Source organism: Aporhodopirellula aestuarii (assembly GCF_023701485.1).
Classification (GTDB): domain Bacteria; phylum Planctomycetota; class Planctomycetia; order Pirellulales; family Pirellulaceae; genus Rhodopirellula; species Rhodopirellula aestuarii.
In genome coordinates, this window is sequence record NZ_JAMQBK010000060.1 from 505,299 (window position 1) to 554,913 (window position 49,615).

The window sequence follows — 49,615 nt, forward strand, 5'->3', positions numbered from 1 at the left end:
TCCGACGAAAAGTAAAGTTAGCAAAAGGGGACGCATAGGTTTCATCAATTGGGAACGGGAAGCACGATCGCATCATTTTCATTGAACACAGCTTTTCCTGGTTTCCCGTCGATGCGGTATTCGATGTGAAGCTGTTTCTTCTTTCCGGGGGCAGGGTCGCCACCGAAGTTCGAATCGTAATTCGGATTATCCAATAGGATAATCGGAAGTTTACCGACCTGCTTTTGAAGGCGAGCGGTGACATCGACGTTTTCATCCGGCGCCCCGTAGGTCGCGTGAGTGATTTCGACGTCCATCTCTTGAAGATCTAACTTCGCCAGTAGACGCTCCACCGCAGGTGTCGATTCGAGTTTCTGAGCGATCTGGAGAGCGACCGCTTGAGCTTCGTTCTCGATCGACGCCTGCTCACTCAATTCAACGGCGATCTTCAGCATCGCGACACTCGGGTAACGACTTGCTGCGTCGAGGATCAAGCGTTTCTCATCATCGCGATCGGCGATCGCGACCGCGGCGGCCGTCATCTCGTTGCGTTGCTTTTGGGGCATCCGGAATTGACGGACGATCCGGAGATAACCACGAACCGCACGAATGCGATAGACGTGGTTGGGCTGTTGCGAAATTCTCATCAATACGTCGGCGGCATCGACGGTCATCCATCCGCCGAGCAGTCGAGTGGCGGCGTTTTGGAGGTCGAGGCTACTGCTCATCGCGGCCTTCTCGATCGCGGCCAAGGCGTCGGGTCCGCCCATTTCCGCGAACGTTTCGACGATCACGAGCTGCTCATCGCGGCCGTACTTCGCCATGGCTGACTCGAGCAACGCGACACATTCCGCGTCATCACTCATTCGCACGCAGGCTGCGCGGAGTGCTTTGAGAGCCGCCGTTTTCGACGATTCGGTTACTCCGCTTTGTGTGCCCATCGCCCGCTCGATCAAAATCGGCAATTCGTCGATCGTGGCCACATTACCCAAGGCAGTCATTGCCGCGATTGCGATCGACGTGTCTTGGTTGTCGACCGCACTGACGAGCGTATCGATGGCACTAATTCGTCTCGCCCCGATCGCTTGGATCAGGGCTTCGAGTTCAATGCCTTGAACCTTTTTGGCTCGCGAGACGATTTCAGCGTCCACTTGTTCGTCACCTACGATGGCCAGAGCCGATTGTCCAGCCGAGGCGACGACGTCATTGCTGTCGGTGGCGGCTGCGATCAAGGCGTCGAGGCAAGTGGCGTTGCCGATGCGAGCCACAACGCCGAGGGCGGCGGTCTTGATATCGATTTGAGTATCCGTGTTGGCGGGCTTTTGAATCGTTTCGAGCATGGCGTCGAGCATCGAGGATTCCCCGCGATCACCGAGTGCGATCACATACAGGGCCGCTTGCGTTTTAGGGACCCGATCACGTGCTGCGAGTAACGCGTCCGAAACGCCGTAGCCACTGAGTTCTCGAGCTGCGGTCAGAGCGATGTAACGGATCCGTTTGTTGTCGGAGTTGAGGCTTTGCACGAGAAGATCGATGCCGTCGCGTCCGCGAGAAAGGATCGCACCGCGGGTGGCTTCAACCTTTCGCGGATTCGGCAGTTCGGTTTCGAGGACAAGATCATACAATGCGGTCGCTTCGGCGGACGATTCACTCGATGCCGTCACGGCAGCTTCGGCACATCGGATCAAACCTTCCGCGACGACAGATCGCACGTTCATGCGAGAATCAGCGAGGGCATTTTTGAGACCATCGATGGCCGCGTTGCCGCCGATTTTTCCGAGCGACATCGCGGCTGCCTTCGCCACCAGTTCGTCTTCGCTGGCGAGTTTCTCAGTCAGAGCATCGACCGCGTCGGCGCTTCGTTTGACACCGAGCGATTGGATGACGCCGACGAGCGGCAAGCCTTCCGTAGTTGAGACCGCGTTGAGCAACGCCGTTTCGGAGGACGGATCGTCGATCGCTTCGAGGGCAATCCGTGCCCAAGAGTTCAGTTCTGGATCCGGCAGCAACGAGGCAACCGAATCGATGCAGTCCGCCGAACCGAATACGGCGAGGCGTTTGCAGGTGATCGCTTTGTCTGCCTTGGGAGTATCCTCCGAGGTCAGGATTGCAATCATTTCTGTTTCAGAGGGAATCTCGTCACTAAACGCTGCACCGGAGTGAAACGCCAGTAACAAAGCCATCAGGCAGTTTGTAAGGGGGCGGGCGAACATGATTGTGGAGCTTTTGCTAGGAGTGTGAGAGGTGTCTAGATCTGCCATGGTTCGCGAAAGGCTTCGCCTCGCAAACGATTCGCTTCGGCATCGTCAATGAACTCGTAGGTTGTTTGGTCGAGTTTGACTTCGCGTCCTAAATAGGCGGCGACGTTAGCGGCATGACACGTGATGTGTGCGTAGCAAGCGGCTTCCGCGTTGGCGCGCGGCTGGCTGCGGGTTTTCACACTGTCTAGGAAATCACGGACGTGGAAGGTTGCCGGATACCCGCCGATTTCTTCGACTTGACGTCCCGCCAGCAACTCCGGTGAACTGAGCACGAATTTTCCGCTGTCTCCGGTTTCGATCCAGCCGGTGTCGCCTTCAAAGCGAACCGGGCATGATCCCAAAGGCAACCAACCGTCGTCGCGGATGACGAGTTTGACGCCGCTGGGGTACTCGGCAACGATGCGGCCGTCCTTGGGTGCCTGATAGCTCACCGCGGCGGTCGTGTCGGCGCGGGCTGCCCATTGGCACAGGTCGACGCAGTGGGAGCCCCACTCGAGCACGCCGCCGCCGGTTAATCCGCCGCCTTTTTCGAAATTGAATCCGTCGAGCCAAGCTTTGTTGTAAGGCCGATAGGCCGCTGGGCCGAGGTACATGTTCCAATCGACTTGCTCGATCGGCGGTAACTCTTGCTCAGGTAACCAGCCGCTCATTTTGGTTTTCATGCCGGCAGGTTGAGCGTGCACGGTGTGCAGTTTTCCCAACCTTCCGGTTCTCGCCAGCATGCAAGCGAATTCAAAGTGTGGCAGGTTTCGGCGTTGAGTTCCGGCCTGAAAAATCACCCCGGTACGCTGCATCGTTTCGGCCAACTGCAGGCTCTGCACGATATTTTTCGTACAAGGTTTCTCGCAGTAAATGTCTTTTCCGGCGCGGGCGGCATGGCAGGCGGCGGTCGCATGCCAGTTAGGCCCCGTCGCGATGAGTACCGAGTCGATGTCTTCACGGGCCAGCAGTTCGCGGAAGTCGCGATAGGTATCACAATCGGAGTTGTTGTGATGGGCGTCAACGCGGCCCTTAATGCCAGTTCGTTGCGTCTCCTTAATGTCAGCGACCGCAATGAATTGAACGTCGGGCTGTTCGAGAAAACAACCGAGGTCATAGGTTCCTCGACGACCAATCCCAATTCCACCAACGGTGATTCGATCGCTAGGTGCGACAGCACCCCCTAGCCCGAGTGTGGATGCGGAGACAAAGCGAGGAATCGCGAGCGAACTCGCAGCCAAACCTGTAGAGAGTGATCGGCTAAGGAATTGACGTCGATTCGGGGGATTCATCGACGCCGCAAGAAGTCGCGACATGGCAGGAGTCCTTGAAGACTTTAAAGGCGGGAAGCAACGAGGCTATTGAAAGGTAGTCTATACGACTTCGTTGCCCAAAGGGGACGTACCAATGAGGTATGTGCTGGTGTGCCGCAGTGGGTTACTGGAAATGCGATCAGTACCACTGCATCGCGTAGTCTTTGAATTGCTCGATCGCGATCTGGCGTGCGTCGGGCTCGCTCAAGTATCTCGCCCATTTCAGTTTTTCGGCATCGAGCCGCTGGTAGAGCAGCGTCTTGCTGTACTGATAGCGATGCCAATGCCATGGTGTATCGCGTGAGTAAGATTCAATTGCGAGTTGCCGCTCGGCCAACATCGCATGCACGCCATCACGAATCACGGGATCGGGATGGTTTACTAAATTTAGAAGTGGAAACACGCCTTCATCATTAATCGGTTTGACCGCAATCATGACGGACGGTTTTAGATAACCGTTCGCAACACGCGCCGCATTGTATCGATGGGCGACATAGTCGACCGGGAACAAGCAATACAACACCACCGTGATCGATAGTGCGATCAGTTGTGATTGGATTAACCAAGTGAAGGAACGACGCCGAATGATCTTAAAGATCACCAACCCGAATCCGACCAACACCAACGTGATCCCAAAAAATCCAACCGTTCGCATCCGCGTCATGCCGTTGTACCCGACATAGATCCACAACCGATTGTAAACCGCGACCGCGAGCAGCAAATTCATTGCTGACCAAACCCACGCGAGTGTCTTCAAGCGATTAACACGTGAATCACAGAACATGCGTGCGTGAAAGATCAATGAGAGGGTGAGTGTTGCTAACGCCAACGCGACCGTTAACCAAGCGGCACCTTCATGAGCATACCCCGCGTAATAAAAGCCATCTGGAAAGTCTTTCTTCCAAAGCGTTTTAAATTCGAAGACGAGATAAGCCGCAAACAATGCGATCAACGCAATCAGTGTGTTGCGAGCCGGGTGGTACCAAGTCGTTGGTGCGTCCTTGAGCGATTCCGGTATGACCGAATTCGCAGGATCGCCTTTGGCGAGCAGTCGCGTCAAAAGTTCCTCTGATGATGCCACGAGTGGTCGTAGCAGGCCGATGCCTACGAAGAATGCTGTCACGCAAAATGGAAGTTCCCAAAACGAAACTTCTGAGAAGAAATCAAGCAGTCTCTCCGAGAAGCGACTCATCCAATCGGATACACGATCCACCAAGTCCGGGTTGGCCAAAACAAAGATGCCACCGAACACGACCACCGCGACCAGGGGCATCAGTACCGCAAGCAACTGGGACGGCGAAGCAGAGGCGCGGTTCGCACTGGGGAGTCGTTGGAGTTGTGGTAGCCGATCGGCGCCGAAAAAGGGGCCAAACAGAATCATCGTGACGATGCGTGATAGAGTGGGGAGCCATCCCGAAAGCGACAACGCCAGGGCGATGAACACGAACGCCGCGGCGAGCGAGGTTGATACCGAACCCGCCCAACTCAATCGCAAGATCGCGATGATCAACAACGCCGCCGCGATCCAAGCCGACGCGGAGGTGTTCCCCGAACGCGAAATCGCGTTTTGTTTGAGGTCGGCAAAAGAATCGTCACGTAGTCGATGAACAACGATGAGGCTGCACAACGCGATTGCAAAAAACGCCGCGACCGCGAAATAGCCCTGTGCCCGAAAAATCAACAGGTCCGCGGCGACGGTCCACACGGCGACCATGGCCACTTCGGACATGATCGAGCGGGTTCGATCGCCCGACGTTACGAGATCCGATGAGGTCGATCGAGCGTCCGGCGTCGACCATTCCGGGGGAGATGCACCCGCGTCGTCTTCGTTGCCGGCCATTTCATTCGCATCGCTGGACATCCTCGATCACCACCTTTGAGAAGACACAGACGGGGTCAACCTAACTCGAGCACGACGTCGCCCACGGGGTTCGGTGTCGCCCACGGGGACTCGGTCGGCGATCAGTTCAATTCCCAAACCGAAAGGTCGTCGACGGCGAGAGAGTCGCCACTCATCACGATGCGGTAGTTGGGTTTGTCCGTGTCCAGTTTCTCATGGCCGGCTTCGACAATTGCTCCATTGTCGGTTTGTGCCACGACGCGATCGCCTTTCATCTCGACCTGCAGCGTGTACCACTCTCCGGCAGTGAACTTTGCTTTGGCGGATCCCATCACGACGGCCTTAGACGCCGGATCTTTTTTGTCCTTATCGAGGCTCACTCGCAATTCAGCGGGCGTGATGGCGACTCGAAACAGATGGCCACCTTTATGATTGAGGCTGAGGTTGAATCCTCTTGTTTTTCCGTCGAAGCGGAACGAGACGCGAATTGCCGAGTCATGATTGGCTTTTTTAACGTTCAGCACGGCGGCGTGTTTGTCCGATGCGAGTTCTTTGCCGAGCAACGCTCCGTCGACGACCTCCCACTGGCCTTTAACACCTTGAAAGAGCTTTGGCATCGACGCGTCAAAGGATTCTTGCAGGACGACGTCGCCAGGTTGTCCAAGTTTGAAATCAAGCGATGCGTTCTTCTCAGCGATTGCTGGTGACGAAAGTCCTGCCAGTGAAATCAGAAGAGTCGAAAAAACGGTTTGAAGTAGACGGTTCATCAATGATATCTCGATCGTGGGGAAAACGGTCATCTGGGACGGTCCAGTACGCCTGATTGTAACCGACGCCAAACCAGGCGTTCGCACGGATGGATATCGTTTTTGGCAAGTGGGCAGGAGTCTTTCGAGATACTTGTCGTTTGATGCATGCCGCGCTCTCCACCAACGAACTTCAGAACGCGGCTGATCCGTCGAACGTTCGGCGATGGACGATCTCGCGACCAGGCTTGGCGAGATCGAACGTGACGTATCAAGTCGGCAAGCAGAACGACGAATAAGTTGCGCCGTATCCACGGGGATGACTACTCTTGAGCGTTCGCCGTCTCTGACTCAGAGTCATCCGTATCGTCTCCGACGGGAATGGCGGTAGGATCTTCGAGGGGGGCGAGGACGATCTGTTTGGTGATCTCCTTGCCTTTGCGGAGAATCTTGATTTCTTGCGTGGAGCCCACGGGCTGTTGTTCGACGGCTTGTTGGAGGGCGCTCATCCTGCGAACGCGTTGCCCGGCAAACTCTAAGATCACGTCGAGGCTTTCCAGTCCGGCGATGTCCGCTGCGGAGTCTTTGATGACTTGATAAACGAGCACGCCAAGGTAGTTGGGCAGTTTGAGTTTGGCGGCAAGTTTGGGATTGAGTTCGGCGAGTCGTACGCCCATCGCCGCTCGGCGGACGCGTTCGTACTGGGCGAGTTCACGGGCGATCCATTTGGCCTGATTGATCGGGATGGCGAACCCGATGCCCTGGTATCCACCGTTGCGAGTTGCGATCGCGGTGCTGATCGCGATCACGTTGCCGTCGAGGTCGACGAGCGGCCCACCCGAGTTGCCCGGATTGATCGCCGCATCGGTTTGGAACAATCGTCCGCGGCGGATTTTCTCGAGGCCACGGTTTTTCGCGCTGATGATTCCGGCACACACCGTCGCTTCCAACTTAAACGGACTGCCGATGGCGAGCACCCAGTCACCAATCTCGAGTTGATCGGAATCTCCGAAGGTTCCGACGTTGAGTTCGCGGTCGGTTCGAATTCGCAAAACAGCGACGTCGCTGTCGGGGTCACTGTAAACATCTTCAGCGACGAGTTCGGATTCATCGGGTAGTTGAATCACGACACGCTGCGCGGAGGTAACGACGTGATGATTCGTCATCACCCAATAAATTTTGGGGGAGGCTGGTTCGCTGGATTGCGTGGCGGATGTTTCGTCCGTGGACATCAGGTCAACGATCACACCCGAACCGAGCCCGGTCAGTTGGTAGCCTTCTTCTTCGGATTGTTGCGGCGGGGTGGGGCCGAGCGTTTCGTCGCCCGGAGGGATGTTTTCGATCTCCTCGTTAGCGGGGGATTGACCGGCAGGTTTACTCGCGTTTTGGCCGTATGAAAAAACCGTCACGACCGAAGGCGTGGCTTCACGAGCGGCGTGTCGAAACGCCCGCGAAAGTGCTTGAGCGTTACGCTTCCAAGACGTGTCCTCATCCGTGTCGGGCTTCTCGGATTCTTTGTCTGTTGAGCGGGCCGGGGCTGAATTGTTGCGGGATTGAGCTTCGTCGTCGCTGATCGTCGGCAGCGTGACAATTTCCTGGCAACTCGCCGTCGCCGAGTGAAGAGCGGTCACAGCCAACATTGCGGCGAGGCAAACAGCAGTTTTGCAGTGTGGGGACATGTCTCGGTTTCTCAGGGCATCAGGTGGGATAGGATCACGGAGGGATACTGTTGAGGCGTGACGTAACGTCACAGTCAAACGAGGCCTCTGAGCATCTTAGCCGCTATGAGGGCAGATTCGGAATGAGCGGTAGTCATTTTGAGTCAGCTTTCTTCACGGGAAGAACGCGGTTTCGTGCACGGGCACCGCCTCAAAGTATTGTTTAAGGAGCAGAATCGGTTACGCTAGGATTGCACGGAAGGCGGAATAAACTTCTCTAGTCTGGACCCGAATATGTCACTCATCTCCGCACGCACCTCCAAGGTGATGGCCAGTTCCGATCTTGAAGCACCTTCCGAAGAGGAGGTGGGGCGATTGGGGCAAGTGGCAATTTCCGCTCGCGATCACGCGTATGCTCCGCACAGTCACTTCTATGTGGGGGCCGCCGTACTGTTGCACGATGGCCGAATCATCGGCGGATGCAACGTCGAGAATGCCAGTTTCTCGTTAACCCAATGTGCCGAACGTGTGGCCGTGACCACCTCGGTGGCCAACGGTTATCGCAGTTTTCGGGCGATCGCAATCGCTAGTGTTGGCGGTGCGATGCCATGTGGTGCGTGTCGCCAAGTGTTGGCCGAATTCGGGATGGATTTGTTTGTCTACACGATCGACGTTATCGATGGCGAGCGACAGATGCGGCGCCTCTCGGAATTGCTGCCTGACGCTTTTTTGACGTCGGACATCCCCTCTTCTTAATTCAACGCCTGACGCTCCTCTCTTCTGAAGTCTACTAGCATGGTTCGGTTTCTCATGTGCAGCCTCGTCGCTGCTTCGGTCGGTATCGTTGTATCCAACGTCAACGCGCAGAACTATCTGGGACCTCGCTATCCCGGCGAGGTGATCATTTCCGAACGGGTGGTCACGCCCAAGCCGGAACCCGATAAGTCGCAAACGTTGCCGGCGCCGCAGACGTTGCCGGCGCCGCAGACGTTGCCACCTCCGACATCGAGGCAAACTCGACGAACCGGATCACAAGACAGTCGTCAAAGTGTTGTGGTCAAACGGCCGGCCGATAACGAATCGACGGCCGAACCCCTGTCATTGTCTGATGGTGGACTGCGACGCAACGAAGAACCTCGGCAGGACATCCCGCTGTTGGCTTTCGGCCACGAGGTGTGGGGGAAAATGTTGGCGTTGGAAAGGGAGAACGCAAAACTCGAAGCGACGCTCGAATACGAACGACGTCTCGCCACCTTTCGGGAACACGCTGACAAACTGCAAGAGGCTCGGGCGGCCGAATTCGAACGTTTGAAATCAGAGATGAAGCAGCAACAGGTGGTCGCGCAGCGAGAACTCGAAGCCACTCGTGCCGGCATTGCGGAAGCCATGCGTCAGGTGCACTCGCGTACGGAGGAGATTACTCGGCTCGAACGAAAGTTGCATCAGGTTCAATCGTCCATCCCTGCCGATAAAGTCGAAGAGATTCGAAAGCCGCTCGCGGCGAAATTGGCGGAACAGTCCAAGCTCATTCGGCAGTTCGAAACGCGTCAAAAAGAAATGTCGGCAATGATCGCTCGTTTGCAGCAGGCACTCGAGCAGGCAAAGACACAGATCGCTCGCGTTGAGAAGCCGTCCAGATCGGAAGCTGAGCCCAATAGAAACCGGGACGCCGCCAGAAAAGCCGCGGAGAAGGCAGAGGCGGCCGTGAAAGCGGCAGCAGAAAGAGCGGCCGAGAGAAAAGAAGCAGAGAGAAAAGAGGCAGAGAGAAAAGAGGCGGAGAAGAAGGAGGCCGAGAAGAAGCGTGCTGCGAAGAAAGAGGCAGATGCTAAGGATGGCAAGCCGAAAGACGATCGCGATGCCGACAGTAAGAAGGCTGGCGACCGGGAGAAAATGCACCGCGATGAAGAAGAACCCTTGCCTCCACCCAATCGAGGCGATGAGCCACCGAGAGGGAAAAAAGGACGTTTCCGTGGAGCTGCTGACTCCGACCAACCGTCGATCACGCTCGCCGTATTACCGGTCGGATTTTCGCTCGAACCGACCGCCGCTGGTGATGAGTTGCCCGCGCCGGTTGCCACCGAAGAAAACGAACGCGACGAATCGGCGAATGACGGGGGCGGATTGCAAGATGACGTGATCAGTCCTCTTGGCGAAAGCGAACGCCCGGCATCGACGCCTGAAGTTTCCGAGCTTCCGGCACCAGTCGGCTCTTAATCACTCGGGATGACGTCCTGAATTCAGGACGCATGTTGGACGTTGTCGTCCGCGTCGAGTTTGTAGAAAATGGCGACCGGAAGAAACATGATCGCCATCGCCGCAAACAGATAGCTCCGCGGCCAATCTGCCGCTGAGATGATCTGGTCCAAGATCGAGTAGACGAGACCGGAGAGCACGATCGCGAAAAAGTTGGCTTGGTTCATCACCGCGATCATCCGGCCCTTGAGTTCCTGAGGCGGCCGGGCCTGCAAGAAGACTTGGATCGGGATGGCAAAGAACGCTGCCGAAGCGCCGAGGCAGATCAACACGGGGATCGATCCGTTGAACCCGAGCAAGTGTCCTTGACCGGGTGCGTCCGCTGCACCGGGCAGCGTGATCGACAGCAAGGCACACAACCCGACGGTGCCCCACATGCCAATCTGGATCACAAAATTATCGGAGATCTTCCGGCTGAGTGCACCGGCGACAGCCCCACCGATCGCGATGCCGACGCTAATCAGTGCGACCAGGATGCTAGTCCAGGTGTCGGTTTGTGCGAGTTGAACTTTGCTAAGCGAATTGACCGACTGAATGGTCAGTCCGGCGATCAGCCAAAACACGCATGACGCGAGCAGAGCGAGGAGCAGCGGTTTGTCTCGGCGGAGGAGCGCCCGCATCTCTTTGGGGACCGCTAGGTTTTCAGTTTTGAGCTTCAATCCCGGTGCGGCGGCGGGCAATCGGATGATCAACAGACTCGTGATGGTTCCGACCACCGCGATGCCGACACAGACGAGTGACCCGATCCACAATCCCGATGCGGCTTGCATGCGTGGCATGTCCGGCGGAACGATCGAATCCTTGAGCGGACCGGCGACAGCGGTGCCGATGATGATCGCGATGAAGGTCGTCATCAAAACCAATCCGTTGGCGCGGCCGAGTTGGTCTCGCGGCAACATTTCCGGCAGGATGCCGTATTTGCCGGGGCCGAAAAACGTGCTCTGCAGCCCCATCAAAAACAACACAATCCACAATCCGGCAAATCCGATGGTCGGCGTTGCCAGAAACGCGAGCATCCCGAGCGCCATGATTCCGATCTCGGCGACTTTGCTCGACACGATAATCGTACGTTTACTGAGCCGGTCAGCGAGGTAACCGGCCAAGCCACCGAAGACGACGAACGGCAGGCCGAACACGATCGTGGCAACCCCTTGGAGATCGGCCCCTCCGGATTCCGCGGCGGCTGCCGTGGTTTCGCCGGCAGCGACGGACGATTGGGCCATTTCCTGAACCGCGGGCGACGATTCGAGCATGCCGGATTCGGAGGCGCCCGCGACAATGGCCGTCGGGATCGCCAGCAGCAACAGCAACTGCTTGAACAAATTGTCGTTAAACGCACCAAAGAACTGGGTGGCGAGAAACCCGATGAACGCGGGATGCGAAAGTTGGTCGATCTTGCCCACAGCGTTTCCCTGGTCAGAAACGCTCTGTGAGGGGGCGTGGGCAGCGGTCGTCGCGTGCTCAGACGGCGGGACGAACTCGGGATCGGACGCGGCGTTTTCGGGCATGGGTGTGTGTTTCGGTGTTTCGGAGGTGCGGTCGCTAGTGAGAGAGAGCCTTACCACACGGGATTGCTTCGCGCCGACTCAGATTTTGGCGTCAATCCTACCGGATCGCTGCCTAGCGTGAAAAAAAAGCGTGTGAAACAGGAAAGTCTCGTTTTCCCTCTTGAAATTTGGTGGACCACCCCAGGCAGACACGCCTATCATGGAGGTGTTCCCGAGACGGGGGCCAGCGAGCGAGCGGACGGGCAACCAAGGTCGATCCCTGACGGAGTGCATGAGCGACAGAGCCAACGATTATGCCAGATATTTTTGCAGAACCGGCCGTGAGGGCTGGTTTCGCCATGACGATCCTACTCATCGTGATTGCGATCGCATTTTGGCTGTTGGGAAGATTGCGCGACTACACCACCCAAGACCACCAATTGCCCTCCGAAGGGCTCGTAAACCTGGAAGAAATGCTTCGCAAAGGTGACATTAGCGAAGAGGAATTCCGAACTATACAATCATCGACCCGTTCGCAGGTCGCGTCGTCTACCTCTACCAAATCCCAATCAGTCCGCTCTCCCGAGCCTTCCTCCGATTCGTCGGAGGGATGAGTTTCGCATGAGCCGGCTTCACCCGGGACATCGGTAGAGGCAGACGCTCGACCACAAAGCTCTCGAAGTCGATTACCCAATCCAGCCGTTGATTCGCCCTCCCAAGAAGATGATGACAGAGAAAACCGGATCGAGTTCACTCAGGTGAAAACGAACCGACGGACGCTGTTATCGGGCATACCATTCATCGGCCAAACTAACTATTACCAAAACCACGAATGGCTCGAGCTTCGAGGACACGGATGTTCCTTCAGGCGGAGAGCGGTGAGCGAGATGATCGGATTCGATCAAATCGTGAAACGTTCCATCTGGAAAGCATTCGAGTCGTGGCCTGAACCGTTCGATGTGTCGAGTTCCCGTTACGGGGGGACCAGACGATTGGTGGTTGACGCGAACTAGATCCCGTTCACAGATCTCCCTTCTGTGTCTCGGATGGACGTTCAAGATAGTCGTCGTCCGCTTGCAGTCTGAACTCTCTACTAATTGGAACTCCTATAAGTAAGGAGTCGTGTATGCCCACCAAGGAATCTTCGAACTCGCGTCGCAGCAGTGCGTCGACAAAGAAGAATGCGTTTTGCAGTTTCTGTCGAAAGAGTTATCGTGACGTCGGGCCGCTCGTCGAAGGGCCGGGCGACGTCTATATCTGTGCCGAGTGTATCGACCTTTGTCAGTCGATCCTCGACCAAGAACAACGTCGACGTGGCCCGTCGAAATCGTTGTTCAATGAAATCCCCGCACCTCGTGCGATCGTCGAGCACCTCGATAATTACGTGATCGGCCAAACGGCTGCCAAACGTGTTCTCGCGGTTGCGGTTCATAATCACTACAAACGACTCAGCAGTGGCTGGGAAGGTGGCAGTGACGTTGAGATCGAGAAGAGCAATATCTTGCTCGCGGGCCCGACCGGAAGCGGCAAAACGCTGCTCGCCCGTTCGCTCGCCCGGATGCTCAACGTGCCGTTCGCCATCGGTGATGCCACGACGCTGACCGAAGCCGGTTACGTCGGTGAAGACGTCGAAAACCTGTTGCTCAAACTTCTTCACGCAGCGGATTTCGATGTCGAAGCGGCTCAGCGAGGGATCTTGTACATCGACGAAGTCGACAAGATCGGTCGCACCAACGGCAACGTCTCGATCACCCGTGACGTTTCCGGTGAAGGCGTTCAGCAGAGCTTGCTCAAGATGCTCGAAGGCACCGTTGCCAACGTCCCACCGCAAGGCGGACGTAAGCATCCCGAGCAACAGTACATCCAAATGGACACGAGCAATATCCTGTTCATCTGCGGTGGAACGTTTGTCGGCATCGAAGACATCATCCGCCGGCGGCTCGGCCACCGGACGCTCGGATTCGGCGATGCCGGTTCGCTCCGCAACGAGCAAAGCGTCTCCGAACTGCTCGCTCAGGTCCAAACCGAAGACATCCTGAAATTCGGCTTGATTCCTGAATTGGTCGGACGGATGCCGGTTGTCACGTACCTGCAGCCGCTCGATGTCGAAGGCTTGATTCAGGTGATGACCGAGCCCAAGAACTCGCTCGTCAAACAGTACCAAGCACTGTTTGCGATGGAGAATTGTGAATTGAACTTCACCGACGGAGCCCTGCGGGCGATCGCGGAGAAGGCGATTGACAAAGGCGTCGGTGCTCGGGGACTCCGTAGTATCGCCGAAGACGTGATGCTCGACATCATGTACGACCTGCCTGAGCAAGAAGACGGTCGGGTGTACACGATCGACGAGGCAATCGTCTCGGGATCGCGGAAACTCTTCACGATGCCGACAACCAAGAGCGCCTGATAGGCCGCTCAGGTTTTGATCGCGCCTCCACCGATAGGGCGGTGGAGGCCATGCGGGGACCATCACGCTCCTTCTGGGAGGGACGGTCCGCTTCGGACCGGTAACGGAGAGTGATGACCCCGGGGGGCACTATTGATCCAACGGTTTCGCACCGTTGGATGAGATCACAGCGTCGGTAACGCCGCTTTGGGCGGAGCTGCGGCAGCTTTCGCGGCGAGATTGCGAACGAGTGCTCGGACGATCTTTTCAAACGGCGCTCTCGCTCGCTCGTCTTGATCGAGCACGTCAGCTAGTTTCCCTTCATCTCCAGCCACTCGCAGCGTTATGTCGATCGGCAACCCGCCGAGATAGGCCACACCGAGTTCCTCCGCTTTGTCACGTGCCCCGCCGCTGCCGAAGATGTCGTAGGTCTTGCCGCAATCGGGACAGAGGAATCCGCTCATGTTCTCGACCATTCCGGCGATAGGAATGTTGACCTTCTTGAACATGCTGATCGCTTTGATCGCATCGAGAAGTGCCACTTCCTGCGGCGTGCAAACCACGACCGCTCCCGTCACCGGTACGTTTTGCGAGAGCGTCAGGGCAACGTCGCCGGTTCCTGGTGGCATGTCGATGACGAGATAATCCAGTTCGCCCCAATCGGTGTCTTTGAGGAACTGGGTGATCGAACCGTGCAGCATCGGACCACGCCAAATCACCGCCTGGTCGGGCTCAAGCAAAAAGCCCATCGACATGACCGGCATCTGGTTGTTCAGACGGATCGGTTCAATTTTTTTCTGTTCCGAAACGGAGGGACGACCTTCCAAGCCGAGCAGATGCGGGATGCTGGGGCCGTAAACGTCCGCGTCCATTAATCCGACTTTGGCACCGAGTCGCTGCAGCGTGAGGGCGACCGACGCGGCGACCGTGCTCTTACCCACGCCGCCCTTGCCGCTGCCGACGAGGATGACGCTCTTGGCACGCAGGCCGATCTGGCCGATCCGTGCCGGGGGACGCTCGTGCACGGGTGTTTCGACCGTGATTTTCATTCCCGGGGCGATCGACAAAATCTTGTCGCGGATCGCGTCGGCAACCTCATCGGCAATCGGCTGGCAATGCGACGTCACGCCGATGCGCACGGACACATTGTCGCCATCCACCTCGACATTTTGGATTTGGCCCATCGATCCGAGTGGTCGGCCGGATTCGGGGTCGGGATACGCAGCGAGTAATTCGCCAATGGCGTCGGAGGTGGAGGATGTCATCTCGGTCGTCAATAAAAAGGGAAAGCGTGGGGTGGGCCCCGGGCAACAAGCGTCCCAGCCTACCAACGTCGACCGATTTTTAGTAGCTCTGCGACGCCAAACCCGCGACGACCTGGAGCGGTTTTTAGTGGCGTGCGGACGAATCGAATCCCGTCGCTGTTACTCTGAATCGCGGGGGCGAAAAGGGACGAGGGCGGAATCATGCCGAGCCGGTGAGTGGCCGAGATCGCATCGAACGCAGAATAAGGGAGGCGGGACGGGAATTTGGATCCCGGGCAGCCCATGCGTCGAGAGATGACGCGAAAAACGACGTTAGCGTTGTTCGCGGTATGTCGAGAAGCTCAGGTAAGCGAGCAGGCCCGCAAAAATCAGAAACGCCAAATCCATCATCATGCTGGTCGCCTGCATTGGAGCGGCGTCTTGCATGCCCGCGAAACCCATCACTAGGTCCGCGCCAAAGAGCACGAGCAAGAGAATCGACGCCACAAGGCTGAGCAGACAGAGCGCCTTGGGCATGAATCGAAACCTCGTAAAGCAGACAAGAAGGAAAGCGTTTGGCCTGAGCGACCAAGGATAATCACTGGTGAAGCGCCAGTATACTTGCGAGGCCCAGAGTTTCCCAAGCCTACGTGAAATCGCCAATCTAACGTGTATTTCTTTCGCGCTAGAGGCCGGTTGTAGCGACTGGAGCAAAAAAACTCGACTATTCGTGGCGTATCGGGCGTGCGACATTGGTTTGCTGAGTGAATTGCTTCACGATTCCACAAATCGCCCCCTTTTCGCGCCCTACGATCCTCATGCGTCGAACGCTTTTCCTAATTCCACACGAAATCGCCGGCATTCCCTTTTTTGGGGTCGGATGGCTGCTGGCCGGTTTAGTGCTCTATATCTTGGTCAGGCTGGCTTGGGCGGCGGTTCGTCCCGCTCGCGTAGGCTCCGAGTTTGCCACGGACGACGCTCGGACTGCGACGCCGGGCTATGTGCTCATGCACGAAGGCGGTTTGTGGGCGTTTTTGGGGCTGATCATCATTTTTGTATTGCCTCGCTTGGAGCTTGCGAACCTCGACGGAGACCCGGTGGGATTGCCGATTCGCGGATACGGGATGTTTTTGATGCTGGCGGCGATCAGTTCCGTTTCTTTGGCCGCGTGGCGTGCCCAGCGAGCGGGATTGGGTTCGGACGTGATTTTCCGGCTCGCCCCTTGGACGTTTATCGGCGGGCTGCTCGGTGCCCGAACGTTCTATGTGATTCAATATTTCAATGATTTTTTGCGTCCGACGTGGGTGGAAACGATCACCGCGATGGCCGCGATGACTCAGGGCGGACTCGTCGTCTATGGCGGCTTCATCGGAGGATTCCTTGCCTCGGCGTGGGTGGTCACCCGGCATCGCCAACCGCTCTGGAAGCTCGGCGACGTGATTGTGCCGTGTATCTTCGTGGGCCTGTTCTTTGGCCGACTGGGATGTTTGATGAACGGGTGTTGCTATGGCGGTGCCTGCGAGCCGAATCCGTTGTCGGTTCAATTTCCACCCAGTAGTAACGTTTACGTGGATCAGTTGCTGAGCGGCACGCTGATCGGGCTGACCGCCCAACCGGTCGTCGACGAGAACACGCCTGACGCCACCGCTGCCACCGAAGGCAAACAGCTCCGCCAGAACAAAGCGTGGACGGTAAAATCGGTCGAGCCGGGAAGCCTCGCCGATCAGGCCGGTATTGCGCCCGGACAAACGTTGTCGTTCATATTGGATTCGGGTTTTGTGAATCTTGCTCCGTCCGAGATTCCCGCCGAAGATGCGCTGCCGGGCCTGGCGGTGATCCGGGATGGAGAGTTGGTGGCACGGATTTCGCCCGACGAGTTACCTCCGCGTGCCAATCCGGTGTGGGCGACTCAGATCATCAGTTCGGCGATGGCTGCGGTAATGTTTGTCGTCTTATTGGTTTTGGAACGAATCCTGCACGCCTCAGGAAGGCACAAGGACGGTATTCTGATGTTATGCGGATTCATCGCCTACGCACTTTTGCGAATCGTGCTGGAATGGGTTCGGGTAGACGAAGCGGGACAATTCGGGACCTCGCTTTCGATTTCCCAGTGGGTCAGTCTGGTCGTGATCATCATCTGCGTGATCGCACTGGCGATGCGGTTTCGGACCACTCCACCGGTCGCAAATGAAAATTAGAGACTCCGAGAATTAGCAACCTTTGACTTAAGATCGAAATCGATGGTGTTTCCCCGCTGCCGTGTCGAAGAAAAGATGGATGCCCCCGATCTATCGACGGATCGACATCGCGCTGCTTTAGCTGGGCTTCGCCGCCTCAATCGGATCAGCGGTGTTTCGCTCGCGATGTTTCGCCAGCTCGCGCGGCTTGCCGCCGCATCGGCTTCGGACAAGAGGCCGTTGCGGGTCCTCGACGTCGCCAGCGGCAGTGGCGATTTGCCGATTGATTGGTTGAAAATGGCCCGTCTTCGTGGCATCCCCCTCGCGGTCACGGCGCTCGACCGGAGCGAATTGGCCATGCAAACCGCTTCGGAAGCCGCCTCCGCCGCTGGCGTTGAACTCGGCACGGTCTGTCGCGATTGCCTGCGTGATGGATTGCCCAACGGTTTTGACGTCGTCACTTGCTCGTTGTTCATGCATCATCTCGATCCGCCGGATGTTTCGAAGTTGATCCAGGAAATGTGGCGTGTCAGTGATCGAGCCATCGTGATTTGTGACTTGGAACGGTCACGAATGAATCTCGGGTTGGTCGCCGCTTCGGCACGCTTAGTGACCCGCAGTGATGTCGTGCATTTCGATGCTTCGGCGAGCGTTCGGGCTGCTTACACCCGGGGTGAGTTCGCGACATTGTTGCACCAAGCCCTGGGGTTTTCGGTGCCGGTAAAAACGTCGTTCCCGTGTCGCTTTCTCGCCGTAATTGATCAGCAGTGCGCGGCCGAAACGGTTAATGGATATGCCCCTGTCGTTGTCGGCGCCGGTTCATGATCGCCGCGTCGCATCAACAACCCTCACGGGTACTCGTGATCGGTGCGGGCGTCGCGGGCAACGCCGCGGCAATACGCTTCGTTCATCATGGTCACGACGTGACGATGGTCGAGCGTGCCACGTTTCCGCGTGAAAAGATTTGCGGCTGTTGTTTGGGTGCCGCCGGACTGCGAGCACTCGATGCGATCGGGCTCGGAGACGCCGTCCGCGATCTCGGCACGCCGACCCACACGTTTGTCGCGTATATGCAAACTGGTAAGGTTGATTCAACCTCGTCGAGCCCACTTGCGTGCGCGTCGCCGATACGTTTACCGATTGCTCACGGAGTCGCCGTCTCTCGATCGGTGCTCGATACGTTTCTAGTCGATCAGGCGATTCAGGCGGGCGTCCGGGTTTGGCAGCCGTGTGAGGCCCAAGTGGTGTCAACGGACCTTGATGGCGTCTCGGTTCGCTATCGGAATGTCCCCAGGGATCGGGAGTCTGAACCGGCTTCGGATACCGCGAGACTCAGCGCGGGATCATCAGAGCAGGACGCGTGGCGGTACACCGACGAATTCGATCTCGTCGTCGTGGCGGCGGGATTAACCGGTGTGTATTCGGGACGCAATCAGCGTGCGACTAAGAGTCATGATGCGGTGGGAGCGTCCACGTCGCGTCGTTGGCAATTGCCATGGATCGAATCTCCCCATGGGCCGCTCGGCATCGCCGCGCACCTCGCTGCCGCGGATCCGCTGTCGCAATCTTGGGATTTACCTCGTGGCGAGATTCAGATGGTCTGTGGCGACGAAGGATACGTCGGTTTGGTGCGATTGCCTAACAACGACATCGACATCGCGGCGGCACTTCGATCAGAGCGGCAGCGCCGCGGAGGATTGGTCGAAACGCTTGCAATCGACGAACCCCAGTCGTGCAGCACGACGAACCGGCTTGCCCGCTTGCTGCAAAGTCATCCGCAATGGACGGTAACGATGAATGACCGACTCGTCACGTGGCTCCACGATCGGGCGGACCTGATGACCGCTCCGCCGCTGCGGCGCCAGCGACAACCGGGCGAGGGGCGTGTTGTCGCAATCGGGGACTGTGCCGGCTATGTCGAGCCGATGACCGGTGAAGGCATGACGTGGGGCATCGAGAGTGGTCTCGCCGTCGCGGACCTTTGGCAAGAACAATCGTCGCGAGCCGATTTTGCCGCGCGGTGGGCCAATAAGTTGCAGTCGCTCCAGCCAAAACGGCGCATCCTTTGCGGAAGCGTCACCCGTGCGATGCGATCATCGGTGATTCGCGGTGCTGCCCTATCGGGTCTCCGGTTCGCGCCTTGGCTCGCCAGCCCGATTACTCGTGGTCTCGCCGCCGGTCCCTCATTTAAACCCACCCGAGCTTTCGAACTGGCTCCGTAGCAACGTTCTCGTTCCCTCGACAAATGATTCGAACGCGTGTCATCGCGTCGATGCCCAGACTTTAATGCCGCTTTCGTCTGCACGCCTTTGAGCACCCCGTCGACAACGAATGGGCACGCACCCTGCACGACGACTCATCAGTGGTGTGAATTGAAACAGTCTCAACTCAACGGATCTGAAGAAACATCATGGCTCGCATCTTCTCAGTCGCATCGGCTCTTCCACCGCTCCAAGCGAGTTTGGAGATGTCGACGTTCCACGCCCAACGCATGTCGTGTCGTAGCGATGACGAAGCGGGAAAGGTCGCCAAGTTGTATCGACGGACCGGTGTCGATTCCCGCGGCAGCGTGTTGCTTGAGGAGCCTACCGCAGGCGAATTGACGCAGACGTTTTATCCGCCGATGCAAGATGATCCGCAGGGGCCATCCACTCAAGATCGGAATGACCGGTTTGCCGCTGATGCTCCGCCGCTGGCATGCCGCGCCGCCGCCGAAGCGATCCGAAAGAGCGGCTGCGAGGCGACCCAAGTCACTCACCTCGTCACGGTGACCTGCACCGGGTTCAACGCGCCCGGAGTCGACATCGAGTTGATCGAACAACTCGGCCTCCCCGCAACGACTCAGCGAATCCAAATCGGATTCATGGGCTGTCACGCGCTAATCAACGCGATGCGCACCGCACGCGGATTAGTGGCCGCCGATCCAGAAGCCTGCGTGCTGATTTGCTGCGTCGAGTTGTGTTCGCTGCACTATCAGTACGGGTACGATGTCCAGCGGATCGTATCGGGGGCCTTATTTGCCGACGGAGCCGCTGCTCTCATTGTCGTCGGGGCCGATTGCCAGCCTGCGGCCGACACAACTCCCATCGCATCGATCGCCGCGACGGGTTCGTATCTGATTCCCAACAGCCGAGATGCGATGACGTGGACGATCGGCGATCACGGTTTCCGAATGACACTTGAGGCCTGCGTGCCAGGGCTCGTCGAATCCAACCTGAAGGAATACCTCCAAGGTTGGTTGGCAAAGAACAACGAAACGTTTGACTCGATCGGTGGATGGGCTGTGCATCCGGGAGGTGTCCGAATCTTGCAAGCCGTTGAGACCGCGATCGATCTCGATCCGGCGAAGCTCGATGTGTCACGGAGCGTGCTGCGAGAACATGGAAACATGTCCTCCGCCACACTCGGCGTGGTACTCGAAAGGTTCGAGTCGACCGGTGTCCCGCGTCCCTGGTTGATACTCGGGTTTGGACCAGGGCTTGAGGTCGAAGTTGCGTTGGTGCGGTAGAAAGGCTCGATGACTTGCCAGTCGCTGCGGTTTTCGCCACGCCGCGATCGACGCGACGTCCTCGAATGGCGTTCGCGGCCGAGCTTCGTATTCACTCCGGTGCTCAGTGTTGTACCGGAATCCTCCAGTCTTGGATTTCGCCGCTATCGTACATCGTTGTTAGCCGGGCGATCCATTTGTCGGTGAGCTGAGACCCGGCCGAAAGAAGCAGCATTCCATCGGAACGTCGGATGGACTTCGCGACAACCATGTTTGGCGTCAGCGACGAAATGGGTAGCGACACAGACGCGTAATTGCCAACGGGACCGACCTCGTGGGCGCGGTGAGGCGCTGCCACATATTCTTCTTCAACATACCGCTCTTGCCAGGGAACGCGTCGAATCCGTCGCAGCAGGACGCTCGGACCGATCCCCACTGATGACTTTTTGGCCTTGTCCACATCGTCATCGCACAGTTCAAGGAGCTCGGACGCCAGGAGCGAGACGGATATTTGTCCGGCAACTTCTCGCAGCAATCGAGCATGCTCGTCGCTATAGCAATCAGGTTTCTGGCTGCTTAAGAACAGGAATCCTGTCGGGATGCCGCCCGCGAACAGGGGACAGGTTAACGAGGAGCGAATGCCCTCGTCGACGATCAACGTGGTGGAAGTGGAATTCGGATGGTTTTTGAGATACGCAGGAAGATCGTTGAGGATCCGACATTTGCGATGAGTGATGACCAACGACAACGAGGACTTCGCAAGTTTGGCCGAATAGCCAGTGCCTAGATGCGTCGATCCTTCCGAACGGGCCCAGCGTGAGGTTGCGGTCGTGCAGTACTCATCGACTTCCGCATATCCGATGCGGTCGTAGGGAATGATGTCCCGAAATGCGTCGTAGATGTAATTGAGCGTCTCCCCGAGTCCCGCACCCTGTGAGATTTTGTCTGCGAGCCCACACATGTACTGGACCGCCGGATTGACGCGGTGTTTGATCGTCATTTTTGCCCCTCATGATTATTCTTGAGTTCGCAAGAGGAGCCTGACTGTGCACCCCCCATCTTGCGTAGGAAACTCTAGATTAGATTTTGAGATCGAGGGCATTCGTCAAGCAAAATACACGGATCTATGCGGCAGAAAAGGTCGGAAATAGCGGACTTTCCGTGGTGGCGGCCCCGAAAAGCGTTCCGAAAGTCCTTTGAATGGAGCTGGCAAGGACGGTCAATCCTGGGATATCCGACATCGAAAACGAACCATTCGGTGCGAAACGGACCCGGCACGCGTTCGGAAATCATGTCCCCTGACGCTCCGGATCGTGAACCCACGCGGATCGGTAGCGGTGGTTTCGCGAAAATCGCCGCTTACAGCAGGTCTTGGAGGCCGGAGAATTTCAGCAGAGTTTGTGTGTCGAGCGACGAGACCGCCTTTTCGAGGTTGTCGGCTCGGGTCGCCTCGGCATTCGCCGGCGCGGCTACCGGAGCAGCAGCCGACGTCGGTGCGAAGACGGCGTCGGAATCGGGCTGCGGGGCGGGGGGCGCGACGAGATTCGATGAATCTGCGTCCGCAACAGGTGCGGGAGTCGGTGTCGCTGCGGGAACGCTCGGCGTTTGGATCAGTTGACGGTTGGGTTGGGCCGATTGGGTTGGAGCGGGGGTGTGAACCGGCGCTGGGGCGTGATGGTAACCGTAGCTGGCTCCATAACCGTGGCTGTACGTCGTCGTGTGTCCGTAGGTCGCTGCTTGGTTGTAGGTCGCCGAGTGGTTGTAAGTAGGTGCATAGCCTTGCGAGTAATACCCTTGGCTTCCGCCACAAGCCATGACAGACGAAGCGGTGGCTAAAACGATGGTTCCGGTCAGAAGGGCGAGTGTCATTTTCATCGGAGGCGGCTCTTTTTCAGTGCGTTTGTGTCGGGCGGTTGGGCGTTTGCAGTCGGCGTCGGCCCGTGTCTACCACTCAATGCAATTGTCGCCCCGCAAGCGGACAGGGAATTTCTCGATAATTCAAACTCGCCGAGAGCGACCTACGCAACGAGATCCAGCGGAGGGTCCGGCTGAGGGCACGCCCCCAATCGCAGCCGGAGGCGGCAATCCGGCGCGCTCGCTAGGAACGATTGTCAGTCTCCGCTGTTGCGAATAACCTATCCGCGACCCCAAAACATCACTTCAACCCAGCTGTTTTCTATGAAAATTCTCGTCACCGGCGGGGCCGGCTACATCGGCAGTCACACCGTCCTCGAACTCCTCAACGAGGGCCACGAAGTGGTTGTCGTCGATAACCTCGACAACAGCAGCGAAGAGTCACTTCGCCGAGTCGCGGAATTGACCGGGAAAAACGCTGAGTTCCACAAAGTTGATTTACTCGATTTCGACGCGCTCGACAAAGTGTTCACCGACGCGGGCATCGATTCGGTGATTCATTTCGCCGGCCTCAAGGCGGTCGGAGAATCCGTCCAGATTCCACTTCGTTATTACAGCAACAACATCACCGGCAGCCTCAACCTTTGTGAGGTGATGATCAAACACGGTGTGAAGAATCTCGTCTTCAGTTCGTCAGCCACGGTCTATGGCGATCCGCATACCGTTCCGATCACCGAAGACTTCCCACTGTCCGCGACCAACCCCTACGGACGAACAAAGTTGATGTTGGAAGAAATCTTCCGCGACCTCTACGTCAGCGATAACGATTGGAACATCGCATTGTTGCGCTACTTCAACCCGGTCGGGGCTCACAGCAGCGGGCGGATCGGCGAAGACCCGAGCGGAATCCCAAACAATTTGATGCCGTTTGTTGCTCAAGTAGCCGTGGGACGTCGCCCTGAACTTTCGGTCTTCGGTAATGACTACCCAACCGTCGACGGAACCGGTGTTCGGGACTACATCCATGTTGTCGACCTCGCCGTCGGGCACGTTCGGGCGGTCGACAAGCTGACCAGCAATCCCGGAGTCGTGACGTACAACCTCGGCACCGGTAACGGCTGCAGCGTTCTCGAAATGGTTGCGGCGTTCGAAAAAGCGAGCGGCAAGAAAATTCCTACCAAGATCGTTGATCGTCGTCCCGGCGACGTCGCCTCCTGCTACGCCGATCCGAGTTTTGCCGAGAAAGAACTCGGTTGGAAAGCCACCCGCACCGTCGACGACATGTGTGCCGATACATGGCGTTGGCAGTCTCAAAACCCGAACGGGTTTGGCAAATAACACGGCCGCGTGATCTGTTGGTTTCTCCGCAGTTCCCGAACCGTCCCATCGGGCTGGAGGTAGCCATGCATCGATTCAATCTTGTAAGCCGCTTGTCGCATTAGCCTTCCTCACGCAGGCTCACGATTGAGGTTTCATGTTCGGTCGTCAACTTCTCTGGTGCAGAGGGCTGATGAGCAGGCTCGTTGGCGATGCGTCCCCATTTTATCCCCCACATAAATTTGTCTGATGACCGACCACCGAACCGATTCACCCGAAACCACCGTCGACCCTGACGCTGAACATTTCGCTCAAACGACCAGCGGCATCTATCGCCGCGTGGATTCAGAATCGGTTTGGTCGGCAATCCGGTATGCGGTGCGGCATCAACTCCCGGCGAAAAATCCGACGATCATGATGATGTTCGTTCGCATCGCAGAGGTGTACCCGGAAGTGCGTGACTTCTTGATGCAGCAGTTGCCCGAGGCGAACGATATGGAGCGATCGGCGCTGGGTCTGATTCTCGATCCGCCCGAAGGGATTCGAAACGCGGAATACTTGCCCCAGGAAATCGCTTCGCCAGGCGAAATGGATTTGTGTTGGAGTGAGTTTCTGGTAACCGGCTCGACCCAACCGATTGAAAAGGTGGTGGCGGTGCTCGACCGAGACGACTTGGCGAGACCATTGATCGATTCATTGCTCTCCGGTGACGACGGACCGCCGATGGAGTTCGACGATAACGAACTGATGGAATTGGCCAGTGTCGGCATTGCTCTGGGGCGAACCGATGGGCCATGGAAAGTGATGTCACCCGGCGATGTCGATATTCTGTTGTGGTTTGGGTTGAAGGACCAAAACCAAGCCTGCACGCGGGTCTTTCAAGAAATGAATGACGAGCAGCGGGTGCATGTGGCCAACAAAGGCGCCGCGATGTGGTCGCTCCGGGCGAACGCCGCCCAGCACGGGACGATTCGCCTGTTTTGCGAAGAGCAATCCAAACGAGAAGGCGGTCAAGGGCGGCTTCTGATCGACCCCTCAACCTAATCGGCGTTCACGGCGAGTTCCCACGCGTCACCGGGGGGACTGCCACGTTGATCTTTCGAAAGATACGCTGGTACAGCGATCATTGCTCTCATTTCAATCCAAACCATTTCAATCCAGCACGAGTCATACGCGATGGGAAGAAGTTTTGAAGTTCGTAAGGTGTCGATGGCCAAAACGGCTGGCCAAAAGACGAAGGTCTATTCCAAGTACGGAAAACAGATCTATGTGATGGCTAAAAACAGCGGTGCCGACCCCGTCAACAACTCGTCGCTGCGTGCCTTGATCGAAAAAGCCAAGCGAGATCAGGTGCCCGCGCACGTGATCGAACGGGCACTCGAAAAAGCGAGAGGAGTCGGTGGTGAAGATTACGTTCCCGCCCGATACGAAGGCTTCGGCCCTGGTGGTTGTGCGGTCATCATTGATTGTTTGACCGACAACAACATGCGTACGATCACCGATGTCAAAAACTGCTTTTCAAAGACCGGTTCGAAATTCGGCGCGCCCGGTTCCGTGTCTCACTCGTTCGATCATCTCGCGGTGTTCGCCTTCAATGGACCTTCCGTCGACGAAGTGCTCGAAGCGTTGCTGATGGCGGATGTGGATGTGACGGATGTGGAAAGCCAAGATGATCAGATTCTCGTTTTCGCTCCGACCACCGAGTACGCCAAAGCCAAGCAAGCGATTCTCGAAGCGTATCCCGAGACGTCGCTCAATGTCGATGAAATTTCGTTTATCCCGCAAACGAGCACCGAGATTCCCGCGGACGACGTCGCGATGTTCGAAAAGTTTATCGGTATGCTCAACGACTGTGACGACGTACAAGAGATCTATCACAACGCGATTGTGCCGAGCTAACCCGTTTGCATCGTCAGCGGCCAAAAACCGAGACCCAATGGGCTACGAGTTGTCGAAGTTTCTCGCATGAAACTTCATGACTTCGAGGCCATTCTTTTCGTAGATCTGCAAGCCTGAGTGGGGCACATCGGGCACGATGAGTTTCTCGAACGGAATGTCAAGCGACTCGAGAAACTTCATGTAGGCCAAGTTGTTCTCGTAGTTGAACCCTTTGGTTCCGACATAAATCAGCCATTGAACTGGAGGTGACTTTTGTGCGGCGTAGGCTCTCGCCAAATCCCACGTGTTGTCGCCCTCTGCGAAAACAAGCGTCTCGGACTCACGTCCGCCCGATTCGCTGATTTTACGTTCCGTCTCGTAGCCACCACCGCCCGCCGCGGCGCTGCAGAATAGCTCGGCGTGACGAAGCGACAACCGCATCGTGCCACGACCTCCCTGCGAGAACCCTTCCAATCCACGATGATCACGATCCGCGACCGTGTGGTAGGTCGCGTCCACATGTGGAATCAACTCTTTGATGAATACGTCCGCACCTTGCTTGGTCGGTTCGTCTGGAATGTTGTAATGACTCACGGGGCCGCCGTTGACGAACACGTAGATCATCTCACGAACTTGACGCGACTCCATCGCCGCAAAGATTATGGGGGCCAGGGAAAGCGATTTCGTTTCACTTCCTGGTCGCCCACCGTGCAAGTAATACACGACAGGAAATCGTTCGGACGATTCTTCCGAGTAGCTCGGTGGCAACAGGATGACGTAGCCGATCTCTTGGCCGAGCGATGGACTCTGAAACGTTCCGTGTTTGAGTGACGGGTGTTGCAACTTGCCAGGTATCGGGTTGACCCAAGCGAAAGGAGCGGGCTTTTTCTTGACCTTCTTTTTGGATGCCTCTTTTGCGTCCACTTTGTTTGGACCCGTCGCGTCGGGCGAATCGGCGACCACATGGAAGCCTACAAAACCAAGGGGGCCACCAAGAAGGTAGAAACAGGTGGTCAGGCAGAAGATGCGAAACATGGCGTTGTGTTTATGAAGTGGGATGAGAGGAAATCGCCTGTCATTGTACAATGCCGCGAACGAAGCCATGTCATCACCCAGCATTCCGGAATTTGCGAATGGACCCGTTCTTAAAAGCCGCTTTGGACGAAGCTCGCATCGGGCTTGAGGAGCATGGCATCCCGATCGGCGCAGTCCTGGTGATAGACGGTGAAATTGTCGGTCGCGGACACAATCGTCGCATCCAAAAGCGAAGTCCGATCCTGCATGCCGAAATGGACTGTCTCGAACGGGCTGGGCGTCTTACCGCAGCGGACTACTCGCGGTCGATCTTGTATTCAACGCTTTCGCCGTGTGACATGTGCAGCGGTGCGGCGTTGCTCTACAAGATCCCCAAGATCATCGTGGGGGAAAATCAAACGTTCCACGGACCGGAGGATTACGTCCGAAGCCGCGGCATCGAACTTGAAATCGTCAACGATCCCCAGTGCATCGCGTTGATGGAAGAGTTCATCGCAAACCATCCCGCGTTGTGGAACGAAGACATCGGGCTCCCGATATCAAACTCAGCACCGTAACGCAAATTCGCAGCGCTGGCTTCCAGCTAGCGTGCTCCCTGTTCGGCACTCACGCACTAACAGGGGGCTCCACGTTGTTCTCTCGCACATCACCGCATTTCTCGCAGGCCGGCAAGAGCGAGTGTCGCACGCCGCCACATTTTTCGCACGTCTGAAAGAGTGAGGTTTCACAGCACGGACAGGTGTAGGGTTGGTCAGGTGTTGCTGTAGAGCCATCGAGCGGGACGGGTGTGTGTTTCTTCAAGCTACGCCGCGTCCAAACGGCAAACTTCAAGGGACCTCGCTGGATCGGGAAGTCACATATCGGACAGAAGAAGTTGGCGTACGCTTCACTGTACTGACGCAGTAACCAGTCACGGCTCGGTTTCGCTACCAGACGCAGTAACCGCACCAAGACGCCTGTCGCAATCGCAAGCGAGAGCACGATCAATATGTATTTGAAATAGATCGCCGGGAAGTGATCGTGCATCACAAGCAGAACACGCAAGGCAACCGCACCGCTGATAGCATAAACCAGCACCGCGTACGTCCCACCCGCCTGGCGAACGAAAAGCCATCCGCAAACAAGCAGCAGCGGAATCAACATCCCTAGCTTGTACGCAGCCAATTTCCATTGATGCTGCTCATACAACTCCTCGTATTCGTCTTCAATCGGCCGGCTGGCACGGGTGATCGCCGCCGCGTTTTGACGTTGCTTTTCTTTGACGTCGTTTAGCTCGTCGTTCAGGTTCGACAGTTCACTGTTGAGAGTCTGCGTCTGGCTCTGATTGCTGAGGAAAAGTTGCAGGCTATCTGTCAACGCTTGCTGTTGATCTTCGCTCAGCGACGTTTCATTCTGGTCAGCGTTGCGTTTAAGCTCGAGGAGTTGGTTGATGGTTTGCTGGGAGTCCTTGGTGGTTTGTGCTGTCAGTCGACGTCGTTGTTCGGTCGATTCGATTTGCTGTTTGAGATCAACCAACTCCGCCGCGAGTGATTCCCGCTCGTCCTGCAGTGTTTGCGGCAGCCCCACCTCGAGCATCTGGTTGTAGTCTGGCCCCTTCACGCGATTGATGTCTTGGATGATGTATCCCAGCAACCAGAACGTGAGCACGCCGACCGCGATACTGAATCCGAAAACCATGAACCGAAGCATAAACGAGCCGCGATGTTTCTTTGTTTTCATGGTTTTGTCTGCGATGAAGTACTCGTAATCGGGAACAACTCACCATAGAGCCTGCGGCGCAGCGAGTTGGCGCGAAAAACGAAAATTTCGCTCAAGAAGCGTGATCATCGCCCGCGGCACAACGACGCGGCGATGGGTGGAAATCATCCTGCCGCGTTACTGCGAACTAACCGAAGCGGATTCCTATCGGAGATTATCCTGCAGCCACGACTCAAGCTTTCCTGGCTGAAACCCACGAGGTCCTTGGCCGCTGTCCCAGGCGATGCGGCCGTCTTTGCTGACCACGACCAGCCTGTTTGGCCACGCTCCGTAGTCGGCGAGAGTTCCGTTGTCCTCGGCATCGACGAGCAGCGGAAACGGCACCTTCAACAGCGCCGTGCAGCTCTGGGCGTTCTGGATTCGAGCGAGGAGCGAATCGGTTTGGGTGAACTTTTTGAGTACCGACTCTCTGCCCTCGCCTGGGAACATGATTGTCGATTCGGGGTGCGCCTCGCGGATGTAGACCATCAGAAACTGGGCCTTGTCGGCGTACTTGCGTTGTATGTCGAAGACCTGCGTGACCTTGTCGCGAAATGGACTGCATGTGATGCTGCCGAACACCAGCACGACAGGTTTTTTACCTTGAAACTGCGACAGCGCAATCGGTCCACCGCCGTCGGATTGCGGCAGCGTGAAATCGGGAGCGCGGTCACCGATTTTCAGTGGTGATGGAACGAGTTCCTCCATCGCCGGAGGTGCGTAGAACTCGCCACTGGCTTTCACCCGACCTCTTTGACGTGACGTCGGCCGAGTGTTGGCACTCGTGTCTCGCCTCTGAGGCTTGCGGTCGCTTTCGCCCCGGACTTTCTCAATCAGGAAGGCGTGGATGTCGTCATAGCGTTTGCTGGGATTGCCATTCCAAGTGACGCTGCATTCGATGCCGAGCTTGTCCATCGCTTCTTTGAGTTTGATACCCAGCAGTGCGTGGTGCACCCACAATCCGGGATTCGAGTCACGATGAACAGGAACATTGCCACTGCCATAGACCATGAACACAGGTGGGTCGTCTCGAGTCAAATGGTTGATCGGTGAGGCATCGATCATCATTTTCTTGACGCGTTCGGTTTCCCAGTCGGATTCTTCTTCGATGCCATAGAACGCATAGATCGCGGGGTGTGGCGGCAAGTCCGGAATGCCGAACCACTCGCGGAACGTTGGCATGTCGTATGTCGATTGCCCGCCTGTAGTTCCAGCGGCAACGATGCGGGTCGACTGCCGAGCAATCGGATCGTCGCTGTCAGGCTGAGCCAAGTCATCATGGAAGGCGAGCCATAAGGAGATGCCGGCTCCTGCCGATCCGCCGTAGCAGGCGATGCGATCGGCATCGAGATTCCACTCTGCGGCGCGTGATCGAATCGTCTGCAGACACCGGGCCGCGTCGTGCATCATGATCGGGTACGTCCCAACGTCACTGAGCCGATAATTGATCGAAGCGAACGAAATGCCCTGATCAAGATATTGGTCGATCGGTTGGTTGCCAGCAGATTTATCACCGCCTCGAAACCCACCACCATGGATGTAGATCACCAGCGGAGTGGGTTCGCCGTTGTCGGTTTTCGCTAGCCAGAGATCAAATTTCTGTTTCTCGTGGTCTCCGTAGGCGACATTGGCATGCGTCGGTTTTAGCCGCGACGCAGACGCAGAACGGCGATTCTCGGTAGTCTCAGGTCGGTCCGTTCGATTTCGACGAGCCAGCTCAAAGGCGTCGAACTCCGCCTGCGTGACTTTCCCGTCTCCGTTGGTATCCAGGACGTCAAAACGGTTGCGAACCTGTTCCGGAAACTCGGCCCGAGACAGAACGCGATCGTTGTTCTTGTCCCAACGCCGGATCCGATCAGAGCTTCGCTGAGCGGCCACGGAACTGGCCAATACAATGCCGACCAGCGAGAAAATGCAGAATGTGCTCAACCGCCGCATGATGACTCCTCATTCCCAAAGTTTCGCCCCTGTTTGAAGTAAATCCGACATCACGACACCCCGCCGGTTCATTCATTAAACACCGAAACCAATAAAACGGCTCGGTTTTTTAAAATTTTGCGAACACGCAGGCCTACTACGTGTTGTCGCGTTTAGCGCCCAAGACTTCACGAATCTCTCCGTATAAAATTCGCTTTGCAGATTGGTTGCGCATGTGTTACTGTGTGTTGTGGAGGCAAAGTGAGAGACGCAACTCGTGCAGCGCGCCGAGTCAACAGTATTTTTTAGACGGAGCTTCCAATGCGGTGCAAACCACGAAACGATGTCAATCTAGGAACTTGCCATGACAGAGGTGAGGGAATACATCGACCAAAACGATCGATCCCACTTTAGAGAGTGGTTCGACAACGCCGATGCGACAGTCGCGGCGAAGATTACAAAAGCCGTGCAGAAACTTTCCGCCGGACATGTGGGCAACACGAAGTCAGTGGGCGAGGGAGTATCAGAGTACAAAATTGATTACGGTCCTGGATACCGCGTGTATTACGGTAAAGACGGGGACTCGCTCGTCCTTCTTCTCACTGGTGGCAACAAGAAATCACAACGAAACGACATCGCCGAAGCGAAACGACTTTGGAAAGAGTACAAACGTCGCAAACGAGAATTAGAGAAAGCAAAAGTAGAACGTGACAAAAAGGGGACCAGACATGGCACTCACAAGAGAATTTAAGGACACCGTGAAGACGAGAGCGGATAAAGACCCTGCGTTTCGTCGAGCGTTGATCGTCGAGGCAGTTACATCCCTTTTGGAAGGCGACGTTGAAATTGGTAAATCCATTTTGCGGAACTATGTCAACGCAACAATTGGCTTTCGCGGTTTGGCCGAGGGCTTGGGGGGTGACCGCGATCCAAAGTCGCTGATGAGAATGCTCAGCGATGGCGGTAACCCCCGGATGAATAACGTGTTTGAAATCCTCAAGTTCTGTCAGCAGAACGAAGGCATCACGCTTGAGATCAATCCTCACGTGACATCTGAGCGTAAACGGAAGGCTTCAAGTTCCCGTCAGACAGCATGAGCAGGTGCAACATGAATGCGTCGGCAATCGACTTTACCCGAGCACCGGTCATTGGTATGTAAGTCCTGATGCAAGTCATGATAGGAGTTTGGTCATGACGCTACACTGCGCGAAATCGTAAACGCTTGGTCTCTTTTATCGAGGTTACCAATGCCAGCGGGTTCCGATCAGGCCGCTTTGAAAGGCGGATTGGCTGTTGAGATTGCCTTGATATGCCAGGGTGAATTGCCCGCCCAAAAAAAAGCCCCAGTCCAACTGGGCACCAACCGAAATCCAATCGCGACCGGTCGCGGTACTTCGCAGATTGTAGAACTCGGGACTCGCCCCTTCGATCGCGGTTTGAACGGCGCGTTGTTGATCGAGGAATTCGTGCAGCCACCCAACTCGGACCTGACTCGTTGCGAGACCGAGTGCGGTTTCGTTGGTCCGTGCGAGCGATAAACCAATCATGCTTCGTAAAGAATCGTCCTCTATCCCACGCACCAAAAGATCAAAGTCAGAAAGGCCGGATTCTTCCGCCGAATCGAGCTCTACTCGGATCCCTTGCAAAGAGATGAATGACAACCAAAGAGAGTTTGCGACCGATCGGGCAGTTCCTAGCTCTAACGATACGAATTGGTCTGTTCCATCAATATCGCTCTCCGCAATCGCACCGGTCGTGAACGCCGACATGGATCGTTCAACCTCATGGTCTTGAAAACCAAATCCGCCCATTGCCATGGCGTAGGCAAATTCGCCAAGGTATTGGACAGATCCGCCGAAGCGGTACGAGCTCGATTCAGCCTCTTGATCGAGGCCTCGCATTGTCGTGTTCGCCGATCCAAATTGCGCGAATCCATGCATTCCCAGCCCAGATTGTGTCAAGATTCCGGTGCCGATTTCCACGCCGCCGACTTCTTGGCGATAACCTTCCGTCAAGCAATCATCGACGTTCGTGCTGAGTGACATTCCAAAGCCACGAACCCACGGCGACCAATGTCCACTCGCGACGAGGTCATCTCGTTGCAGCAATACTCGGTCACGTATTGCGTGCACGTTGTTTTGGATCTGATTGATTTCTCCATCGACGAGTGATGGATAGATCGTTCCAGACAATTGGCCGATGGCGCCATCCACGTTGTCGCCCGATCCGTTTCGTAGTGCGGTAATTACTGCGACTTGATCAACAGTTCCAACTCCTGTTAACCGATCCAATTCAGCTGCCGTCGCGATTTGGTTACAACCCTCTAGTACTTCCGCGAAAGTGAGTCCGTTGTCTTGGATCTGGAATGCGACGTCGTTAGCCATCGCGTTGATCGAGGCTTCCAAAAAAGGGTTCGATGGCAACTGAAACACATTTGTCGAATTGGCGAGCGTACCTGTCACACCGGTTGATGCGGTGATGACCGTGAATGAATCACCTGCCGAATAATCGGAACCGACGAAATTGGGTGTAAGCGTCGCGTCGGTAACGATTGCTTCTCCGGTAACATCGATCAAGTCATGGGACGTCGGGGCGCCGCCCATGACGTCCACCTGGATCGTTGAGTCGGTGGCATCTAATTGCCCAGTGATAATCAAATTGCCAATCACCCCAGCGGTTTCACTACTTCCTGGGGCGATTGTCCCGCTTACCGCGATATCCGCAGTAAGTTGCTCTCCGTCTCCAATCAACGTCGCCGCTGGAGACAATTCAATATTTGTTCCCGTACCGATAACTTGAAGTTCGCCGAAGTTGACAACGCCACCGGTTATCGAAAGCGGGCTGTGAACGTCATGGTCAATGATGATGGAGCTAATATTTACATTGGTGAACGAAAGACTATCGGTGATCTCGGGGAGGTCGGACGCGAGTGTAATCGTCCCGCCGCCGGGAATATCGAAAACGATGCGGTCACCTGCGGCCGCGTTTTCGATCGCTTCCCGAAGTGAACCCGCTCCGGCATCGTTGAGATTGGTCACTTCGATGTCTGCAGCCTGGGAGGTGCCGTAGCTGCATGCGACAACCAGTGCCGCCAGTAATGACCGAAGCGTCTTACGATTAAGTCCGCGACGTATGACGCTTTTTCGGAGACTGATTTGACGTGTCGTGCTCTTCATGCCGATGATTCCTTGGGTAGTGGTGAAAAGACTTATCGGCCTCTTGTGGGATTTGAGGGCACGCAGCAGTGCTCAGTTTGAGCATATTGCGTAAGCGTGAACGGGACATTCGTTACGAGCCGCAAAGTTTTTCAAGTTGGCAATTTCGCGAGCCGGCCGCAATTGCACGGGCTCGTCAGGAGCGAACCCTATCGGATTTGCTCCGCATTCAGAGGCGACTGAATTCCAGTCCGCAGATGTCGCCGTTGTGTGAGACGGTCGTGGCAAACCAGTGATCTAAATCCTTTGCAATTTGAATTTTGCCCAGCTTCGAGTGGGCATGGCACGTGGCCAAGAATGGCCATTGAAATTTTTTGGCCGTTGGTGACGCGAAATCTTGATTGATGGAAGAGTGGGCGTTGGGCCCGCGAGTTATGGAACGCTTCCGCATCTAAGAACGAGTACGAACGATGAACCGTCTCTTTTCCTCGCTTCCACTAGCAGTCGTAGCAACGTCGCTTCTTTTGGCATCCACCGCGTCGGCCGAGGAACTGAAGTTACAATCGTTCACAAACCAAACAGCCCGGTTCGACGCGTTGATGCCTGCCGGTGTGACCAATCAGACCATCCCGGGCAAAACACTGCTGGACACCGAGTATCGCTCGACGGTGGAAATGGATGGCGGAAAATTCGAGGTCCGCGTGCGGGTACCGGTTCCGATCAAATTGGATGACGAAGAGCTGCTCGACCAATACGGCGCATCCATGGTCGAGCTAGCCGAGGAACAATTCATCAAAGCGTTCGGGCAGCCATCCAGTTCGAAACCGATGACGCAAAATGGCGCCAAAGGTAAGGACTTTGTCTTTCGGATACTCGGCAGCAGAACCCGTGACGGGAAGAACCTCGTGATTCGACGCCGCGTCCTCTTCGACGGACAACGCCTTTACCAAATCATCGCCGAAGGTTCGCCGAGTTTGATTGATTCGCCCCAAACGGCCGACTTCCTCGACTCCGTTGGCCCGATGCTCTGAATGAGTCGTGTGCTTGTTTGGCTGCGATCTCTATAGAAGTGTCGGTGGCGTTGCGTTGGTTTTTCGTTGTGAAGTTGCTCGTGTCGGGCTCTGTTTTTACACAGCGTTGTTAGCTGGATGCAAGATTCGGTCTGCACTCTCAATTACACTTTCCGCTCTCGAGTTTTCGTTCGGATAGTGGATTTTAGGCGGATCAATTCCAATGCAGCATCGACTGAGTTGTTACCTATCAGTACTGCTGGGCTTGTTCAGCACGGCAGTATCAAATGGGGAAAAGATCAGCTTCAACGAACAGGTGCGACCGATTCTGTCGCGTCACTGCATCGCCTGTCACGGCCCTGACGAAGACGATCGTCAAGCCGGCCTGCGTCTGGATACGTTCGAAGGAGCAACCGAAGACTTTGGTGGGTACGCGGCCGTTGTGCCTGGCGATCCCGACGCCAGTGAGATCTTGGTTCGCATTTTGACGGACGATGATGACATACGGATGCCTCCGTCGGACCACGCCGAACGATTATCGAAGACGGACGCGGAAACGCTTCGCACGTGGATCAAACAGGGGGCGGATTACGAAACGCACTGGTCGTTTCGAGTGCCCCAAATTGCTGACGTCCCAAGCGAAATTCGGACCGCAGATCACCGCGTCGTGGACTACTGGATCGATCAAAAACTCACCTCGGTAGGGCTCAGCCGAAACGATCGGGCGAAGCCGCATGCACTCGTTCGGCGATTGTCGTTGGACTTGACGGGTTTGCCCCCAGTCGCGCACCCGCAACCGATCCAATCCGCAATTCAGCAATACCTAACGGTTCCAACGGCGGACCGATTCGCCGACCTGGCTGATCAACTGATGCAAACACCCGCCTTTGCGGAGCACTGGGCCGCAATGTGGTTGGACCTTGCCCGATACGCGGACACGGTTGGCTATTCTGGTGACGAGCATCGAGACATGTGGCCCTGGCGAGACTGGCTAATCGCTTCAATATTGGAGAACAAATCCTACAGAGAGATGTCCATCGAAATGATCGCGGGTGATCTTTTGCCCGACGCCACCATCGATCAAAAACTTGCTACCGCTTTTCATCGTAATACGTTGTCCAACAACGAGGGTGGCACCAACGATGAAGAGTTTCGCACCGTCGCGATCAAAGACCGATTGAGTACGACCCTCAATACGTGGATGGGGATAACTATTCGATGCGCCGAATGTCACTCCCATAAGTACGATCCGATTAGTCATGCCGAGTATTACCAGTTGCTCGATTATTTTAATCAAAGCCTCGATGCTGATCGGCGTGACGAACATCCGAAATTACCCGTTCCGCCACGTCGCGATTTAGAACTTGCCAAAACGCTCGAAAGGAAGTTGCCCGCTCTTCGCGACGCTGTTGCCTCTCAACCGATCATTTGGACGTCGCGTCAGCCAAGCGAATTGAAAGGTCAGTCGGGGTCAACGCTCGAGCGATTGGACGACAACAGCATTCTCGCTACCGGAAATAACCCTTCTTACGAAACGTATGAGGCGACGTTTGAATTGCCACCGGGACAATCCGTCCGCGCGATACGGTTAGAAGCAATTCCGCACCTCAAGCATGACGGGAAAGTTGGCCGCAGTGGTGATGGCGGGTTCATCCTTTCACAAATTTGGTTGACGAAGCATCAAAACGGCGTTGACGGGAAAGTTTCTTTCAAGGACGCCGAAGCCGACTTTCATCAGCCCAATCATCATCCTCGAACGGCGATTAAAGAAAGTGTTGAAAGCGGGCTTCGTAACCAGGGTTGGGCGGTACGTCATCCCGTGACCGGATACACCGGCCATCACGAGGCGGTCTTCGAACTCGCCGAACCGCTCGACGGAGCAGTCGCCACAAGCTTTACCGTCTCGCTACGACATGATTCACCGTGGGTCCAGCTCAACATGGGATGCTTTCGCATCTCGACCACGGATGTTGAAAACGCTGCGGAGCGGTACCGAAATGGCGACTTGGATGCCGATCGGATTGAACTGCGAAAGTGGGAGACGATCGCTGCCGAACGAGTCCGTGTCCCTGTCATGGAAGAGATGCCCATCGATAAGAAACGTGAAACCTTTGTGATGTTGGGTGGGAATTACCTCAGCCATGGCGAGAAGGTTGCTGCGAAATTACCGGATGCTTTCGTGTCTCAATCCGACGACTTTGAAAACAACCGCCTCGGACTCGCGAAATGGATCTTTGACGCTTCCAATCCGCTGACCGCTCGCGTGGCGGTGAACCGATATTGGGCTCGGTTGATCGGGGTCGGTTTGGTTGAAACCGAGGAGGACTTTGGTACCCAAGGGACACCTCCCTCTCATCCACAATTGCTCGATTTCCTCGCGGTGCAGTTTCAGAAGGAAGGCTGGGACGTGCGGCGATTGCTCAAGACGATCGTCATGTCGGAATCGTATCAACAATCTCAGATCGCAAACGCTGACGCACTAGAAATCGATCCGCGAAACCGGTTCTTGTCACGTGGACCACGGATCCGATTGCAGGCGGAAGTGGTTCGTGATCAGGCATTGTCGGTTGCCGGTTTGATGTCCGACAAGCTGTTCGGTCCTCCCGTGTATCCACCGAGTCCAATCAAGCGGGTCGTCAACGCGTTCACAGGTGGGATGACGTGGCAGGAAAGCACGGGAGAAGATCGCTATCGGCGTGCCATCTACACGTATCTGAAACGCAGTGCCCCCCACCCGCTATTTGAAACCTTCGATATGTCTTCTCGTGACGTGTGTAGTCTGAGACGCTTGCGAACGAATACCCCGTTGCAATCCTTCATGACGCTCAACGATGTGACTTTCATCGAGGCCGCTCGTGGATTGGCAAATTTGATGCTGGCTCAGACGTCTCAGTCCGAGAGCGTGAAAAAATCGGACAGCATCAGCAATTCGAAGCTAAACGATTTGGACGAAATGGTGCGTTTCGGACTATGTCGCGCCCTCTTTATCGACGAAGCACCCGAGGAACAAGTCGACGTGTTGGCCGAGCTTTACCTTCAGTGCCAACAGCGTTACCAGGGAAATTTATCGGACGCGGCTGAATTTGTGGGACAATCCGTTGATGTGAAAACGCTCAACGAAGAGCAAAACGAAGACCTGATTCGTCAGGCATCGATGACCGTTGTCGCCAACGTCATCTTGAATCTCGACGCTGTCTTGAACAATTGATCCGGCGCGATCTTCTCGCAATCTCGCTGTGTTATTCCTGTTTTGGTAACTAACCGTTTTCTTTACGAACCGACATGACTCCCAACCGTCTCACTCCGGAAGCTCAGTTACGACTAGCGTCCGCCCGCCTGCAAACTCGACGACATTTCTTGGCAAATTGCTCCGTAGGACTGGGGGCAATCGGCGCAGGGTTGTTGACTTCACCGACGGTGTCGGCATCGACATCGATCGAAAACTCTAGCTTCAGCGGAAAGTACGCCAAACCGGCCAAGCATGTCATCTATTTGCACATGGCTGGTTCGCCGCCCCAGCACGAGCTATTCGACTTCAAGCCCGAATTGCAAAAGCATCATCTCGAGCCTTGTCCTGATGAGCTGATCGAAGGCAAGATGTTTGCGTTCATCAAAGGGAAACCCAAATTACTTGGTCCCGTCTATCCGTTCAAACATTACGGACAGTCGGGAACGCTGTTGGGTGAGAAGATTCCTCACATTGGCGAACATGCCGACGATTTGTGCTTGATCCGATCGATGCACACCGATCAGTTCAACCACGCTCCGGCGCAGTTGTTATTGCACACGGGGTCGTCCCAGTTCGGTGGATCCTCGTTTGGATCGTGGGCGACGTATGGGCTGGGAAGTGAAAGCGATAATTTACCTGGATTCATTGTCATGGTGTCGGGTGGCAACATGCCTTCGGGTGGGAAGAGCTTGTGGGGGAACGGTGTTTTGCCGAGCGTCTTTCAGGGCGTCCAATGTCGCAGTGAAGGTGATCCAATCCTCTTCGTCAGTAACCCAGAGGGGATGCCCAGTGGCATTCGACGGGCGAGTTTGGATGCGCTCAATGAATTGAATCGCCAAGAGCATGAAATTTTCCGCGATCCTGAAACGCTGACTCGAATCGAACAATACGAACTGGCGTTCCGGATGCAGACGTCCGTTCCAGAAGTCATGGACATCAATCGAGAATCCAAGGCGACGTTGGAATCCTATGGAGCGGAACCAGGCAAAGCCTCGTTCGCCAACAACTGTTTATTGGCGCGACGGTTAGTCGAACAAGGCGTGCGGTTTGTGCAGCTATTTGATTGGGGATGGGACATCCACGGCACAGCGAAATACGACGACATGGAGACTCAGTTTCCGATGAAGTGTACGCAAGCGGACAAGCCGATTGGGGCATTGTTGACCGATCTGAAGCAGCGCGGGTTGTTAGACGACACGCTTGTTATCTTTGGCGGTGAGTTTGGTCGAACACCCATGGTCGAAGCCCGCAACGGAACGATGAAGTTCTTGGGTCGTGACCATCACCCCGATTGTTTTAGCGTATGGGTGGCAGGCGGCGGTTTCAAACGAGGGATGGTCTACGGAGCGACCGATGAGCTCGGCTTCAAAGTTGCTGAGAATCCGGTGCACGTGAGGGATTTCCAAGCCACGGTATTACATGCGATGGGATTGGATCCCTACCGTTTGAGTTTCCTTAGCCAGGGATTGAACCAACGTCTGATCGGTCCCTCTAACGAAGCGAAAATCATCCACGACCTTCTTGTCTGAGTTGAGAGATCCGTCCTCTCAAGCATCGATTGATCGTAGCCGCACGCTCCGCGGTCGGTGATTTGTTTGTCACCTTCTGCTCTCGGCAGTTTAAGATCACGACCGCGCAGCGTTCGGCCACATTTTAAAACGTGCGCTCCGTGCCATAAAGTCTCAGCGATCTCAATCGCGCAAGCTGAACCTCACCGGTGAGTTGCATTCTTGGCAGGGCAAAGAGTCTTCAGAACGGTCGCTAATAGCGAGTCCCACAGGCGAGCACGGCAGCGGTCCGAAAACGCCACCCTCCCCTTTTGTTTGCGCGAGTTGGAGGCGTCTGGCGGTTCTGCACGAAGGCTCGATATTTAGTCGGAAACATTTCCGGATGGTCTTCGCTTAGGCGTGTGCGGCCCTATTTCCCCGTACAACCTTTCACAGCACTAAGGATCGAAATCATGTTCTCCGCCAAGCGTATTTTGCCCGTGTTTTTGTTGTTGGCTGCATTTTGCGCCGCGCCCCGAGCACAGGCTCAGACATCAATTCCGCTTTACACCACCAAATATTGCGTCCAAGTAGAGTGGTATTTCTGGCGAAGCGGAGGCACTTACTGGGCGACCGAGTACGAAACCAGCAATCTCAGCGAGGCGGAATTGGTCTTCGATCTGTTCGAAGCGGCGCTTGAGAACGGCACGCTGTGCGAGATTCTCGGCTGCAACATCACCACCTGGATTCCGGTCGATGTTCGTCTCAAGACCAAGTACGAATGGAACTTCTACCCAGTCACGACACCGTACGTCAACGCGACGAAGTTGTACTATCAGAAGCAGTAACAGAGTGATCGGGAGGCGAGGCGATCGAGAGTCGGCGCGACCGATCTTCGGGACCCCCGAGCGATTCCGAGTCCCCATCGACTGGAGTCGAATTGCGGGGGCCGGGCCCATGCGGGTTGATCATTTCACCTCGACCACGAACCATCGCCTCGCTTGAGTCCAGCATCAGTCATTGGTGACCATCGTTCGGTGCTAGACATCATCCCACTACTTGGAGATCAAAGCGGGGGTGAATTTGTTGCACGACGACTCGACCTCTGAGCCACGATGGGACAGCTACAGTCACGGGGTGATCCCGGCAACGGATGGTTTGCAAATACGAACATACTGGTTGCGATGTCAGATGCGGGTGCACCTTGTTAAGCAGCGATTACATAACGGGCATTGGGGGTGATTGGACTCACCATCTCACAGCACGATACGTTGTTTGAGCTCAAGAATGTTCTTGAGCGGATCGCCGACTTGCGTGTAGATTCTCTCTTTGGCCGCGCCTTCCAGATTGGATGCAGGCTCAGTGAAACAGCCGAACCCTACAGTTCCCGCCGCCCCTTTCAACCAGTGGGCGAGGTTCGCAAGCTCATTCATGTCTCCCGCGTCCCATGCCCGCTTCATTTCTCCAAATTTGTATTCAAATGTGTCGAGAAACTCCTCCACGATCTCACGTATCTCGGCGTCATCGGTTGGAAGCTTGGAGCGTATGGGCTCAGGTGATTGCCCTTGAGAAACAGTTGTTTTGCAGCTCTCGGAAATGACTTCATAAAGTTGATCCGCATCCACCGGCTTGGAAAGATAGCCAGTACAGCCAGCAGCTTCGCATTTCTCACGGTCACCTTTCATCGCATGCGCCGTGAGCGCTATCACTGGCCCCTTGAAGCCGCGTTCCCGCAGTTTGGTCGTGGCGGAGTATCCATCGAGCACCGGCATCTGCATGTCCATGAGGATGACATCGAATTGCGTCTGTGAGGCTATGTCGACTGCGACTTGGCCGTTTTCTGCCAGTCGAACCGTCGCTCCTCCGCGTTCAAGAAGGAGGCGGGTGAGTCTTCGGTTGATGTCGCCGTCGTCCACGATAAGTACGGTAAGGCCGTTGAGATCGCAGGGAGCTGTTGAACTGGTTTTCACGTCAGCGCCCGGAAGATGGGCAGACGGTTCGTAGCTGCCCACGTTGGAGAGATCGCCTGTCGCTACACGGACGACAAAGGTACTCCCTTGCCCGACGATGCTGCGGGCGGTGAGGCTGCCACCGAGCGCCTCCGCGATTTTCCTACTGATCGCCAGCCCCAAACCAGTGCCACCAAACCTACGTGTAACTGTGTCGTCCGCTTGGACAAACGGATCAAACACAGCGTCCAGTTTTTCCTGTGGGATGCCGATTCCCGTGTCGCGAACCTCGACAACCAGTTCCGATAGCGCCCCAGTTTCTTCGATACGCGCCACGATAACGACGGCACCCTGGTTGGTAAACTTGATCGCGTTGCCAACCAGATTCAGTAGCAACTGCTTCAACCGGTAGGGATCGGTGAGAATTGTGTTAGGAATGGTGCTGTCCCAGCGGTAATCAAGGCCAATGCCTTTCTCCCTCGCGACAACCCTCAGTACGGACACTGTGTCTGACAGCACTTGGTGCGGAGAGTAGGGGACCGCTTCCACCTTGAGTTGGTCTGCTTCAATCTTCGAGATGTCCAGAACGTCGTTGATAAGCGTTAGCAAATGTTTTCCACTGCGACGTATCGTATTGAGATGCTCATCCATCTCTTCATCTGTCACTCTGTCGCGGTCGCGCAACAGTACCTCTGTGAAGCCCAGGATTCCGTTGAGTGGCGTGCGGATTTCGTGACTCATGTTGGCCAGGAACTGACTCTTAGCCTTGTTGGCGGATTCCGCTTCTCGAGTTGCTCTTTCTAGGTGCGTAGCTCTGAGCCTGCGTTCACTTATGTCCGCTTGCGTAGCGATATACTGACAAAGCTCGCCGGCTTCGTTGAAGACCGGATCGATCTCAAGGCTGATCCAATAGGCCTCGCCGCTCTTGTGGTAATTGAGAATTTCTACACTCACTGTTTGGTGGGCGCGAAGTCGTTCGCCGATCAGAGTGGTGGTCTCGGAATCGGTGTCGGGCCCCTGTAACAGTTCGCTGGGCATCTGCCCGAGAGCTTCTTCAGGGGTGTAACCAGTGAGGTTGGTGAAGCCATCATTTACCCATTGGATCCGTCCATCAGGACCAGCGATGATGACTGAGTGCCGTGCCTTACTGGCTACGAGCGACAGCTTGGCGATCTGCTCTTGAGCCAATCGCTCCTCACTGATGTCTTGCACCGCCGCGATCAGGTGATCGGGTCTCCCAAAGCTGTCTCTGACGAGCGACAACGTAAGCCTAACCCAGACCTCGTGGCCATCCTTCCGCAGGTAACGTTTGTCAATCTGAAAGTTGGACTGTTCGCCGGATGAGAGCCGAGGCATGGCGGCGGCATGCAGCGGGATATCTTCAGGGTGAGTGATATCCTGAAATCTCTTCGTGTATAGTTCTTCGCGGCTGTAGCCTGTAATTTGGCAATAGCGATCGTTGACAAGACGGTAGCTGCCGTCCAGGTTCTTAACCGCCATTCCCATCGCGGTTTGGTCGAAACCTTCACGAAACAACCTTTCTCCCGCCTCGGCCTTGTCCAACGCTTCGTTGAGCCGCGTTGCCTGATAAGCCATTGAGAGCATCTCTTGAGCGCTTTGGCGAATGATAATCAGTAGGAAAGTGTTCTCAAAAACGACCCATGCAGCATGCTCTAGCCAACGCCATTGGGAGGCAGTGGCAATGCCAAACACCGACTCCGGCCACCAGACTCCCCGCACAAAATGGTCGACGGCCACGATCAAAGTGGCAGGTCCAAGCACGCGAAGGTCACGGTAAGCAGCCAGAAACGCGAGCGATCCAAAGACGTGAAAGTGCGTCTCAATCCGACCGCCGCTGAGGTGGATAAGCAACGAAGAGAACAACACCTGGCTGCAGGCAATCACAATACGCGTGGATAACAGTCCGGGGCGAAAGATCGCCATGACCACTGGCATTGCCGCGAGGACTCCTCCGCCCAATACGGCCATCATCACGTGGGGATGCAACTCGCTCTTGGCGCCGATCCAGGTATGTGGCGATACAGTCAGAGCTACCGCGATCCCGCCCAGCCATTGCAAGATCATGAGGACCGCAAACATTCGGTCGGTCCGAATGTGAATCGACCGATAGTGTTCCTCCAGCTTTTGCAACACCGATGCGGAGTGGTTCTTGGAGGAGGACACAACGAGTTCTCTAAACCAATTCATCGCGATGCCCCTTTCACGATGAGGCCGTCGAACGGTTGAGGAGATTGGCATGCCTCACCACAGATGGGAGTTGCCGGCTCCACACACAGTCGACACCCGAAGACCGGTGTCGACTCCTGCGGCGCGTTGGTTTGCTGGCTCAAGCTCGCGTAAATGCGGTCACTGCCGGTATTGTCTCCTTCGTGCCCCCGCGATGCCGTCACACCGCCTGCGAATAGCAATTCTCCGTCGTTACGAAAAAGCCGTACAGCTCCGCTCGTCACGATTCCAAAACGCGCAGTTTCCACACCTCCAACATCCCACGCAATCTCTGTCTGAGGTAACGCGGAGACGCGACGAATAATATCCGTGTCTCGCCATTTGGGTGTGGCATTCGGCGGTACAGAAGCGACAGCAATGCACTTGGGCTGCTGCGCTGTCGATAGGCCAGTTCCCGTAAGGGTGCGTTCAAGCTCGCGCACCGATGCCCGGGTGCAGGGACATCGCGGGTGAATGAAGAACACTAACGTCGGCCGGTCCTCTGCCAGACCCAAACTCGTATCGATTGGCCAGTGAAGCACCGACACCGATTCGTCATGTGAATAGGTAGTAAACTCGTAGCGGGTCGTCCACGCCCACACTCCCAGGGCGGCTATTCCCCATAAGAAAGGCGCGGTACGCCAGGCAAACTGAACGAGTCTTGCACGTGTATCCATTAATTTGCAAACGGTTTCTTCACATTCTGTTTCTTGAGGTGACTTTCAAAACCTAGGTTGGTCCGATCGCATCGCATGAAAATCAAGCTCGGTATGTTATTTCAGGCACGCCAGAGAACGGATATTGCCGGAAAATCGGATTGCATCGATGTTACGGGAGGGATACTTCGTCGACTAAAAAAGAAATAGTTGCGACCTTCACTGAATCTGGCAGGCAGAAACCAAGGAAGACGCGGAGAAGGCATTCGATGCGTTCATCGAAAAGTACGGAGCCAAGTACAGCCAGGCTTGCGACTGTTTGAAGAAAGACCACGATGGATTACTGACGTTCTATGACCATCGATTGGTGCCAGGCATTATCCTGATGATGCAAAAAAATTTATTGTTGCGAACGAGAACAGGCGATCGCGTTCGGGGGTCACCGAATCATTTTTTTGCCGTGCCGCGCCGAATCGGTTGCACTTTGCAAAGCACGCTGGCGGCAGCGTTGTCTTGCGGGTCGAATCGTTCCTTGACATCGAATCCATTTTCGCCCCACGGGATCTCCGTCTCGTCTGCCTGAGCGGCAGCGAATAATCGACGCAGCACGAACTCCCAATCGGTGGAGATGAAACCGCAATCTCCCGTGTGGCGATTTTCCGCTTCTCCGATCATGTACGCTGGCACAATCGGCTTGCGCTTCTTCAAGAACGCCGCCAAGTCCGCCACGCCACGCGTCCCGATCCACTGCCCGTTAGACAACGTCACCAACTCCAACACATCCGGCTTCTCCCGCAACACGTTCAACGACTGTAACGGGTGAATTTCGCAAACGAGTTCGCCGTCTGAGGTGTGCAGTGTCAAAGACTCGAACCGCTGATAGAATCGACTCAGCAATGAACACTGGTTTTTACATGCAGGGCGTGACATCAACTCAGCACGGCGGAACCGGCAATGGTTCGATTCGGCCAGCTTATCCAAGAGATCTCTGAATGAGTCGACGCGCTGCACACCCCAACCGAGTTTCGGTTCGAGGACCATCGAGCCCTTTCGTTGTTCAACACCGATCAACCCACCCATGATTTGCACGCGAGTCGCCCTCTGGCTTTGCATAACTACTTCGCTAACGCCGATTGGAAAATCGCGATGCATCGGCGGATCGCCATCCGCACCGGTCACTAACGGATTGGACACATTTCCCTTCATCGCCGAACACAGGTAAGGAAACAGTTGCCCGATCCACCCCGTGATTCGGTTCTCCTTTCCGCAAATCGCATCGTCCACGGTGAATATGGATTTCCAGAATTCACGGTCCACTTCACCGCGTGATGCCGCGATAAATTGATCGAGAATCGGACGCAGACGGTGCACCCAATCCGTCAATCCAAAGGTTTCCAAACCGTCTACCCTTTCGCGAATACGCGACCAATCGTCCGTCGTGCCACGCACCGTGATTTGCGGAATCCCGCAAATGCTCATTCGGTCGAACAGCGAGAACGCGTTGTTCACCGCTGAGAAAAGAACGACGTCCATCGCAACCCGTCCGGCGCGCGTCGACGTTGAAAAATCAAGTTGGAATCGATCCGCGAAGGAGTCTAGCAATTTCCCACGCGTGGAACTGACCGCGAGTTCAATCAGATCGTCCCACGCCGCTTCGGGCGATCCGATCGGAAACTCCTCCGTGCTCACCTCAATTTCGCGTACGGCAAACTCACTCGGCGCGACGATGTGTTCGCGAGACGCACCCCAGTTCTCTTTCACGTGCGTCGCGATCCCCTGGCAAATCGTCAGCCAGATCGCATCGGGCGATATCGCGAGCGGGCGGTGTTGATCATGCGCCAACTTGACCGCCGCGATTAACGGATTGAAATCAATATCGCACACACAATCAGAGCCATAATCGCTCGTCGCCTCCAACTCACCACCGACAAGACACGCCAAAGCGTCCTTCGTGTTGGAAGTCGGCAAGGGCTCACGAGCCCACTCAACATAGAACAAATCAAATGAGACTCCGTCAGGAGTGTGAGCAATGGTTGATGATGACATCGCAATCCCTTTCCGCGCATCTCATTCGCAAATGAGTGACACCGTAATCCAGACCGTTAACGGGCAAGCCACGTTTCCACAGCTTGCTACAACCTGATCAACAATCCGATTGTACAACACAGGTATCTCGTACAACACGGTCATCACCGCATCTTGCTGCGAGGACTTTTGTGCCAAACGCCGGCTAGGTAAAGCAGGCTGAATTCGAGGCTTGGCCTTCGTGGTGGTGGCGTTTGTCACGTCACCGCGTGTCTTGACGCGTCGAATCCACTGAGCCAACACAGAGAGACTTGCCGAAATGCTTCTGTCACCGCCATGCATCGTGTTTCGTGCTAGGCATTGTTCTGATGTTTGGAAATGAAGGATGGGTCGAGTCCATTGCACGACGACTCGACCTCAAATCAAAATGCGACCTCGCGATTGGCCGAGAGTCCGACCGATTTCACAGGACGAGCAAAACAACGAGGTGTTGGCCCATCTGATTTCCCCGGCATGCCCAATGGAATGACAACATGCACCACTAATCTGCGCAAAGCACACTCAAGCAATGACGTGAATACTCCGGTGTCAGCGACAGGACTTCAACACATGTCGTCCGCACAGTTCGCTTGGCTACCTGACACCCTCGGAGTCCGCGTTTCGCAGTGCTGCTTCCGATAGTCCTACGGCCTCACTCCACCAGTACTGCGAATTAACCACTCCTGTTTCCTAACCCAATCTTTCATAACGCCTAGTACATAAAATCGGGGCATCCCAGCAGGACGACGACTCCAGTTCCGTTAGGCACGGTTCGAAACAGTTCAACGTGATCCGTTCGCTCGCCACCTCGATCAGCGGCGAACGAATTTTCATTGCGGCCCCCTGCCAGACCGATCAAGCTGCAGTAATACTGTCAAGCAGATCGTCCACATAGCTTTGCTTGTCAGCAATATTTCCGATCACTGGAAACGACCAGGTACTGCCTTCCTCGTCGGCGAAATACTTCGCGAAGTTGGTTGCAAAGTCTTCCACCGGACTTAGTTGCCCATAGCTGCGAGCAAATCCAGCGGCCACGTTGCTGTTAAACCACCAGCTACTTGTGGTCGTTCCAGAAGAGCCTTGGACCCAATTCGCACTGGGCGGTGTCCAGTTAGTGCCCATGTTCTTCCACTCGCTCAGGTTCAAGAACTGGAACCAATCGGGTGCTTCGCTGTCCCAGTTATGAGCGATCTCGTGGTAGACCACCCGGCGCAACTGAGACTCATCTGGATTGTCAAACCGGGCTTCGGCAAAATGAATGTGCCCCTGATTGTTATTCCATCCTCCGAAGGTCGTAATCGCTCCGGTTGCCCGATTCACAATGTCCCCCTGTCGAAAGAACGTGACTTCGCCACTGTTGTAGCCGCCGGGTTGTTCCAACAAACGATTATTGCCAGTGCGGCCAACCATGACGGCCAGTGCATCGTCGACGCGGCGGACCTCATCGGCAGTCCACTTGCCGGCCTCAGCCGTTGTCGACGTCCCATTGAGGACGATATCGACCTTAATGCCGTCAGCAAAGTTGACATCGATATCTAGCGAATCTTTGTAGATCGAATCGCTGCCACCCTTGGGCGTTTTTAGGATGCGGTCGTGCCCCGCTTCGCCTTTGATCAAGTCGGCACCGAGCCACCCCATCAAGGAATCATTGCCGTTTCCGCCCAAGAGGATGTCGTTGCCATCTCCACCAAAAATCTGGTCGTGGCCGTCACCGCCCCGGATCTCGACGTCCGCGGCGCCCGAGAAACTAAGGATGTCATCGCCTGCATGCCCGCGAATTAGGATGCGATCGCCCGCCTCAGCCGCTTCCAGGTGGATATCGTCCTGGAGTGAAGTCGAGTTGCGACCATCGATCCAGATATCGTCCGACGCATAGACCTTATCCAGTGTCAGATTGCCGACGTGGTTCAGATCGATGTCACCCGCGGGATTCGTCGTGTTCCAAATCTCGCCACCGGTGATGGTGTTGGCATCGATGCGGAATCGTGAATCCGACGATTCGCCGTACACGGACACCGTGTTCAAGGTGACTGAGTCCAACTCGTTGTCGTCATCAGTCAATTTGAGATCGAGGTCGTCGTCTACCGTCACGCCGAGAATCGTCAGTGATTGGTTGGCCTCGTTTCCCTGCACGAACAGGTCATTGTTTACAATCGAGGAACCGACATTCACATTGATGATCGACCCAAACTCTGTGCCGATGGTCGATGAATCGGGACCGAAGTCAATTAGTAAATCATCAGCGACATCAAGATTGCTAATGTCAAAATTGTCGCGACCGGTCCCCAGGTTGATTGACACGTCCCTCGAAATGTCTGCATCGTGCAGGTAGATGTAGTCGTCCCCATTGTCCATTTGAACAATCAAGCTCTTAAAGTCTCCTGAGAACGTACCGCCGAAACGATTGTTGACGGTCGTTGCCCCACCGTCTTCCGACTCGATTCGAATGGCGCCGTTTCGGTACTGCCGAATCTCGATGTGATTGGCAAAATTGTCGCCTTGCACAAGCAGGTTGCCGCGATCGAAATCGACCGAAACGTTGCCCGCAAATAATTGGCGAATTTCGAGCTCCTCAAATGTCCGCCGGCCCTTGAGTGGGTTTTTGTATCGTCTCATCAGTCTGCCTTGTTCTCTAGGATTGCTTCCAATCATGCTGGGAGTCCCAGCGGGGAGCTTCTAAAGCGCAAAACGACCGATGACGTTACAACGAATTCACGGTCCCCCCGATCGAGAACCTGGAGGGCGAAGCAATGTTCTGGGGAAATGCAAACACCCTCCCCAACGACAGCCTTGCTGATCGGCACTCCAATGCGTCCATCAGCAACGTTGAATGGACAACCTCAACCTCTTTTCGAGTTAACAGCTCGGCAGATCACTGTTGAGAGGTAAGACGTTAATCAATTTCCGCCCAATCGGTTTGGATGTTGGCTTGAGTCTCGACCCGGTAGCCTTTGACTGACCAGCGTGGTGGAACCGGCATCGTTAACGAGTTGCACGCGACCCGAGCATCGCCGTGTTGGTGGGCACCGGCAGCCAATACCCGCCTCTGCTCCCCATTGGCATCGAACAAAACCGCCAGGATTTCGCCGGCACCGCCCTCGTCACACCGGATTTGTCCGGTCATGAACGCTGTGTGCTGTTTGGGGTTGGTGTACTGGACCTCGAGTACTTGGTCGCCAAGAGTTTGAGTGGCCATCGTAGTGCTCCGATAGCATGAGTGGCGATCGCGAGTCGCATCGAACAGGAATGCCTACTCGCGGATACCTTCAATCTAGAGCATTTTGATTTTTA

Annotated in this window: 38 protein-coding genes and 1 pseudogene (1 of these 39 running past the window's edge); 20 read left to right on the top strand and 19 right to left on the bottom strand. The window is 55.7% G+C overall.

Annotated elements, in window-relative coordinates; all coding sequences use genetic code 11:
- The 5 genes from NB063_RS22460 to NB063_RS22480 all read right to left on the bottom strand — a co-directional run.
- Positions 1–36, bottom strand: the 5' end (the start) of a protein-coding gene (locus NB063_RS22460; protein ID WP_250931129.1) for an SGNH/GDSL hydrolase family protein. 1,953 nt of this gene lie to the left of the window's left edge; 36 of the gene's 1,989 nt are visible here — the first part of the coding sequence; it begins with the start codon at positions 34–36; its stop codon lies off the left edge, out of view.
- 8 nt (positions 37–44) lie between these two features.
- Positions 45–2,162, bottom strand: a complete 2,118-nt coding sequence (locus tag NB063_RS22465; RefSeq protein WP_250931130.1) for a HEAT repeat domain-containing protein — start codon at positions 2,160–2,162, stop codon at positions 45–47.
- Between the two features lie 65 nt (positions 2,163–2,227).
- Positions 2,228–3,535, bottom strand: a complete 1,308-nt coding sequence (locus NB063_RS22470) for a Gfo/Idh/MocA family protein (protein ID WP_250931131.1) — start codon at positions 3,533–3,535, stop codon at positions 2,228–2,230.
- A 136-nt stretch (positions 3,536–3,671) separates the two neighbouring features.
- Positions 3,672–5,393 (bottom strand): DUF4153 domain-containing protein, encoded by a 1,722-nt coding sequence (locus tag NB063_RS22475; protein ID WP_250931132.1) that lies wholly within the window; start codon positions 5,391–5,393, stop codon positions 3,672–3,674.
- Positions 5,394–5,494: 101 nt separating this feature from the next.
- Positions 5,495–6,139, bottom strand: coding sequence for a family 16 glycoside hydrolase (locus NB063_RS22480; RefSeq protein ID WP_250931133.1), 645 nt, complete (start codon positions 6,137–6,139; stop codon positions 5,495–5,497).
- Between the two features lie 89 nt (positions 6,140–6,228).
- Here NB063_RS22480 and NB063_RS22485 point away from each other — a divergent pair, with 89 nt between their 5' ends.
- Complete coding sequence (locus tag NB063_RS22485; protein ID WP_250931134.1) at positions 6,229–6,417, top strand: hypothetical protein; 189 nt, start codon at positions 6,229–6,231, stop codon at positions 6,415–6,417.
- A 24-nt stretch (positions 6,418–6,441) separates the two neighbouring features.
- Here the strand turns inward: NB063_RS22485 and NB063_RS22490 are convergent, their stop codons facing one another.
- Positions 6,442–7,797: a S1C family serine protease gene (locus NB063_RS22490; RefSeq protein ID WP_250931135.1), complete on the bottom strand. Its 1,356-nt coding sequence runs from the start codon at positions 7,795–7,797 to the stop codon at positions 6,442–6,444.
- 261 nt (positions 7,798–8,058) lie between these two features.
- Here NB063_RS22490 and NB063_RS22495 point away from each other — a divergent pair, with 261 nt between their 5' ends.
- Together NB063_RS22495 and NB063_RS22500 are read left to right on the top strand one after the other, a co-directional pair.
- Positions 8,059–8,532 (top strand): cytidine deaminase, encoded by a 474-nt coding sequence (locus NB063_RS22495; protein ID WP_407652690.1) that lies wholly within the window; start codon positions 8,059–8,061, stop codon positions 8,530–8,532.
- Positions 8,533–8,571: 39 nt separating this feature from the next.
- Positions 8,572–9,990 (top strand): hypothetical protein, encoded by a 1,419-nt coding sequence (locus tag NB063_RS22500; RefSeq protein WP_250931137.1) that lies wholly within the window; start codon positions 8,572–8,574, stop codon positions 9,988–9,990.
- A gap of 23 nt (positions 9,991–10,013) precedes the next feature.
- Here NB063_RS22500 and NB063_RS22505 read toward each other — a convergent pair whose 3' ends face one another.
- Positions 10,014–11,537: an MFS transporter gene (locus NB063_RS22505; RefSeq protein ID WP_250931138.1), complete on the bottom strand. Its 1,524-nt coding sequence runs from the start codon at positions 11,535–11,537 to the stop codon at positions 10,014–10,016.
- 338 nt (positions 11,538–11,875) lie between these two features.
- Here NB063_RS22505 and NB063_RS22510 point away from each other — a divergent pair, with 338 nt between their 5' ends.
- Positions 11,876–12,130 (top strand): SHOCT domain-containing protein, encoded by a 255-nt coding sequence (locus NB063_RS22510; RefSeq protein WP_250931139.1) that lies wholly within the window; start codon positions 11,876–11,878, stop codon positions 12,128–12,130.
- Between the two features lie 512 nt (positions 12,131–12,642).
- On the top strand, positions 12,643–13,923 hold the full coding sequence (clpX, locus tag NB063_RS22515) for an ATP-dependent Clp protease ATP-binding subunit ClpX (protein ID WP_250931140.1): 1,281 nt from the start codon (positions 12,643–12,645) through the stop codon (positions 13,921–13,923).
- Between the two features lie 164 nt (positions 13,924–14,087).
- On the opposite strand, the gene NB063_RS22520 is transcribed toward clpX, so the two are convergent.
- Together NB063_RS22520 and NB063_RS22525 are read right to left on the bottom strand one after the other, a co-directional pair.
- Positions 14,088–15,167 carry an Mrp/NBP35 family ATP-binding protein gene (locus tag NB063_RS22520; protein WP_250931141.1) on the bottom strand — a complete coding sequence of 360 codons (1,080 nt, stop codon included), beginning with the start codon at positions 15,165–15,167 and terminating at the stop codon, positions 14,088–14,090.
- A gap of 312 nt (positions 15,168–15,479) precedes the next feature.
- Entirely contained in the window at positions 15,480–15,683 is a 204-nt protein-coding gene (locus NB063_RS22525) for a hypothetical protein (RefSeq protein ID WP_250931142.1), read from the bottom strand.
- Between the two features lie 281 nt (positions 15,684–15,964).
- Between NB063_RS22525 and NB063_RS22530 the strand changes: the two genes are divergently transcribed.
- The 4 genes from NB063_RS22530 to NB063_RS22545 all read left to right on the top strand — a co-directional run bounded on the left by NB063_RS22530 (position 15,965) and on the right by NB063_RS22545 (position 20,831).
- Positions 15,965–17,344 (top strand): prolipoprotein diacylglyceryl transferase, encoded by a 1,380-nt coding sequence (locus NB063_RS22530; RefSeq protein WP_250931143.1) that lies wholly within the window; start codon positions 15,965–15,967, stop codon positions 17,342–17,344.
- 42 nt (positions 17,345–17,386) lie between these two features.
- Entirely contained in the window at positions 17,387–18,148 is a 762-nt protein-coding gene (locus tag NB063_RS22535) for a methyltransferase domain-containing protein (RefSeq protein ID WP_250931144.1), read from the top strand.
- The gene (locus tag NB063_RS22540; RefSeq protein ID WP_250931145.1) at positions 18,145–19,545 is read left to right on the top strand and encodes an FAD-dependent monooxygenase; all 1,401 of its coding nucleotides are present in this window, start codon (positions 18,145–18,147) and stop codon (positions 19,543–19,545) included. Before NB063_RS22535 ends, NB063_RS22540 begins: the two co-directional genes overlap by 4 nt.
- Positions 19,546–19,733: 188 nt before the next feature.
- A complete protein-coding gene (locus tag NB063_RS22545) occupies positions 19,734–20,831 on the top strand; it encodes a type III polyketide synthase (RefSeq protein ID WP_250931146.1) in 1,098 nt (365 codons plus the stop codon).
- 103 nt (positions 20,832–20,934) lie between these two features.
- Here the strand turns inward: NB063_RS22545 and NB063_RS22550 are convergent, their stop codons facing one another.
- Entirely contained in the window at positions 20,935–21,810 is an 876-nt protein-coding gene (locus NB063_RS22550) for a GAF domain-containing protein (RefSeq protein WP_250931147.1), read from the bottom strand.
- 359 nt (positions 21,811–22,169) lie between these two features.
- Complete coding sequence (locus tag NB063_RS22555; RefSeq protein ID WP_250931148.1) at positions 22,170–22,685, bottom strand: hypothetical protein; 516 nt, start codon at positions 22,683–22,685, stop codon at positions 22,170–22,172.
- Positions 22,686–22,988: 303 nt separating this feature from the next.
- Between NB063_RS22555 and galE the strand changes: the two genes are divergently transcribed.
- The 3 genes from galE (at position 22,989) to NB063_RS22570 (ending at position 25,880) form a co-directional block, all read left to right on the top strand.
- Entirely contained in the window at positions 22,989–24,002 is a 1,014-nt protein-coding gene (gene galE, locus NB063_RS22560; RefSeq protein ID WP_250931149.1) for a UDP-glucose 4-epimerase GalE, read from the top strand.
- Between the two features lie 228 nt (positions 24,003–24,230).
- On the top strand, positions 24,231–25,025 hold the full coding sequence (locus tag NB063_RS22565) for a hypothetical protein (RefSeq protein WP_250931150.1): 795 nt from the start codon (positions 24,231–24,233) through the stop codon (positions 25,023–25,025).
- A gap of 132 nt (positions 25,026–25,157) precedes the next feature.
- Positions 25,158–25,880, top strand: a complete 723-nt coding sequence (locus tag NB063_RS22570; RefSeq protein ID WP_250931151.1) for a YebC/PmpR family DNA-binding transcriptional regulator — start codon at positions 25,158–25,160, stop codon at positions 25,878–25,880.
- A gap of 42 nt (positions 25,881–25,922) precedes the next feature.
- Here the strand turns inward: NB063_RS22570 and NB063_RS22575 are convergent, their stop codons facing one another.
- On the bottom strand, positions 25,923–26,894 hold the full coding sequence (locus tag NB063_RS22575) for an alpha/beta hydrolase (protein WP_250931152.1): 972 nt from the start codon (positions 26,892–26,894) through the stop codon (positions 25,923–25,925).
- Between the two features lie 98 nt (positions 26,895–26,992).
- Between NB063_RS22575 and NB063_RS22580 the strand changes: the two genes are divergently transcribed.
- On the top strand, positions 26,993–27,451 hold the full coding sequence (locus NB063_RS22580) for a nucleoside deaminase (protein WP_250931153.1): 459 nt from the start codon (positions 26,993–26,995) through the stop codon (positions 27,449–27,451).
- A 49-nt stretch (positions 27,452–27,500) separates the two neighbouring features.
- On the opposite strand, the gene NB063_RS22585 is transcribed toward NB063_RS22580, so the two are convergent.
- Positions 27,501–28,613, bottom strand: coding sequence for a hypothetical protein (locus NB063_RS22585; protein WP_250931154.1), 1,113 nt, complete (start codon positions 28,611–28,613; stop codon positions 27,501–27,503).
- Between the two features lie 183 nt (positions 28,614–28,796).
- Positions 28,797–30,569, bottom strand: a complete 1,773-nt coding sequence (locus tag NB063_RS22590) for a deiodinase-like protein (protein ID WP_250931155.1) — start codon at positions 30,567–30,569, stop codon at positions 28,797–28,799.
- Between the two features lie 343 nt (positions 30,570–30,912).
- Between NB063_RS22590 and NB063_RS22595 the strand changes: the two genes are divergently transcribed.
- Together NB063_RS22595 and NB063_RS22600 are read left to right on the top strand one after the other, a co-directional pair.
- Positions 30,913–31,299 (top strand): type II toxin-antitoxin system RelE/ParE family toxin, encoded by a 387-nt coding sequence (locus tag NB063_RS22595; RefSeq protein WP_250931156.1) that lies wholly within the window; start codon positions 30,913–30,915, stop codon positions 31,297–31,299.
- Complete coding sequence (locus tag NB063_RS22600) at positions 31,277–31,645, top strand: helix-turn-helix domain-containing transcriptional regulator (protein ID WP_250931157.1); 369 nt, start codon at positions 31,277–31,279, stop codon at positions 31,643–31,645. Before NB063_RS22595 ends, NB063_RS22600 begins: the two co-directional genes overlap by 23 nt.
- A gap of 144 nt (positions 31,646–31,789) precedes the next feature.
- Here the strand turns inward: NB063_RS22600 and NB063_RS22605 are convergent, their stop codons facing one another.
- Positions 31,790–33,724, bottom strand: a complete 1,935-nt coding sequence (locus NB063_RS22605; RefSeq protein ID WP_250931158.1) for an autotransporter family protein — start codon at positions 33,722–33,724, stop codon at positions 31,790–31,792.
- Between the two features lie 449 nt (positions 33,725–34,173).
- On the opposite strand from NB063_RS22605, the gene NB063_RS22610 reads away from it, so the two are divergent.
- The 4 genes from NB063_RS22610 to NB063_RS22625 all read left to right on the top strand — a co-directional run bounded on the left by NB063_RS22610 (position 34,174) and on the right by NB063_RS22625 (position 40,277).
- A complete protein-coding gene (locus tag NB063_RS22610; RefSeq protein WP_250931159.1) occupies positions 34,174–34,734 on the top strand; it encodes a hypothetical protein in 561 nt (186 codons plus the stop codon).
- A 202-nt stretch (positions 34,735–34,936) separates the two neighbouring features.
- Positions 34,937–37,921 carry a PSD1 and planctomycete cytochrome C domain-containing protein gene (locus NB063_RS22615; RefSeq protein WP_250931160.1) on the top strand — a complete coding sequence of 995 codons (2,985 nt, stop codon included), beginning with the start codon at positions 34,937–34,939 and terminating at the stop codon, positions 37,919–37,921.
- A gap of 74 nt (positions 37,922–37,995) precedes the next feature.
- A complete protein-coding gene (locus NB063_RS22620) occupies positions 37,996–39,471 on the top strand; it encodes a DUF1501 domain-containing protein (RefSeq protein ID WP_250931161.1) in 1,476 nt (491 codons plus the stop codon).
- A gap of 431 nt (positions 39,472–39,902) precedes the next feature.
- Complete coding sequence (locus tag NB063_RS22625; RefSeq protein ID WP_250931162.1) at positions 39,903–40,277, top strand: hypothetical protein; 375 nt, start codon at positions 39,903–39,905, stop codon at positions 40,275–40,277.
- Between the two features lie 408 nt (positions 40,278–40,685).
- On the opposite strand, the gene NB063_RS22630 is transcribed toward NB063_RS22625, so the two are convergent.
- Positions 40,686–43,562 carry a PAS domain S-box protein gene (locus NB063_RS22630; protein WP_250931163.1) on the bottom strand — a complete coding sequence of 959 codons (2,877 nt, stop codon included), beginning with the start codon at positions 43,560–43,562 and terminating at the stop codon, positions 40,686–40,688.
- Positions 43,563–44,486: 924 nt separating this feature from the next.
- Between NB063_RS22630 and NB063_RS22635 the strand changes: the two are divergent.
- Positions 44,487–44,618, top strand: a pseudogene (locus NB063_RS22635) (IS256 family transposase); the annotation flags it as partial.
- An 89-nt stretch (positions 44,619–44,707) separates the two neighbouring features.
- Here the strand turns inward: NB063_RS22635 and NB063_RS22640 are convergent.
- From NB063_RS22640 to NB063_RS22655, 3 genes are all read right to left on the bottom strand, one after another.
- A complete protein-coding gene (locus NB063_RS22640; RefSeq protein WP_250931164.1) occupies positions 44,708–46,306 on the bottom strand; it encodes a DUF4419 domain-containing protein in 1,599 nt (532 codons plus the stop codon).
- An 873-nt stretch (positions 46,307–47,179) separates the two neighbouring features.
- Positions 47,180–48,940 (bottom strand): calcium-binding protein, encoded by a 1,761-nt coding sequence (locus NB063_RS22650; RefSeq protein WP_250931165.1) that lies wholly within the window; start codon positions 48,938–48,940, stop codon positions 47,180–47,182.
- 277 nt (positions 48,941–49,217) lie between these two features.
- The gene (locus NB063_RS22655; RefSeq protein ID WP_250931166.1) at positions 49,218–49,520 is read right to left on the bottom strand and encodes a hypothetical protein; all 303 of its coding nucleotides are present in this window, start codon (positions 49,518–49,520) and stop codon (positions 49,218–49,220) included.
- Positions 49,521–49,615: the final 95 nt, after the last annotated feature.

Bases quoted from the DNA above. Each gene is read 5' to 3' on its own strand.
- NB063_RS22465 (WP_250931130.1), bottom strand. From the start codon at position 2,162: ATGGCTTTGTTACTGGCGTTTCACTCCGGTGCAGCGTTTAGTGACGAG.
- NB063_RS22470 (WP_250931131.1), bottom strand. From the start codon at position 3,535: ATGTCGCGACTTCTTGCGGCGTCGATGAATCCCCCGAATCGACGTCAA.
- NB063_RS22475 (WP_250931132.1), bottom strand. From the start codon at position 5,393: ATGTCCAGCGATGCGAATGAAATGGCCGGCAACGAAGACGACGCGGGT.
- NB063_RS22480 (WP_250931133.1), bottom strand. From the start codon at position 6,139: ATGAACCGTCTACTTCAAACCGTTTTTTCGACTCTTCTGATTTCACTG.
- NB063_RS22485 (WP_250931134.1), top strand. From the start codon at position 6,229: ATGGATATCGTTTTTGGCAAGTGGGCAGGAGTCTTTCGAGATACTTGT.
- NB063_RS22490 (WP_250931135.1), bottom strand. From the start codon at position 7,797: ATGTCCCCACACTGCAAAACTGCTGTTTGCCTCGCCGCAATGTTGGCT.
- NB063_RS22500 (WP_250931137.1), top strand. From the start codon at position 8,572: ATGGTTCGGTTTCTCATGTGCAGCCTCGTCGCTGCTTCGGTCGGTATC.
- NB063_RS22505 (WP_250931138.1), bottom strand. From the start codon at position 11,537: ATGCCCGAAAACGCCGCGTCCGATCCCGAGTTCGTCCCGCCGTCTGAG.
- NB063_RS22510 (WP_250931139.1), top strand. From the start codon at position 11,876: ATGACGATCCTACTCATCGTGATTGCGATCGCATTTTGGCTGTTGGGA.
- clpX (WP_250931140.1), top strand. From the start codon at position 12,643: ATGCCCACCAAGGAATCTTCGAACTCGCGTCGCAGCAGTGCGTCGACA.
- NB063_RS22520 (WP_250931141.1), bottom strand. From the start codon at position 15,167: ATGACATCCTCCACCTCCGACGCCATTGGCGAATTACTCGCTGCGTAT.
- NB063_RS22525 (WP_250931142.1), bottom strand. From the start codon at position 15,683: ATGCCCAAGGCGCTCTGTCTGCTCAGCCTTGTGGCGTCGATTCTCTTG.
- NB063_RS22530 (WP_250931143.1), top strand. From the start codon at position 15,965: ATGCGTCGAACGCTTTTCCTAATTCCACACGAAATCGCCGGCATTCCC.
- NB063_RS22535 (WP_250931144.1), top strand. From the start codon at position 17,387: ATGGTGTTTCCCCGCTGCCGTGTCGAAGAAAAGATGGATGCCCCCGAT.
- NB063_RS22540 (WP_250931145.1), top strand. From the start codon at position 18,145: ATGATCGCCGCGTCGCATCAACAACCCTCACGGGTACTCGTGATCGGT.
- NB063_RS22545 (WP_250931146.1), top strand. From the start codon at position 19,734: ATGGCTCGCATCTTCTCAGTCGCATCGGCTCTTCCACCGCTCCAAGCG.
- NB063_RS22550 (WP_250931147.1), bottom strand. From the start codon at position 21,810: ATGACGATCAAACACCGCGTCAATCCGGCGGTCCAGTACATGTGTGGG.
- NB063_RS22555 (WP_250931148.1), bottom strand. From the start codon at position 22,685: ATGAAAATGACACTCGCCCTTCTGACCGGAACCATCGTTTTAGCCACC.
- galE (WP_250931149.1), top strand. From the start codon at position 22,989: ATGAAAATTCTCGTCACCGGCGGGGCCGGCTACATCGGCAGTCACACC.
- NB063_RS22565 (WP_250931150.1), top strand. From the start codon at position 24,231: ATGACCGACCACCGAACCGATTCACCCGAAACCACCGTCGACCCTGAC.
- NB063_RS22570 (WP_250931151.1), top strand. From the start codon at position 25,158: ATGGGAAGAAGTTTTGAAGTTCGTAAGGTGTCGATGGCCAAAACGGCT.
- NB063_RS22575 (WP_250931152.1), bottom strand. From the start codon at position 26,894: ATGTTTCGCATCTTCTGCCTGACCACCTGTTTCTACCTTCTTGGTGGC.
- NB063_RS22580 (WP_250931153.1), top strand. From the start codon at position 26,993: ATGGACCCGTTCTTAAAAGCCGCTTTGGACGAAGCTCGCATCGGGCTT.
- NB063_RS22585 (WP_250931154.1), bottom strand. From the start codon at position 28,613: ATGAAAACAAAGAAACATCGCGGCTCGTTTATGCTTCGGTTCATGGTT.
- NB063_RS22590 (WP_250931155.1), bottom strand. From the start codon at position 30,569: ATGCGGCGGTTGAGCACATTCTGCATTTTCTCGCTGGTCGGCATTGTA.
- NB063_RS22595 (WP_250931156.1), top strand. From the start codon at position 30,913: ATGACAGAGGTGAGGGAATACATCGACCAAAACGATCGATCCCACTTT.
- NB063_RS22600 (WP_250931157.1), top strand. From the start codon at position 31,277: ATGGCACTCACAAGAGAATTTAAGGACACCGTGAAGACGAGAGCGGAT.
- NB063_RS22605 (WP_250931158.1), bottom strand. From the start codon at position 33,724: ATGAAGAGCACGACACGTCAAATCAGTCTCCGAAAAAGCGTCATACGT.
- NB063_RS22610 (WP_250931159.1), top strand. From the start codon at position 34,174: ATGAACCGTCTCTTTTCCTCGCTTCCACTAGCAGTCGTAGCAACGTCG.
- NB063_RS22615 (WP_250931160.1), top strand. From the start codon at position 34,937: ATGCAGCATCGACTGAGTTGTTACCTATCAGTACTGCTGGGCTTGTTC.
- NB063_RS22620 (WP_250931161.1), top strand. From the start codon at position 37,996: ATGACTCCCAACCGTCTCACTCCGGAAGCTCAGTTACGACTAGCGTCC.
- NB063_RS22625 (WP_250931162.1), top strand. From the start codon at position 39,903: ATGTTCTCCGCCAAGCGTATTTTGCCCGTGTTTTTGTTGTTGGCTGCA.
- NB063_RS22640 (WP_250931164.1), bottom strand. From the start codon at position 46,306: ATGTCATCATCAACCATTGCTCACACTCCTGACGGAGTCTCATTTGAT.
- NB063_RS22650 (WP_250931165.1), bottom strand. From the start codon at position 48,940: ATGAGACGATACAAAAACCCACTCAAGGGCCGGCGGACATTTGAGGAG.
- NB063_RS22655 (WP_250931166.1), bottom strand. From the start codon at position 49,520: ATGGCCACTCAAACTCTTGGCGACCAAGTACTCGAGGTCCAGTACACC.